This is a genomic window from Bacillus mycoides (assembly GCF_001757995.1).
GTDB lineage: Bacteria > Bacillota > Bacilli > Bacillales > Bacillaceae_G > Bacillus_A > Bacillus_A mycoides_B.
This window is the reverse complement of sequence record NZ_LXLV01000043.1, coordinates 1-47,259: the sequence shown is the minus strand read 5'-3', so window position 1 is coordinate 47,259 and position 47,259 is coordinate 1. Positions and strand designations below refer to the sequence as shown.

The window sequence follows — 47,259 nt, the reverse complement described above, 5'->3', positions numbered from 1 at the left end:
ATGATAATCTCTAGGCTAATAAATCAAATGATATACAATTTAAAGCTGGTAAAACAATATGACAGACATTAACCCCCTACAGAGTTTTATTATATTATACGTATGTTCCAATCAATAACCCTGAAGAATTTATGGTCCAACATCTTAAATTCTGTAAAGAGATTGGGTTAAAAGGTCGAATTCTTGTTGCCACAGAAGGCATAAATGGAACCGTATCAGGTACAGTTGAACAAACAGACCAATATATGAAGCTGATGAAAGAGGATTCACGTTTTTCTGACATGGTATTTAAGATAGATGCTTCAGAAACTCATGCTTTCAAGAAAATGCATGTGCGCCATAGAAAAGAACTCGTCACATTACGATTAGATGATGACCTTGATCCCACAGAGGTAACTGGGAAATATTTAGAGCCAAAACAATTCTTTGAAACCATGAATAATCCGGAAACGATAGTTATAGATGCAAGAAATGATTATGAATATGATTTAGGTCATTTTAGAGGTGCAATCCGTCCTGACATCGAAGCATTCCGTGAGCTTCCAAATTGGATAAGGGAAAATAGAAACAAGTTTGAAGGTAAAAAAATTCTAACCTATTGCACAGGTGGAATTCGATGCGAGAAATTTTCAGGATGGTTAATAAAAGAAGGATTTGAAGACGTTGCTCAGCTTCATGGAGGAATAGTCACATATGGAAAAGACCCTGAAGTACAAGGTCAGTTGTGGGATGGACAATGCTATGTATTTGATGAAAGAATATCTGTACCCATAAACCATAAAAAACACGTCATTGTAGGTAAAGACTACTTTACAGGTGAACCTTGCGAACGCTATGTGAACTGTGCAAACCCTGAATGTAATAAACAAATTCTATGTTCAGAAGAAAATGAACATAAACATTTACGTGGTTGTTCTCATGAATGCAGAGTCCATCCTAGAAATCGGTATGTAGAAGAACATGGATTAACAGAAGAACACATTTTAGAACGATTAAAGCAACTCAATAAAGAGGCTCTAATGAATCCTAGATGAATAAATAGAATATTTTTGGAAGGGCTAATACCATCTTTGGATATTAGTCTTTTCTGCATTAAGAAAGGATGTTCCTCAATTCATCAATTTTGTTCTGGCTTTCGGCCATTGTTATAGGAAAGATTTTGGGATTCTATAAGTGACTGAAAATAACATTATGATGTTGAATTTTTAATTAAACAAAAAAAGTTCGAAACACTTTTTTATACTTATCGGTTGAAAAAGTATAAAAAGTGTTTTAAACTTATCATAGGTTTTAAAAAATATAATTAGGTGGGATTTTAAATGTCTAAATATGAACTACCAGCTTTGTCATATGCTTTCGATGCTCTTGAACCACATTTTGATGAACAGACAATGATGATTCATCATGATCGTCACCATGCTACATATGTCAATAATCTAAATGCTGCATTAGAAGGTCATGATGATCTTTCTACCAAAAGTGTTGAAGAATTAATTGAAAAACTAGATTCTGTTCCTGAAAATATCCGTACGACTGTGCGTAATAATGGAGGTGGTCATGCTAATCATAGCTTATTCTGGACAATCCTTTCTCCAAACGGTGGTGGTACTCCTACTGGTCTAGTAGCTGAAGCAATAAATAAAGCTTTTGGAAGCTATGATCAGTTTAAAGATCAGTTTACAAAAGCTGCAACAGGCCGCTTCGGTTCAGGTTGGTCTTGGCTAGTTGTTGACAATGGTCAACTTGCTATTACTAGCACCCCTAACCAAGATAGCCCTCTTATGGAAGGTAAAAAACCAATTCTTGGTCTTGATGTTTGGGAACATGCTTATTACCTAAAATACCAAAACAAGCGTCCTGATTATATTTCTGCTTTCTTTAATCTCATTAACTGGGATGAAGTAAACAAATTATATCAAGCTACACAGGCTTAATTAAATTATTATTTTTTCTTGCAATACCATACAATGATTTAGTTACATTTGACCATGTAAAAAATGCCCTTCAAGCTAGACAAGGAAAAAAGAGTTGAACTCTCTTTCTTCCTAAAAAGATACCCTATAAAGTGAAGGCACTGAAAAAGTGTTTGCTTTGAAAAAACAACACCCATTTTATCAATATATTGAAAAGAAAAAGGAGCCCATTACATGTATATAGTAATGGACTCTATAAAGTAGATATTTTTAAATAGTCTCTTATGCAGAATTTATTTATTCGGATTTTCATCTTTTATTCGAAAAGTTAAGGGGGAATTAAAAGTATGACAGTAATTAACAACAAAAATAAAGAAGCTTTTCATAGTACTCCAAGCAATCAAAACACATATCATTTTCTAAGTGAAAAATTGACGGTCTTAGTATCAGGAGAACAAACAAATGGAGAATATTCTATTGCACATGTTATAGAACCGCCAAAATTAGGACCACCACTTCATATTCATAAAGATGAAGACGAAGCATTCTATATTTTAAAGGGACAATTTACTTTCTTTGTGGGAGACGAGATTATCGAAGCATCAGCTGGAGACTATGTATTTGCTCCTCGATGCATTCCTCATAGATTCGTATCAGGTTCAGAACAATCTGAGTTTATTGTCACTACAACTCCAGCAGGTTTTGATCGATTTATAAAACAATTAGGAACTCCCGTTTCAAAAAATGCACCTCTCCCTGAAGTGAAGCCACCTTCTTTAGAAGAACTTCAAAAACTTGTAAAAGTTTCAGAGACTTTTAACATCACATATCCAGATTTAAAAATATAACTTAATTAAGCTTTTTCAGGTAATCTCTATTAATAAAATAAGAGAGGTTGCCTGTTTCTATTAAATCTTTTATTGTAAAACTATATATAAATTCACAAATTTAAATTTAATAAATTCAATTAAACAAACTTCTTAATTTCATTCCGTATTAATAAGAATTAAACTCCCACTAATAAAAGTTTCATCTTATCATTTCTCTATTTCCTAGATACTTATTTTTAATTTTCTTTGACAAAAAATACTTTTAAACAATTAAAAACATCTTTCTTATTCTTCAATATATAATACCTAAACTTCTCATCCTCAATGTTTTTATAAACAGAAAAAAGGGTAGATGATGAACGATTATACTGGTTTAGTTGGCAGGGATGTAAACTTTAAAAGTTTCTTCTTCTGTTAAATCCCTTTCTATATTATCCTCAATGTAATTCTTTGTTGCTAAATTCATATCTTCTATTGGTCTTGAATGGAAATGATTATTATAAAGGTACTCTAAGAATTTAATCTTTTCACCGTTACCCATACCTTTAAATAGTTCAATTATTTGTTCTGCTGTCATTTTTGTTTTATCTTCCATAGCAGCTACCCCAAAAATTTTTCATCAAAAACGGCTATTTATTATTAACAAATGGCAAGATACACCCTCCTGAAGTAAAGCACTCGTTAGTTTAAGTAGATTTCTTCCCTTTCTCATGGTTCTTTCACAATTTATTTTATTAGAAAACAAACTGTGACTCAACAAAAGACATAGTTTGTTTTCTTGATATTAAGGTTTTATATATTTGTATTCCAACTCATCATTAGCCTCATTATATTCCACATATAAATTATGACCATTAAAAAACCATAAGTCTGACTCTTCTATAAAAAAAGTAATGCCATCTGAAACTGTATGCACAGCAGCATCTCTCGAATCATCATCTATTGTAAAGGCAAGGGCAAATCCCTCTTGAATTGGACTTGTTCCATAAATTTGTATATAAAATCGAACTTTATATCCTTTTTCAAATCCTACTTCCTCTTTAAACCAATGTAATGCCCTTTCACTAATCTCTATTTTCATCAATAATAACTCCCTTTAAATTTATTACCTACAATTACTATTTTTCCATCTATAGTTGCCTACGCCAATTACTAAATACACTAGGTATTATTATGTTCTAAACAGAAACAATTATTGTTGAAACCAACTATTTTTTCTAAAAGTTGTAATTTAAAATTAATATACCTTACGCCATTAACCTGCTCCGTTAGTTTAATTATAGGGTACCACCCTATTAAGTAAAAGTTAATTGCGTTAGAATCGCCTGTAGTAACGTAAACGTAAAGTAACTCCAAAATCTACAATAAAAGTTAATTTTGGAGTTATTTTTTGTTTACTTCACTTTTTTTCGGTACTCTGCAACTAGAGGGTAAATCCGTTGACCATGGCAAGACTTTATCAATTTCTTCTTTATTGTTTAAGTCGATATTGGGGAGTGTTTCAAATAAATATTTGACGCTTACCTTCTAAATATCTACTTTCCGCTTCTTCCCAATTAATAAAGTTCCAAAATTCATTAATATATTCCAAGTTTTGTTTTTGTTTTACAAATAAGGAACTGACCTGCCACAATTTCAAACAAAGAACTGGATAAGTATCTTTCGAAATTGGACAATCATGTCCATATGTTTTCATTATTTTTAGGTTTCCCTTCTGTACAAGTAACCAACACCAAGCATTAGAAGCATATAAATCTAATGCTATATTTGTAAATTCTTTTTTAAAAACTCCAAAATCATGATAAGTATCTCTAATAGCATTTTTTAATGTACCTACAGGTCCTCTACTATTAGGGGTTAATATTTTCCAAAACAAAGAATAATTAAAATGCATCCCACCATACTTCTTCACATCATTCCTTAAGTCTTCTGGCATATATTTTAGTTTCATCATAAGGTCTGCCACACTATATTGTTGATAACTGATATATTTACTCAATGCCTTATTCAAATTCTCTACATACCATTTATGAATTTCAAAATAATTCAGTTGAAATTCTTTTGGAGATATAAAGACGGCTAACTCATGGAAATCATATGAAAGTTCAGGAAGCTTGTGAATCACTTTTCTCCCTCTCCTTTACTATGTTGTTACCCCTTTAATTTATTTTGTAAGAACAATAGTTCACTTATTAAATTATCTATTCTTTTTATAATATCTGTTTCGTCGATTTGATTCTGTTCATTAAAAGATTTTGAAGGAATAAAAACATTATTACTTGCTACAATAGCTTTAAAAAAAGACAGGATAGGTTTTAATTGCATTTCTCCGACTAGAAAATGCTTACTTGTACCAGCAATTGTAATCATCCCTACCACTTTTGATTTAAAAGCATCAATTGGTAAATGATCGAATAGATTTTTTAAAACTCCGGTTATAGAAGCTTGATAAACTGGTGTACCAATAATGAAAAAATCAGCATCTAATATTTTATTTACTACCAATTTTGTATCATCGTTATACTCTTCTAATGATCTTCCATCAACAAATTCAACATGATAATTTTTACATCAATTCATTCTATTTCTAAATCCGGATTTTGTTTTTTGGCTCTCATTAATACTTCATTTACTGCATTTGCTGTCTTTTTTCCAACTAAATCTCCTGATATACCCAATAACTTCATTTTATTATCTCCCTATTTAAACACACTCGTACTATGCAAAGGCTGTACACGTGATGACGGATCAATAAATGATTTTGCATTATTAACCGCGATAGGTGCTTCGCCGAATCCCACCGCAATCAGTTTCACTTTACCTTCATAAGTACAAATATCACCTGCTGCATAAATTCCCTTTATATTTGTTTCCATTTTTGTATTTACAATTATAGAATTTTTGTCCATATTTAAATTCCAATTTTTAATCGGTCCCAGCGAAGATACACTTCCATAATTCACAACAACATGATCTACCTCAATCTCTTCTTCCATACCATTTTTATCTAAAATTATTACTTTATGAATGCTTTCTCTATCCCCTATCAGCTCTTTAATTGCGTAAGGTGTTTTTATCTTTACATTGGAGTTAAAAAGAGCATCGACACTACTTTCATGTGCTCTAAAATCGGGACGCCTGTGACAAAGTGTAACTTCTTCAGCAATATCTTTTAACATTAAAGACCAATCGACTGCTGAATCGCCCCCACCACATACAAGAACTTTGGAATCTTTGAAATGATTTATGTCTTTCACCTGATAGTATAAATTTTTACCTTCATACTCTTTTGCGTTACTAATATTTAATTTTCTAGGCTCAAAAGCACCAATACCAGACGTTATAAGAATAGTTTTAGAATAGTGAACCCCTTTATTTGTAATTAATTCAAAATGTCCATCATCTTGTTTGATTTCTAAAACAGTCTCCTCTAGACATATTTCTGGAGAAGCATACTCTGCTTGACTAACTAAACTCTTAACTAAATCTTTAGCTAATACTTTAGGAAAACCGCCCACATCATAAATATATTTATCTGGATATAACTCACTCAGTTGTCCACCTAATTGATGTAGGCTATCAATGATTTTCACTTTCATATTCCGCATGCCTGCATAAAAAGTAGCAAATAAACCAGTGGGGCCACCACCAATAATTGTAATATCAAATACTTGTTGTTTTTCCATAGATGTTACACCTCTTTTATAAGTATAAAAGGCATCTTCGAGATACCTTTTATACCTTATTTATCTATTTATCCCGCATTAACGGGCAGTAACAAAGAAGTTAGTTAAAAAATGAACTGCCCGTAAAAGCCCGATTGTGAGGGCTAATAGTCAGTTAGGGATGAAGAACTCTCCACTGATTAAAATTTCACTTTATTTAATCGCCTCATTGTACTTTTCTAAAGCAACATTCCAATTAATTACATTAAAGAAGTTTAATATATATTCAGGACGTCTATTTTGATAATTTAAATAGTACGCATGCTCCCATACATCTAATCCAAGGATAGCCGTTTTCCCATCCATGATTGGATTATCTTGATTAGCTGTACTCATAACTTCTAATTTTTTATTCTCATTTACAACAAGCCATGCCCAACCTGATCCGAATCTGCTTACAGCAGCATTTGTAAATTGTTCTTTAAATGTATCACATCCACATGTACCACCTAAATCATTTTGGATTGCTGTGTGAAGCGAACCTGTTGGTTTATTTTCTCCTCCTGGTTTCAATATTTCCCAAAATAGAGAGTGGTTCAAATGGCCTCCTCCATTATTTCGAACAGCGTTTTGAATTTCCAATGGAAGTCGATCAATATCTTTTAACAGATCAACTACACTTTTATCATGTAGCTCTGGATAATTTGCAATTGCATCATTTAATTTATCAACATAAGTTTGGTGATGTTTTCCATGATGTAGTTTCATTGTTTCCTCATCAATAAATGCTGTTAATTCATTAAATCCATATGGTAAAATAGGTAATTTGTGTTTATTCATTGTTAATTCCTCCATTAAATATGTTAAATAAAAATCCAGAGTAAAAAGTGACAGAACTAGCAAAAATTCAAAACGATAAAGGCTACATGACTGAACTTACAAAAATCAATAATGATTCCTATGAATTGATAGAATACAACTGCCCTATCTTTTCTGTAGCAAGTCACTTTAAAAAAGCCTGCCGTTTTGAAACAGCTATGTTTCAAAATGTATTAGGAACAAAACAAGTTGAAAGGGTATCTTGTCAAACTGTTGGTGAAACCCATTGTAAATTTTTGATAAAATTTAACAACTAATAGTAAACCCACTACATAATATGTTTATTTTCAAATTTACTATTCTCCCTCTAAGATTAATCTTCTTCGTGGGAAATAAATAAATATCAAATGCTATTTTTAGCACTACCATAGAGTATCAATACGCTGCTTTAATACACATCACTCCTTTCAAGTATAAAATACCTGCTATAGCAGGTATTTTAGGTTAGTGTGTATAGCAGAAATAGTAAGTATTACTTATCAATACTCATTTATTGAGCAACAGCCACAATAGATGCTACAGCATCTATTTTTGAAGTTACATGCTATTTTTAAAGATTTTATAAAGAATCTCATTCAAAAAAATTAACTCTTCCTCTGATAACCCTTGTGTAACCTTTTTTTCAGATTCTATACCGACTGAATATACTTCAGATTTAATTTCTATTCCTTTCTCTGTTACATAAACACGCAAAAATCGACGATCTTTTTTATCTTGCAAGCGCTGAATAAAACCTTTTTTCTCTAGATTGTATATCATGCGACCAACAGTTGTTTCATCTCTATATGCTTTTTCTGCTATTTCTTTTTGTGTTATGCCATCTTTTTCCCAAAGAATCATCATAATTACCCACTGATCTGGAGTAATATCAAAAGGAGCTAATATCTCCTTATAATAATTTTTTAATCCTAGATCTGTACGATGTATAGAAAATCCACAAAATTCTTCTAAATGGTATCTCAATAATCACACCTCAACTATTTTTTATATTTCATAATTAGTATACTTATTGTACCATTCGTTTATACTACTTTAATATTTTAGGAATGATTGATAATGATCCACGGAAACTAGTTCTTTTAATATAGGGAGAGTAAAAGTGAGAGTAGATCACATCAATCATTCTTTAGGTATATAATAATACTAACTTTACACTTTTTCAACTTTTAAGTTTAAAAAGTATAAAAATGATTCAATAAACAAATTGAAATACATGAACAACTATATTTATTACATTTGCATAACCAAACCGTAGGACGTATCAATTCCTACGGTTTTTAGTACATACTTTTTAAATAAACACTTATTTTTTGAAAAGGTTGAAAGCTCAGATGTTTCTCTCCTGTATACCTAATTACCGAAACAAAAAACCTTTTCAATTTTATTTCTCTTACCAATCACTGAGTACGTTTATTTTTCCAAATCACTGTCCATAATAATAAACAAAGACAAACCCTTTATCCTTAAGAAACAGACTCTTTCTTTAGAGCATCAAACTCGGTAATTAGGAGTGAATGGTATACCAAATGGTTAGGAAAGCCTACGTATAAAGTTATTAACTATCTGACAGGTGAAGAATATGAAGTAAGTTATATTTCATGGCAAGTTGTATCCCCTGAGCTTCTTATTAAATCTGAATCTTGTGAACTCATAGTAAAGAAAGTACCAATGGATTGGGCAAATTTTTATTATCAAGGTAAAGAAGTAGCAAGGTGGAGAATGAAGACATCAGAATGGTTTAAAACATACTTAGAGATAGAAAAGGATTCTCCTATACAAGAACCAGAATTTTTTACGAGTATTGCACAAAGTCTGTTCTATATTGGTGAATAATTGACTTCCAATAACGAGAATTATGTATATACGAAACCCCTTCAGCAAGTAAACTGAAGGGGTTTTTTCTAGATACATTGAATACCGATAAGTGGTTTTATGGTAACTGATATGATGACCTTTTGTAACAAAGTATTAAATGTTTTACTCAATGACCCCTGAATTTTCAATATTTACAATGTATTTTACTTTTACCGGCACTGTTTTATACATTTTTTTCCATTCTTTTAATTTAAATGGCTTATAGTGTTGTTTGAATTTGGATCCTAAGCCAAGTGGATCTACATTTAGATTTTGTATTTTTTTTATTAGTTTTTTACTTTCTGTATTCAATTGTTTTTCTATGTTTTTTGTTACTATCTCGATAGTGTTTTTATTTTCTAAATTTATTATTTTTGAGGTTTCTTGTAGACGAGCATTCATTTTAACTTGAATATAAAAAAATGGTTTTCCATTTTTAATCTGAACATGATAGGAAGGAGTGGAACTGATATTGTTAATTAATACATAACCGTCATGGGTTTTGAATTCTTTGGAATTTAATCTGTTTTTTTCAAGCAATCCTTTAAAAATAAACATATCTTTTTGTTCCAATTTCCCTATATATTTGTCTTTTTTAAAAAGGGCTATACTTTTAATTTTTATCTTGTCTTTTTGTTTTTTTAATATTGGCATAAAAGTATCTCTTCCTACTTCGTAGTAGCGATAAGAGTTAAGATATAAATTATCATGTGGTAATGAACCTGTTTCCATGTTGTGTTCAAACAGGTTTTTTATGTAAATTGCAACGTTAAAGGTATTATTATATTTTCCAGAGAATAGCTCATATCCCTCACCTTCTAATATTCCTAGATATATCCTACCTGCTATGCTCTTATCGCGTAGAAGTGTATCATATGCTATGGTTATATCTTTTTTTGCTAATTTTTCTGTAAGAAGAGCAACACGTAATTGTCCGATGACAAGGGGGCGCGAAGATTCGGAAGAGAATTTTTCTCTTCCTTGTGTTACTGTGTTTCCGATGTTTTCAAATACTTGAACTTGATGACCTTTTTTTTGAACAGGAGAGACAATTGTTGTTTTTATTTTATTTTTTGTTATATCGAATACAATTCCTTGAATTAATTCAACATCATCAATAACATACTTTTGCAAGCAGCCTGTCATAAATATTAACGAAATACAAAACAGTATAATTTGTTTTCGAGTAATTTTCTTCATATTTTCTCCATCCAGTAAAAAACAACTTATTCTAAGTTGGATTTTAATCATTTGTGGTATTTTTCCAAAATGATCATCATTATATTCATATTTTCACTAAAATTACTGATAACATGACTTATGTAAAAAGCTAACATAGATTTAGTTTTTTTATTTATGGATGTTTCAACTTCTTTATTTATAGTATTTTGAATGTATACTTTTTTCCTATTCTGATGGTCTCAGGGGAATAGGGATAAATTCAATGTTTTAAGGGGAAATGAATGTAAACTAATATGTAAATGTTTTAAAAGTGCTTTAACTTGATGTTGATGTGACGGAACCTCAAGTATGTAGAAATTTAAAAAAGTCCCTTCATAATGCTTAAAGAGACTTTGCTCACACAAATGATCTGCACATCAATTCATTTTTGATATACAGATCATTTGTATGATAATTTTAAAAAATAAGTGCAGAGAATTATATTACATGAATGCTTTTATAAGTGTTGTTACTAATGGAAGCACTCCACCTAAGAATGATAAAACTGCCATTGCGATTGCCATATTATTTCCTCCTCTTTTTTTGTATTAAGATGTGGTGAATCTTTATAACTTCATCATAGTAAGCGCTTACATTTATAACAATACATTTCTATATGCAATATTACATATTTATATATTTAGACAAAAATTAGACCTCTATTAGTCATTCCTTAATGGTATCATAGCGAGGTGAGAGTCTTTAAGGGTTCTCCTTAATAGGAGGAAACGGATATGGAAAGAGTACAAGCGATTATTGACAGTAATCTGAAATTCAAGAGTTGGGTTAAACAGGTACTAGCTGTAGGCGGAATATTAGGGTTCTGCTACTTGGTATTATATGTTTTATGTTTCTTATTTGCTATGTAAATACTATATAACTCCACTAGTGGAGTCTTGCCTACAGAGGTAAGGCTCTTTTGTTGTATCTGAGGTGAATTTTTTTTGGAGGTACTCCAAAATATTGGGTTGATGGGCATGAGGTGGGATCCCAATAATCACTAAATTCTCCTCTCTCCTTACAACGAGAATAACAACGTATTTTTTATTTACTCAATTACCGAAGTCTCAAATGTTTTAAATAGTTTCTTATCCCCTAATCACCGAGTACGTTTATTTCTCCAAATTACTGTCCATAATAATAAACAAAGACAAACCCTTTATCCTTAAGATATAGACGCTTTCTCAATGGTATCAAACTCGGTGATTAGGAGGTAGTGGTATATTTTACTTAGATCGTATTCTTGTTTAGTTTCTTTATTTTCTATTTGTTTCACCTACATATTAACGAATTAATATAACTTAATCATAATAACATGAAGTGTTCACATAGTGGATGCTTTTTATTTTGTAGACGATTATGTATATTTTATATTTGTAACATGATTAACTTTTATATAAAATACATTATCATGTTGATTCCTAATTCTTAATTCATTACAAATCATATCGTAGTAATGAATATAACCCACTTCGGAATATACTTTGTTCTGTTTTTGGTATGAAATACTTACTTGCTTATTTTCAGCAATTGCACAACATACGATATCATTTATAAGATCTAGTTTTTGTTCATCTAAAATAGGCATCGGTACTTCGTTTTGTTTTTCATACATTTCATTTAATCCTTCAAATTGTTCTTTTATGGCTGAAAATGGTTATCAAGACCTAATTTTAAAAAAACTGTTATTACATCACTCCCTTAACATATTATATATGTCTAATATGTTAGGGAAGTTTTTAATTTAATTAATCAAAAAAAATTGATTTAATTGTTGCATTAAACAAGAAATCTCACATATAATAAATACATCAAGAAAATTTGATTAATAGGAGATTGCATAATATGACTAAACAATTTGAACAATACGAAAAGAAATTTAAAGCCCTTGCTGATCAAAAAAGATTAGAGATTATGTATGAACTTTGTCAAAGAGGTAGAACTTGTGTATGTGATTTAACTGAAATATTTGAAATGACACAATCCAAATTATCCTATCACTTAAAGATTTTACTTGAGGCAAATTTGATAGTTAAAGATACACAAGGTACTTGGAGTTATTATGATTTAAATGATAATGAAGTCAATAACTTACTATCAGAAGAACTTTGTTGCATATTTAGGAAAACTGGAAAAGGAACTTGTTGCTAATTTTTTAAAATTATAAATCAAATTTTTTTGATTAATATTTCTTAAAATCAAAGGAGGAATTTGTAGTGAAATATGTACATGTTGGGATTAATGTTACAAATTTAGAAAAATCTATTGAATTCTATGAAAAAACATTTGGAGTAAAGCCAGTTAAGGTGAAAAACGATTATGCAAAATTTCTATTAGACATCCCAGGGCTTAACTTCACTTTAAATTTAAAAGATGAAGTGTCTGGAAATCGAGTGAATCATTTTGGATTCCAAGTAGAAAATGAAGAAGAAATAAAGGTCCATAGGGAGCGATTAGAAAAAGAAGGCTTTTTTGCAAGAGACGAGATGAATACAACATGTTGCTATGCTGTACAAGATAAGTTTTGGATAACTGATCCTGACGGTAACGAATGGGAATTTTTCTATACAAAGGCAGACAGCGATGTTCATAAAACAGAACCTACATCTTGCTGTTAATCTGAAAGGAGTATCCAATGAAAAAACTATCATTCCTAGATCGATACTTAACCATCTGGATTTTTCTCGCCATGGCTCTTGGAATTGGTATAGGGGTATTATTCCCTCAAGTTACAAGTAGCATAAATAGTTTACAAGTGGGTACAACATCTATTCCACTTGCAATAGGCTTAATTTTGATGATGTATCCTCCATTAGCGAAGGTTCGTTATGAAGAGATGGGGAGAGTCTTCAAAGATGTAAAAGTATTAGTATTATCACTTGTTCAAAACTGGATAATTGGTCCCGTTCTGATGTTTGCGTTAGCAGTAATATTTTTGCCGGATAAACCAGAATATATGGTGGGTTTAATTTTGATTGGCTTAGCTCGCTGTATTGCAATGGTTATTGTTTGGAATGACCTGGCAAAGGGAGATACTGAGTATGCAGCGGGTTTAGTCGCTTTTAACTCTGTATTCCAAATGTTATTTTTCTCAGTGTATGCGTATGTATTTGTAACAATAATTCCAGAATGGTTGGGAATTGAAGGAGCTATTGTTGATATTACAATGGCAGAGGTTGCAAAATCAGTATTTATATATTTAGGAATTCCTTTTATAGCTGGGATGTTAACTCGTTTAATCTTAGTAAAAACAAAAGGGCGCCTATGGTATGAAAAAGTCTTTATTCCCAAGATTAGTCCAATTACTTTAATCGCATTACTATTTACCATAATTGTGATGTTCTCTTTAAAAGGAGAAGTTATTGTAAGTGTACCGTTTGATGTTGTACGTATTGCGATCCCATTACTTATTTATTTTGTAATCATGTTCTTTGTTTCTTTCTTTATGGGTAAAAAAATTGGTGCAAGTTACGGAGTAACTACAACATTAGCATTTACAGCAGGAAGTAACAATTTTGAATTAGCAATTGCAGTTGCAGTTGGTGTATTTGGAATCCAGTCAGGTGCAGCGTTTGCAGCAGTTATCGGGCCTTTAGTTGAAGTTCCTGTTATGATTGCCCTTGTAAATGTAGCGCTTTGGTTCCAACGTAAGTACTTTCAGACACAGCCAAGATAAACATTCATAGTAAAGGTGGAATTAAAATGAACAACAAAAAAACAATTTACTTTTTATGTACAGGGAACTCTTGCCGTAGTCAAATGGCTGAAGCTTGGGGTAAAAAACATTTAGGTGACAAATGGAACGTACTTTCAGCTGGTATTGAAGCACACGGTGTAAATCCAAACGCTATTAAAGCAATGAAAGAAGTAGATATTGATATTACAAATCAAACATCTGATATTATTGATCCAGAAATCCTAAATAATGCTGATCTAATTGTAACACTTTGTGGTCATGCAAATGATGTATGCCCAACAACACCTCCACATGTAAAACGTGCTCATTGGGGATTTGATGATCCAGCGAGGCAAGAGTGGTCTGTATTCCAAAGAGTACGTGATGAGATTGGTACACGTATTAAGAGATTTGCTGAAACAGGGGAATAATAATAACAATGAAAGACCGTTAATACATTAGATCTAATGTATTAACGGTCTTTGTTTATCTTCTGTTCTATAAAAACTATTACCTAAATTTTTCAAAAAACAAATACAACACTATATAATTTACTAGGGTTTGTTATTAAACGGTTCTACTTCGTTAACGGAAGAAGGAAGGGAACATCGTTTCCTCAAACCTTTCTATAAACTTCCGCATAAGCAATCTTCAATTGCTCACGTAATTGTTTATTTTCCCCTTCCAACTTCTTGATTCTTCGCTTCAATGACTCAATGATGGCATCTTTGTTGCTGTCATTCATCTCCCGCTTGAGCTGTTTCGCAGTTGGTGATTGCGCTTGTTGCTGACGTAATGTTTCAATCCGTTCACGTAGTTCACAGTTGTTGTATAGTGTCGCTTTTGCCACTCCAGCCTCGCCTGCCACGCTGTTGAAATTGATGTTCTCATTGGCTCGCAAGAGCCGTTGAATGGCTTCATCGACCTTCCGATAGGTTAAAGCTTTCCGTGACGCATGAATCGCTTTTAACTGTTTTCTGCGGTCATAATTATCCATTTCGTATACCTACCTTTCTCTTCATGCGTTCTTGCCTGCCGAAGATAATATGCCCCTCACGGATATTCTCTAAAATGCCTTGGTATCGCTGTAAGTTCCGCTCGTACTTTTCCACCATGTCACCACGACCATGTTGTTTCGCTACCTCGATGGCTCTTGCTGTTGTTTTCACATGCATTTCGTATTTTTCCGCGTCTAACTCTGAAAAGCCAATCGCTAAATCTTTACACGGACTGCCACCATTACACGTAAGGCAAGGAGGAGCTTCCATATGCGGACAATCGCCTTTCAATCGTGCATGACACGTCCCGTACGGATTATCCATTGCATTTAGTTTATGATCTTGCCAGAGAGCTTGCAGGATGTCCTTTGGAATATCTTCGTCTGCCTTGATTTCCTGCACCTTACCATTCCAATCGAAACTGAATACTCCTTGGTTAATGACCGATTCAAATGCCTTTCGTTTCGTGTCATCTAACAGTTTGGCATACCGCAAGGTCATTTCAGGGGAAGCATGGGCTAACAATTCCTGTACCGTTATAATATCAGTGCCCCCATTCAACAATTTAACAGCATACGTATGGCGGAATTGATGAGTCTTAAAATGAAATAACTTCCCATCCTCGTCCACAATGTTATTTCGTTTTACCAATGCATTGAGGTGAATTTGAATCCAGTTCTGCAAATAAGGTTTTCCTTTGCGAGAGCCCCGGTAGCGAACAAAAATTAACCCTTCGGGGTTATTGTCTTGATTACTATTTTCTTTGGATTTCTGAATGAGAACCGCAAGAATATTTGCGAGTTCCTCGTCAATAGGAATCCGGTGTGCTTGTACATACGTTTTCTTAATATCTGTGATAATGGAATATTTACCATTCAGTTGTACAAGACAATCTGTCGTGAGTCCTAACACATCTGAAATACGCAATCCGGTTTTAAAAGCAATCCATACTACTGGTATAACCTCACTGTGTAGATCATTGAGGTGAGTAAAGAGTTGTTCCAATACAAAGTCAGTTATGTAATCAATTTTTCCAATGGACTTTTTTCTTAATTTTGGTGTATCCCCAGGGAAAAGTAATAATCGTACATGCGTATCAGGAGAAATATCATAGTCGCATAGTTGAATATCCTCCAAAAACTTACCTATGATTTTCAACTTCTCTGATATATATTTTTCTGGATCTGCACTTTTTTTGTTAGCGTATTCCTGCAACCATTGGATGTATTTTTCCATGTGAGATCGTTTTAAGCCCTTTAAATCATTCCATGCTGGCTCCATTGAAAATATGAAAGATAGAAATTTAGGTAAAGCCTTTAAGTAGTTACATGCTGAACTCCATGAGAAATGATTCTTACTGATTAAGCGTTGCTTGATATATCTTTTGGTTTCTTCTCTTATTTTCACCTGTTCTATTGTAGTAAAATTAATGTAATGCGCAGTCTGGCTTTTATTATAGGAGATCCCATACTTGTCATACAGTATCCGTATATCCCAGCGATCTTTCTCCCATTCATCACGCAGGTCTGTCAGCGTAAAGAAACTGGAATGGATGGCACGTAAATAGGTCGCTATAGCTGATTTACAAGAATATTCTCCAAATAATTTGTGTTTTGAGGTCTTTTGTGTGGGAATTCCTTGATGTTTTAACCAAAACCACCATTCCCGTTCCGCATGATCGATATCTAAATCCAGAAGAGAGGGAATGGTAGGGTATTTTTCGTTGAGAAAATCTGATAACTTGTTCAAGTGTGCTGCTTTTGCGTTAAAGCTGCTGCTCAATGCCCATTGTTCGTTAAATAGTTTCTGATACCACACATATTTCACTTCTAGGTTGATAGTTGAACTGTTAATGCGAAAATGCACATTCCGGCGTTTGCCCTTATAGTTATCTATCATTTTTCGAAACTGTGGAATATTTTTCAAAAATCCGATATGCCAACTATCGTTAATTAAGAAGTAGGAGTCCTTTATACATTGAGTAGTAACGTAGCCATCATGTTGCACCGTCTTCTCTATATAACTTGACAGCTCGCGCTGTAATCGTTCGTGAAACCCTAATTGTTCTATTACTATCTGTTGAGAGTACTTCATTTTCTCCCACCGTCCTGTTGTTGCATACGAAAGGCGCCTTGTGCCTTTTCCCAATCCCTACGGATGTCTTCGTCTGAAGGATGAAGATACAGGTTCATCGTAGTCTGGATTTGAGAATGACCTAATCGCTCTTGTACTTGTTTAATGTCCTTTGTTTCCTGGTAGTATATCGTCGCGTGTGTGTGACGAAACAGATGAGGGTGAACACCTATCCCCGTTTTCTGCCGTAGCCGTTTGAATAGGGCTTCCACATCGCTGTATGTCATAGGTTTACCAGTATTTTCTCCACGTAGCTTCACAAATACAAAGTTGGTAGCCACCTGGAGATCGTCAATAATCTCGTACAGATAGTCATCATATAAGTCCAATAAAGCTTGTGACACAAAAATCTCTCGTTCCCCCGTTTTGAGTTTCGCGCCATTCTCCAATTCTCCCCGATCCGTTAAACGAATCCGATGCCCTTTTCCATGATCAAATTTGAAGTCTTCTAAAAATAAAGAGAGTGCCTCTCCAATCCGCAAACCCGTCTCAAACAATAATTGGATGAGGAAGGTGTCACGTATATTTGTAGTAGCCGCTAAAACTTGCTGCACTTGCTCTTTCGTAAGCGTTTGAATCCTCTTACGAGGCTCTTTCACTTTCAACACATTTCGTATAGATGGCTTGTCTTTGTTGACATGATGTAGAAAACTTGCCGCATAAGCTTCTCGCCAATGTCACGCGGTAGTTCTTCGTTACGGTACAAATAGTCGTAGAAGTTTGTGACAACGGTGACCGTAAGGTTCACCGTCCTTTCTGTTTTCTTTGCCTTTACAGGTCGAAGGGATGTCACCTTAGTGCTCTCATATGGATTCCACAACCATCCCACAAACTCTGCCAAGTCTTCCAATCTTATATGCTTGTAATCTTTACCTGTTTCCTGCAAATACAAGAAATACTGTTTTAACGCATAACAGTACGTCTTCTGTGTGTTGCTACTTTTCCCTGTGGCATCCAAATACTTGAGGTACTTCACTACAGGAATCACAGGAATGCCTTCATCATCTACTAACATAAATCTCTTGCCATTTTCTAGGGTCACCTCTTGTATACGCATAGTTCTCACCTCTTAAAATCTATTATGCTCAGTCTGCCGACCTCACTACGCCTCTCACTATGTGCTACATACCCTAACTCATAGTTAAACAAGCGTATCCCTTAAACATTGTATACATATTAGACATTCATTTTAATATCCCATTATGAAATATATTATGTAAGAAAAAAGAGGCTCTATGCTCTCATATTAGACATAGTAACCTCTTCTCATTATAGTATGTTTAAAAAATGGAACCCATCGCATCATACCTCTATCAATCATAATCTGTATTCCTCCTTATTCTTTATGTCCACCTATTTTTCCGTTTCTTTCCCTTTGTGTAGCCCCTTTAATGTAGCTAATCCCACGCATAATTGAATTTTTACCATATCTATGCCGGATTCCGTCCATTGTCTTTGCTAATTTCCTTTTAGTATCTTTTTGGGAAGTATCTTCGAACAGTGACATTTGAATTGCATCGTCCCTGGTCAAATTCTTTAGTGTGATGTGTATTTGGCGCACCGGATGACCAGAGTGAAACTTTTTTAATAAGCTTAAACAAGCAGCGTAGACATCTTCCGTTAAACATGTCGGTTGATCTAAGGTAATCGCTCGTTTAAATCCTCCACCGATGTATTTGCTATAGCCTATAGAAAGCTCAACCGTACGACAGCATTTATCTATAGATCGTAAACGAAAACAAGTTTCTTCAATTTGTTCTAGAAGGAGTAATTTTAATTTAGTTGGGCTGAAACAGTCCTCTAACAAGATTTGTCCTTTTGTAATAGAAGTGCTTTTTGGAATGTATTTATTAGCAATTCGGCTCTCATCAATACCGTATGAGAAACGATATAACTCTTCACCTTTTACTTTTCCAAATCGCTTGATTAGATGTTCTTTAGGCGTTCTAGCAACATCCTTCAAGGAAAATAGCCCCATGCTGTGTAAAGCTTCCTGAGTCGCCGTTCCAATTCCCCATACTTTTTGAAGGGGTTTAATATTCCATAATTTCTTCGAAACATCTTCGTATGACCACATTGTAATCCTGGAATTCGAATGTTTACTTTCCACATCTAGAGCAACCTTTGAGAGAAATAAGGTAGGTGCTATCCCAATGGATGCAGTTATACCAGTTGTATCATATATCTCTTTTTGAATTCGTTTAGCAATTACAATTGGATCACGTCCGAAAAGGTGCGCTGTTTGTTGCATGTCTAAAAAGCATTCGTCGATTGAGTAAACGTGTAGATCCTCTAATGCTACATACTTTGTATAAATTTCTGTGATTTGATTTGAAATTTCAACAAATCTTCTCATTGTTGCATTTACGATAATTATATTTGGATCTTTTGGTACTTCGTATAATCTGGTTGCTGTAGAAATGCCCATTTTTTTCAATTCGGGAGTGGCAGCCAGCACAATAGATCCTTTTCTATTTACGTCACCAACAACAGCCAACTTTACTTTTAAAGGATCTAATCCTCTCATAACACACGCACAACTAGCAAAAAATGAACATAGATCTATGCAGAAAATCATTCGATTCATGCATTTCGAGTAATCAAACATTGGTTTACCCTCCAAAAAACAGAACATTTGTTCCTATTATAAACCTTTTGTTTTACGTTATACAACCATTTAAAAAATATTTTATTATTATGGTACGTGAAATTATTAATCTAATTCTTCAATATTCGACCACTCAACAACATGATATCTCTTAATTTATTAAACTGGTTTTCATTAACCCATAAATTAAGAAAAGCCTAAACCCTTGTGTATCAATGGGTTTAAGCTTTTTATTTTATAGGAATACCCTTTGCAACAAGTTGCCATTAGGATAGTGTATCAGCAACTTGTAGCTACTACTATTAATGCTAGATTCCACAAAATTATTACATATTTTTTTATTTTTATTTCTTATTCAATATTATGCTCAACTATTAATAAAATTCCTATTTTCAGTGACTTTTAAAAAATGGGATTATTGGACAAACTGTAAGTAAAACACATAAGGAAGTGAATTTGATGAATTGGTATTCTAAACCTAGATCAGCTTTAGGTCGTTTTTTAGATAGACACAAAATTACACAAGAAGAACTCTCTTCAAAAAGTGGTGTAACTCGTTCTACTGTCAGTCGATTGTGTAGTTTGGACAGCGTATCACCAACAACTAAGAATTCAAATCGCATTATAAAAGCTTTAAGGAACTTAACCGGAAAAAGTGTAGATTCTACTGATTTTTGGGCGTGAATTAACTAAAAACATCTTCCATTACAAATGTTCTCATAAACACATTTCGGTTTATAGCATATTGCTCTAACTTTGATTGTCGATAGTCTGATAATGTAAAAAAATTAATTACTGGAACAATAGCATTCTGTCTTTTATAGATATCTGTTATATGGCCATATAACTGTATTTTATGTTCGTTTACCTTCATATGTTGCATACGATCTATTTCAACAAAATGGGGAACATTATCCTCAAAATACGTTGCGTCAGGAATAATCTGATACCGTTGACCATTAATTGAAAACTCGATAGGTCTTTCTGTCTTCCATTCTGGAAATCCAAGCCACATCCAGCTTTCGTTTCGCATTAATATGTGCTGTAATTGAATACTTTTCTTTACTTCTTTTGTAATGCCTAATAAATCCCGCCCCTTTTTATTTAAATAATATACGTGTTCACGAGCCATTTTTGTAATGTGACAATACGGGTGCATATCCTTTAATACACGATTTGCATTTCGAATGCTCCCTAGACAGTGGATGGCTTGTAATTGCCTCCTAGTTAAAAAATCTAACTTACTCAAAGTGGATAAAATCTCGATTTGTCTCGCTTTCTGTTTGAGTGTTTGATGCCTCATTTTGCTTCACCACCTTATATTTCTTCAGTAACTCCCACATATCTTTATCTTTTAAAAAAGGTACCTGGATTTCTTCTGTACGATCAGTCTTAAGTAATGCCCTTCCAGGGAGGGAAGGCAAATCTTCTAGGCCTGATTCATCCAATGCAACTTGTGAAGCAACCATTGTTGGTAATCGAAAACCTAGCTTCGCATCAGCATTTTGTTTGATTTGCCTTGGCAATGTATCAGAGGTTGGATATTGCGTACAAAATATGAGTCGAAATCCTAAACCACCTCCGATTCTTGCAATTTCAGATAACATCTCCTGACACATGAATAATACATCACGTTGTTTTTTAGGTAACCCTTGTGTAGGACAAAGATTTGCTCCTTCATCTACTATGATGAAGCAACGTTCTTTAATTGATGTGTCTATGATATTGGTAAAATAGGACTTTTTCATCATTTCAATCTGTTTTCCCATCTTTTCACGTACCCTTATCAACATTTCTAACGCCTGTTCTGGATTTTCAGCTACTTCCACAACTTGGGATAGCTCTTTGTAAGGACTAAATTCTAGCCCTTCTTTCAGATCGATAATAAAAAAATTCACATGTTGAGATTGTTGCAAAATCAAACTAGTCATCACATTTTTTAAAAATACTGTTTTTCCAAACCGTGTCATACCCGACACGCACATATGTGGTGTTTTCTCGAAATCATGATACACATGTTTTTCTAACGCTTTCCCCATCATAACTCTCCATGTATGCTCTTTTAATAGATCCTTAGACCAATTCCACATTTCAGGTATTCGTTGGCTAAATACTCGAATATGAAGCTCTCTTTGGTGAAACGATATTTTAACAGGTTTATATAGACCTTCTTCTAATACTTCAGCTAACTTTTGGATTAGTTGACTAGGTACACCAAGTGGTAACTTGTAAACGTAATTCATACTTATATCATCTTTAATTTCTTTTATAAAAATGGGGTATTGTAATTCACCTTTATATTGAACACATATCTTTGCAATTTCAAAAAACGTTGCAATTTTTTTCTTATCATTCGGTCCATTACTTTGATAAAAATAAGCTACAGTTATAAAGGTTGCTGGAATTAATAAAAGTGATAACATTCCCTCCATACCTCCTTAAGGTAGTTGAGCTTGTATGGAAGCTTAGAAAAAGCGTTTAAGATGCGCTATTATAATCATTTTCAACTACCAGATGTAATGCTAGCGTAGAAACACATCTAGAATATCCATTAGAACGTACCAAACGCTACCAATTAGTAAGCATTTAAGACCCGCACGTAGCAACCAACCTGGAAGATAAAAACCTTTCTTTTTCAGCAATTGTATTCCTAAAACTGAGACTCCGGTCACGCCATATACAATCCCTAGCTCTCCAATGAGTGTCATGTTTATCTCATCCTTTCGGTTTGATCGATAAATTCCCCTTACGATCTCTATAAAGTTGATAATTATCCAGTAGCTCATTCCATGACAATGCATGTTCCTCGCTGTATAACTCCTCCTCAATTTTTTGACTTAAATAATAGTAACCTCGGTATTGTTGATCCAGGTATACTTCGTGACGTAACATATGCTCTTGTATAGCACATACGTTTCCTTCATTTTTAGTAGCTCTGTACATTTGATTCAATGTTCGAGAAGAATACAGATAAGGTGTACTATACAGCATTTGATATTGATTCATATGTCTTCACCATCCATATAGAATTCTAGATACACTAAATACATATGATAATGATATGTATTTTCGAATTTGTCCCTAAAAAAAACGTCACTCCTATTTTGGAATGACGTTTGACAGGAATCTTAAATTCTCTGACATGGTGCTATAGCCTTAAAAAATAACTGTGAGGATAGCTATAGATTTATTTTTTGAACACACAATGGTATTTAATGAATGATATAGTTTTGTTAGTTTTACTATAATCATTTTTTATCGTTATACTATATCAGTTTGTTTATGAATATTAGTTAATAAAATCTAATATAAATATATATCTTATATATATTTAAAATATAAAGATAAAACTTATATAGGACTGAGAAATGTACGTACATCCTTACTGTAACAAAGCTTTTTAACATTGCATAGCGTAAAAAATCATAAATAGTAGAATCTTACAGCAGAAAAACGAACCATATTAAGCTCTAAAATCTACAAATAATCATAAATGAAATTTAGTATTCCTACATAAAAAAAGAAACAAATTGATACATTGGTAAACATATTTATTCAATCGTGAAATTTCATATGAATTCACTGAATCTCCACAATTTTAATATAGTTACCCACAAAAGATTCACATTATATGTTAATTAATCAACATAATCCATATTTAGCACATAACTCACATGAATATTGATGATTTTTGATAGATGAAGGCGTGTAAGCTATTTATATCAATGATAATTGCACTAAATTACTCACATTATGTGTTATTTATCTACTTACCCACAAAATTTAATTAATTTCTTATGATTTCTTGTAGGTATTTGAATGTATTTAGACAACTCATAACGTCTTTTTATGAAAGTATGTGTGGAAATTGAGATAGGTACCATACTATTTTTGTATATGATTGCATAAAAAAAGACCCTATTATGAATAGAATCGAGTAAAGTTCCTTATTGTGAAGAAGGAGTAAAATTCTTTTAAATAAACGGATCAACACGAATAGCCCTCTATCTTGAATTTTTTCAAAAATAGAGAGCTGATGATGATTAATTCGCTTTCATTGCTGTCAGTACTTGCTCAGCTGTTGTTACTGAGATACCAGCGCGTATTAACTGTTCAAAGGCACGCATAAATGTAATTAAATTAAAGCTATCTGGTACTTCAATAACACGAAGCTTTTCTTTCGGTAATTTGTCTATCTTTTCAATGAACAATTCTCGAACATCACTAGGAATAACGCGATCCTTATGCCCTCTTGCCTTTAAGAGTTCACGTATTTCTATTTCTAAAGCCATATAAGCGTTTAGATTTGTACCTTGTTCATAGGCGTACTTTCTAAACAACGTTTCTTCTTGATACTTTAGATAGTTGCGGTGATACGATTCCTCTGTAACAGGTACAGCAAATTTAGAGTTTAGTAATTCATACGTTTTGCGGAACAACTTTTTGATGTTTCGCAGAGAGTACATAGAGAAATGCAATCCGAAATCAAATACAGCTTGTTCTTTTTGTTCTTTTGGAACATGTTGTGTAATAAGAGGATAGATACCTTCTTTAGCAGCTGTATCAAGAATTTTATATTGTGATGTTTGATTTAATAATTTCTTTAGTGTATATACTAACTTGCTTGGATATTCTTCATTACGATCTATCATGTCACGTAAGCTATGGATTACACTTCGAATTTGTCGATTGCATGTATGTTTTAGCACATGAATAAATTTGTTCATGTCTTGTGTAAATTCTCCAATACTCATCTCTTGTAGTACGGATTCGATAAAACGAGCTTTACGAGCATAAGTAAGCTTTGGTGTGAATGGATCACGATACTGTACTTCTCCGATTTCTTTTGTACATAAGAAATCCGTATGTAAGGATAGATATAGAGTCGTATATCTTTTTTTATTCTTAACCCCTTTTTGTAATTTACAAATTTTGAATAGTGGAGTCCCTGTACATGGTAATACAGTTGTTAACTCTGTTATAACCGCACGTATCTGATGTGGGTATTTTTTATGTAAGAAGCGGTACATCCCACCAAAATGAGTTCTATTCCCTCTTTCATCTTGTTTGTCTAAGGAACGTTTTAGTGTAGTTTCACTGTGCTGTTGCATTGCAATATCTAAGAATAGTTTCTTAGATGCAATTGATAACTCAAAGAAAGCTTTTGTAAATACCACTGGGCTAATATAAACATATGCATTGGCCTTTTCAGTTTCTTCATTCATAAAATGAGTTAATTTAATTGTATATCGGCCATCTAATTCATTTTCAATCGAAATAATGTTATGTATACTTAATTTCTTTAATGCAATATAGAATTGAGAATGCTGTATGTAAGCAAATTCTTCTTTATACAGTTTGTAATCTTCCCACATCATATGTATTGTTACATTTGGAATGACTCCATTTGTGTAACATTTTTTATGTAGATATAAGAAGACTTCCAAATCTGCGTTTGTAATGCCATATAATTTATGCTTTCTTCCCATTGTTTCCGAAATAGCAGATAGTGTACGACGTGAAAAAGATGGTTTAGCCTGTGCAACGAAGCCATCCACATCGGCAATACGCTCTTCGTATGTCATCTGATCAACAATATCCTCAAGGTATGTATCTTTATAGCTGTAGTATTTCTCTTCGAAAGTTTCAACAAATTTTTGCCAAGACTTCATTGTTACTAAAACTGCATTTGTGGATTGTCCATTTAGACTACGTTGATTACGAATAATAAATGATTTTCCCATCTTTTTCACCTCCTACCTATAAATTCAGAAATAAATGCCAAAACACTATAAAATATACCAATTTTGATTATACCAAATCGAAATTTGCTGAAATGCGTCCCTTTAAGAGAAAAAACAAAAAGATGAAACGCCCTTTAATCCCTTGTGTATCAAGGGGTTTCAGGCTTTCTGGAATTTTTTTTATGGACATGATATGGCTATGGATTTTCATATTGGTAGAAAAGAAGGGAAATAGCAAAAAAGCCTTGTAAACATGATTAAATCAACAATTATATCGATTTTCAAAAAAATAAAAGGGACATGATATGGCTATGGATTTTCATGTTTATAATTGTGAATTAAACAGATGACCCCTTTTAAACAGTGATGTTAATGGGGTTTATCTGTAATTTTATAATTACAAAAGGAACATGAAGTGGCTAGGCTAGTTTTCATGTTTGGGTAAAAAAGGGGACATCATACAGCTATGGATTTTCATGTTGCATAAATACATGAAAATAGAGTTAGAAACGTATAAAGCCTTAATATGAAAGGATTTATGGGCTTTTTATCTAAAAAGAAAGGGACATCATATAGCTATAAATTTTCATAACTAATAGTATTACTGTAATAGAAAAGCTTATATATCAAGCTTTAAGCAATTTTAGAAAAAAATTTCGAGTTAGTAAAAAGAGTTACATAATGTCATGTTTGTTTCATGTTTTGATGGAAAGGGGAATGATATGGCTATAAATTTTCATTTTGATGAATTTGGGGTGTTCGAAGTAACATTAATATTTTAATTCTTACATTTTTTTACTTTCACTTCTCTTTTAAATGTAAGAGGTACTTTAGAGAGAGTGTGGATTTGAAATAAAGTCACGATCTTTTTTAAAATACGCTCTTTTCTTTTATTCGTTTATTTAGGTTAATTGCATTATTTCGATTAAACTTTATTTTAAAGCTAAAGTAACTATGTTTTTAAGGTGAAATTAGAGCGAGATGAATAAAATGTCGAAAATATAAGAAATTTTTGTTTTTTTGTTGATTTATATTTTTTTAATGTTAAACTCATAACAACAAAGAAAGAGTAAACGAAAACCCTTAGTGATTAAAATTATCAGAATTTTCATTCTTTTTGGTGGTTTACTCCATGTGATTTACACGTTTGTGTAGTGCTTTTCCACTCTTTCTTTGTTTTTCCCTATAAAAGAAAACAACCTGTGTTTATCCAATTTGTTTTCTCTTGTAAAGATGTAATTTGTTTTTTTATAACAGTTGGAACTACTATTTTAAAAATTATTGTTGTTTAGGGGGGATAGCTAATAGTTTGGACATTTAATGAAAAGTTTTTATTAAAATGGAGTGGATCCAGAAAGAGGTGAAAAATAAGAAATTTGGATGTTAGTTTTTTAATTTTAGAAAAGGAAGAATAAAAATATAGTGGACATACAATTACAATAAAGGAATGCAGTATAGATCAGTATACTTGCATTCCTTTGCTATGAAATTGTATGGTGTTTGTTTAAGAAAGATAAGATATTATAAATTATGCGTTGTATTGGTATTTTAATCGATATATTTATATATTACAAATAATATTACTGGAAATTTAATAGAAAAAGAGCTAATGGATGAAAGATAGGTTATTGTATAAGTACTTATATAATTGCTATTTGGATTTTACAAATCGATTCAGTCTTGTATAATCAGTTACAGAGTGGGCTATAAGTATGCAAAATAGAGCTCTTAACATGTTAACAACGAAACGAAAGGATAGAATATTCTGACTTCATTTCTAGTTTTATAAAAAGGAACATCATATAGCTAATTATTTTCAAGTTCAGATCAATAATAAATGTATATAAGGAGCCGAATTTATATGGAAGACGTTCTACAATTGTTTAGAGATGCACTATCAATAACGGAACAATTGTATAAACAAGATGAGCAATTGTGGCATAAATGGGTTTCCTATTATGTTGAGGTTGAAGCAGATCAAAGTAAAATTGTGACTTCAGAATACCTTTCTCCGTCATTTTCAATGCTTGTACAGTGGCTAGAGCAACAACAAAGAAAAGGTGTTTCTCCTCTAGATATATTTAAAAATATAGATGAATACAGATTAATCATTCATGAAACCATAGGTGTCTTTATTGAACAAGAGTTTCGTAAAAATCAGACAGCTAGTACTATAGTGAATACAGCAACAAGTAAATCAGATGCGAACATATTGAATGAAAACTATTTAGAAGTAAATAACTCTGCGGTCTATTATAAGTTAAGAGATGGAATAGCTAAAAATCAATTTGAAGAAGATGAAAACACACAGTTAAAATCATATCCCATTGAAACAAAGGATAGTAATGGAGTGGCCCAACTTTCCTCTCATAAAGATGAAGATCTAAAGTTAACGAATATTGAAGAGGCAGCAAGATGGAATACATTAGTAGATGGCGTAATGAGTAATATGGATGATTTAACTGCAGATTGCTTAGATTCCATCACAATTCAATGGTTGAATGAAGCAAAATCGCCGGATGAATTTATTGATTTTTCATATGAACAAGTTTTAGAAATGTGCAGTATTTCAAAGGCCAAGGCAAATGGTGTCGAATATTATAGGGTAGAAGATAAAATTAAGGTAGCGAAGCGGATTGCGGCCCTAGCGAGTATTTTTATATATCTAAATGATGACAATGAAGTAGTCGTATTAAATGATCGAGCTGAAACAGGTAAGCATTACGAAGTAAAACGCGAGGTAATTAAAAGACTATTTGTATTAGATTCTGTAGTTCTATGGAGAGATAAAAACACAAACGAATACATGGGGATAGAATCGTGCCGAATCAAACCGGGAAGTTTCTTATCCGGATATCTATATGGATCTAATAGTACTACCGCACTATTATCAAAAAAGGCACTTGAATATAATAGTTATAGACACAAATATCATAAAAGATTAATTCGATATTTGACATGGCAATGGAGAATCCGTCAAATGTTTTCTAGCTTACAAAGACCTTATTCTATAGGTGGAGATAAAGGTTTGTTAGCAGTTATGGGTATAAACCAGAAACAAAAACCTAATCGTATTCGCGAACAATTAGAAAATGTTCTTATTGATTTAGAAAAAGAAGAGGTAATTTCTCATTGGGAATATCATAATGGTTTAGAAGAAGAAAAACTGACAAAGAAGAATTGGTTTAGAAACTATTATTCACAGTTAGGAATAGTAATATTGCCACCTAAAGAACTAATTAGTTCAATGGAAAACTTAGCGAAAAAGAAAACAATTGATACAATACGTGAGGAAAGTCAGCCAATAAAAATTGTAGAAAAACCATTAGATACGAGTGAAAATGAACAAGTAATTAGAGAGAAAATAGAGTTTATGCATATGAAAAAGAATATAACTATGCGAGAACTTTCAATAGAGATAGGTATATCGCAGCCTACTCTTTCTAGATTCTATAATAAAAAAACAAAACGTCTCTCTAGTACGGCGAGAAGCAAATTAAATCAATGGTATAAAAGACAAATGATCATCGATAAAATGTAAGTTAAAGCTAAAAATTAGTATTAAAAAGATTCCTAGAAATAGGATTCTTTTTAATGTAGTTATTGAATTTTTCTGTTTTAAAATACACTAAACAATATAGAAATATCCCTATTGAGAAATAGGGATATTTCTATATTGAAGAGGAGATTATAGTAGTGTTATGTGGTATATACAATAGAATCAGTAATTTATATTATTGCAGTAACTTTTCAAAAGCTCCCTCCTATACCTTCATTTCTGTAACAAAAGCAACGGGTGTGGATCTGAAATAAAGTGGAACTGTTTATAAAAAAGTTTAATCGTTTATAAAAAAGATGAACCGGAATTTCCTATCTCTTTAAAGAAAGGATTTCGGTTTTTCTTGTGGATTAAGAATTTGTTAAGTGATAATAAAGTTATTCCATTAAAGGGCCATATTCTCGAATAACATATTTGAAGGAAATTATTATATATGAAGCTATTGAGAAGGCTTTAACTTAAATTAACTGGTGTTTTATCCCAAGTAAAATGATACAATGTCAAAAAAATACCGAGCAAAGGGGAAAAGAAAAATGAGATTTTGTATGGACTTTGGTGATACGAATTTTATTGGGTAGCGAACACTAATAAATACGAATCATTCGTAGATGAAGATTGGGAGTTAGATAATCTCTTACAACATTTTGGAGACGAGATGAAGCAAGGGCATATTTTAGTTTTTCAAATGACTGAGGAAGGAATTGAATATTCTTGGAGAGTAGAGGTTAGAAAAGGTACAGAAGAAATAACTCATAAATGCTTTAGGAAAGCAGTAGGGTATATAGAAGTAACGGAAAATCAACTATATTTAGTGGATTATGACTGCCTTACAATGGCTGCTCAGTTTCAAAATAACAAAGTACCTGATCGAAATTGTTCCAAATATAAGATTGAAATAGAAAATGGCTTATATAAAGTTGAAGTGGTTCAATATTATAATGTAGATGAAGATGAATATGTAGGAGCAAGCGAAACGGATATTTTGTTAAATTTCATAAAGGTATCGGCCAGTGAACCAATAGCTGAAAAGGTATTTTGGTGTACATATTAAGTTAATAAGAGGGGACTATACCCCTTTTTTGTTGAATTAACGGGATAGCTTTAGCAAAATAACTAAGGTGTAATTTTTGCAATGTTTTTGCATTTCCCATTATTCTGCAATCTGTCACTTTAATGGAACAAGGATCACTGAAATGATTAGACTTTTTTATAAAAGAATGATTCAATTAAATAAATTAAGAGTGTGTTTTGATCAATCTTTTTTCAAAACACGCTCTTTCTTTTTGCTCATTTATCAAGGTTATTAGTATCAATTTGACCAAACATTATTTCAAAGCTACAACAGGATATAGAAATATCTACTTATAGAAATAGGGATATTTCTATATTGAAAAGGAGATTATAGAGTGTTATGTGGTATATACAATAAAATCAGTAATTTATATTATTGCAGTAACTTTTCAAAAGCCCCCTCCTATACCTTCATTTTTGTAACAAAAGCAACAGGATATAGAAATATCTACTTATAGAAATAGGGATATTTCTATATTGAAAAGGAGATTATAGTAGTGTTATGTGGTATATACAATAAAATCAGTAATTTATATTATTGCAGTAACTTTTCAAAAGGCCCCTCCTATACCTTCATTTTTGTAACAAAAGCAACGGGATATAGAAATATCCACTTATAGAAATAGGGATATTTCTATATTGAAAAGGAGATTATAGTAGTGTTATGTGGTATATACAATAGAATCAGTAATTTATATTATTGCAGTAACTTTTCAAAAGCTCTCTCCTATACCTTCATTTCTGTAACAAAAGCAACGGTGTGCAGAGATAATAAAGTTGTTTAATTTACAATAAAGTCATTTGAAAAATAATATAATTGTTTAAAAATCCTTCTTCCACTAACGGAGTAGATTAGCTCAATAAGGAATCAAAATAAGAACTTGTAGCTTCTGAAGAAATGGAAAAAAAGCAAGATTTTAAATACAAAGTAGACTCTGTTATACAGAGGTAGAGAGATATTATAATTCATTTGTGATAAATTAGGAATAGTTTGATTTGTTTAAAACTGAGTAGAGGATTATAAAGTGTGTGCGGTTTTTTGCCAAGTCCTATATGTCTTATTCTATGGAGGAAATATGCTTAAAGATAATTTTAAAATTAGTAATATTCCCACGGTTTTATGGGGAGATAAGAGTGAAAAAATTTTTATTGCAGTACATGGAAATATGTCAAATAAGGAAGATGCAGTTATTCAAATATTAGCTGAAGAAGCCAATCAAAAAGGTTATCAAGTATTAAGCTTTGATTTACCTGAGCATGGAGAAAGAAAAAATGATAATACTCCTTGCAAAGTACAGTTTTGTGTTAGTGAATTATCTATAATTATGAATTACGCAAAAGAACATTGGAAAGAAGTAAGCGTGTTTGCATGTAGTATGGGAGCTTATTTTAGCCTTTTAGCCTATCAAAATGATGTGTTAGAAAAGGCATTATTTTTATCACCAGTAGTTAATATGGAACGAATTATCGAAAATATGATGAAATGGTTTAATGTAACACCAGAGCTTTTGCAAAAAGAAATGACTATAGAGACACCTATTGGTCAAAAGTTATATTGGGATTATTTATGCTATGTAAAAGAACATCCTATTAATACATGGAATACAGATACATATATTATGTATGGAGCCAAGGATGAACTGTGCGAATTTGAAACTATTAACTATTTTACAAAAAAACATCGTTGTGAATTAGAAGTCATGGAAACAGGTGAACATTACTTTCATACTGAAGAACAGTTAAAGATATTTGAACAGTGGTTACACAAACATATCGATTAACAAATTACAATTTATCTTGAACCTGTTAGAGAAGAATGGTGAATATATAAACTGATATTATATTTGAGAGACATTTTGAACTACCCCCACTTTCACTTCGTTTAGAAGAGGGGGATTCCTAAGTAAAGAGTTCTATCGAACTAGGCTATCTCCACAGTCCTTGCGGTTAGAAGCCTTATCGCTTCATTCTTTAGATTGATACTTGCGTTAATATCCCTATCATGGTGTGTAAGGCAAGAAGGGCAGTCCCATTTACGTAGGTTTAGATTTTTAACGTCTTTGTTTTGATATCCACAACAAGAGCATAATTGGCTTGAAGCAAATGTTTTCGATACGACAATGACTTGTTTGCCGTACCATTTTGCCTTATATTCCAACATAGTTCGAAACTGTGACCATGATACCTCACTAATTGCTTTTGCTAACTTATGATTCTTTAACATATTAGATACTTGCAAATCCTCTATACCAATAACATCGTGGTTTTTGATGATTTCAGTTGAGACTTTGTCCAAGTAATTTTTTCTAGCATTCGTCACGTATTCATGAATTCTAGCTACTTTTACTCGTTGTTTATTCCAGCGAGAAGATCCTTTCATTCTTCTAGAAAGAACACGCTGTGCTTTTGCTAACTTCTCTTCTAATGATCGAAAAAACTTCGGATTTTTATAGGTTGTTCCATCTGACAAAATGGCGAAATCTTTTAGTCCTACATCAATTCCAGTGTAAGAATGTGTCTTTGGAAATTCTTGCACTTCTGTTTCTACTAACAATGACACAAAGTATCTATCAGAAGGATTCCGTCTAACCGTAGCGTTTAAAATACGTCCGTTTACTTCACGACTTTTGGCAAATCGAACAAGACCTAGTTTTGGCAATTTAATTTTGTTTCCTACAACGGCAATGTTTTCATTTGTTTGTTTTGTGGTGTAAGATTGTACAATGTTCTTCTTAGATTTGAAACGTGGGGCACTGTTTTGTTTTTTGAAAAAACGTGTATAAGCATCCGCAAGGTTGCGAACAGACGACTGAATAGCAATACTATCCACTTCTTTTAGCCAAACAAATTCTTTCTTCATGGCAGGAAGTTTGGCAGAGCATGTACCATATGTCAAACCTTTTCCTGTTTCTTTGTACGCGTTACCCCATAGAGATAGGAAATGATTGAATACAAAACGAGAACAACCAATCGTTTTATTGATTAGAGTTGCTTGTGCTTTATTTGGATATATACGAAATTTATATGCTTTATTGATAATCATAAGTTTCACCTCCATTTCGATATATGTCTATTATACACCAAACATACATTCGACAGATGGTGAAGTGATCATGACAATTTGTCAATTAACAATTTACTACCTGTCGAACAATTAAGATGGCTTCCTGCCATCCCTTGTCCGAAGCCAATTCATCTCCCACCTACTCACTGGTCCGTGACCCTTCAGGTTCCTTGAGGAAGGAGTCTTCTTGGCTAAAATGATAAAAAAATATAGCAAGGCTCTTATATTTTTTTATCGAAATTAAATAACTTTACTATCAATTTACATAAGGAATATCATGAGGATGTTGCAGTGGAGAGAGAGAAGAAAAGGTTGTGGAGGAAGTTCTGGTGAGGATATTTTTTTTTGAAAAAATATAGAAATATCCCTATTTCTATGTAGGGATATTTCTATATTTCTAAATCTCTGTTAATAATTTAAATTTCCTTTTTTGTTCGGGAGTTAATTGATTTTCTACATAATGATGTATAAGTAAATCTATTATTTCATGAGCATATTTTTTATTAGTGAGTTTCATTAGTGCTCCAAGCTCTTCCTTAGATTGACTAGAAATTTTAATACTGCCTTGTTGGTTTGTAAATTTCTTTTTCTCTGGTGTTTGCTCCTTCTTTTTCTCTTGCTGATTTACTTGTTCTTGTTCATTTTTAGGTGGAAAAGTAGGAGTATCTTCGCCACTTTTTGTTACAATTGAATCCTCGTTTGGGATATAAGGATCTATTGGGTCAAAATTGCTCTTTTTTCTGCCTAATAATCCAGGAGTTCTTGCCATGTTATACACCAACCTTCATACTTTCAAAAACATTGATACGAGATAATAATTCATCACTAATTTTTTCGTATAGTTCTATTACATTTAAATCATGTCTATCATTTTCAGTAATACCGTTAACATCAAACCTTTTAATACGTTCCATCTGTGGAACGATATTTTTAAATAGGTTTTCTTCACCAAAAATTTCACGAGCATTTTCCATAATGTATTCATCCACTTTACCATTATTTTTTAATAGAACTGGAAGAATACCTACAACTTCAATATCAAGATTATATTGCTCTTTTAATTTTATTAGTTGGTTAATGTAGTTTTCTGCACCTGTAAGAGAACGTTCTTGTGTTTGTAGAGTTATAAGAACATAATCAGAAGCCACAACTGCATTTTTTGTAACTTCAATTGACATAGGTGGAACATCGATAAATATGTAATCGTATTTATGTTTTATTTTCTCAAGTAATCCCTTAAAGTAGAAATCTTCCTCTTCTTCCGAAGAACACGATTTATATAGAAATTTTGCGAAATCTTGAAAATCAACATAAGAAGGAATTAAATGTAAATTTTCCATTATTTCAACTTCTAATCCATCTAAATTCCCCTCTTGAATTCCTTTCATCAATGTTTTAGTTAAAGTTACCTTTTCGTCAGGATTAAGGATAGATTTTGTTAACATTAGAGATTTTGTTGCATTACTCTGTGGATCAAGGTCAACGAGTAAAGTTCTTTTCCCCTTTTTTGCGAATTCATAAGAGTTTAATACAGCATTAGTGGTTTTACCAACGCCCCCTTTGTAATTCCCAACAGTAATTGTAATAGCCATTTATACCACTCCATTTATTTTCTAGGATATTTCCCTATATCCCTATTTCTATATTCTGGTGAAAAGATTAGATATATAGGGAAATATCCAATTATAGAAATAGGGATATTTCTATGTTATAAAGAAGATTATAGCAGTGATATGTGGTACATGCAATAGAATCTGTCATTTATACCATCCATTCATTTTTTGAAAAAGTCCTTATATCCCCATATCCCATGCCTATCAAGCTAAGAAAAGCAAATATCCAAAACGAGAGAATTGATATTACCAGCTGAACTGTATAAACTTTTTGTTTTGGGGCTTTTTAAAAAAGAAACACCCATTCCTATAATTGATGTTGCATAAGCGTAACTTATTGGCCATGGCCTACTTCAATATTCTTGATGGCAGAGGTATAGAAATAGGGATATTTCTATGTTATAAAGAAGATTATAGTAGTGATAAGTGGTACATACAATGGAATCAGTAATTTCCAAAGGCTCTCCCATACCTCCATTTCTGATAACAAAAGTAGAGGAATAGGGAAATATCCAATTATAGAAATAGGGATATATCTATATTCTTAGGGGATTATAATAGTGATATGTGGTACAAATAATAGAATCAGAAATTTTTTCAAAGACTCCCCTTATCCCACCATTTCTAATAATAAAAGTAGAGGTGAAGGGAAATATCCAATTATAGAAATAGGGATATATCTATATTAAAGGGAGGTTATAGTAGTGATAAGTGTTACATACAATGGAATCAGTAATTTCCAAAGGCTCCCCTTAAACCCCTATTTTTAATAATAAAAGTAGAGGTGAAGGGAAATATCCAATTATGGAAATAGGGATATATCTATATTGAAAAGAAGATTATAGTAGTGATAAGTGGTACATACAATGGAATCAGTAATTTTCAAAGGCTCCCCCATACCTCCATTTCTGATAACAAAAGAAGAGATATAGGGAAATATCTAATTATAGAAGTAGGGATATATCTATATTGCGAGGAAGATTATAATAGTGATATGTGGTACAAATAATAGAATCAGAAATTTTTTCAAAGACTCCCCCTATGCCACATGCCCATCAACTTAAGAATTTTATAACGCCCCCAAAATAATAAATTGTACATTTTCACCTGCGGGTGCCAATTTTCTTGTTTCGGGGTATTTACTTTTCTTAGCTTGATTGTGGTGTGGCAAGAACCCATTTATAAAAATAGATTCTAATAGAAATTTATATACCTCTTTCAAATAAATACAATCTTTGCACCATAACCATATATACTATATGAACGTATACAATAAACATAATTAAAGGAGAATAGAACTTGATAAAACATATACTCAGTTTCATTTTTGGACTAATTGTTATATTAATTGGTTCCTTTTGGGTTATTCCTTACACCCTCGAAGCAATTGACAGTAACGTAAGCCATATTACTCATGACAAAAAGTATTTTAGTAAGCTATATGACTATGATATTAACCTTTGGATGATTGCAATCCTTATATTTTTCATTTTTTGGGCAATTACTGTTTTTATAGTTAAGTTACCTAATTATAAGAAGAACAGAAGTACTCATATAAAAAAATATAGTTATACAAATCAGCGTAAAAAAGCAAAGAGAAGGCGTCGTAAATAAATGTAACAATATACATATTTTATTTTGGATACCACAAGAAGAAAATTACAATACTCATTATTGGGGTAGCGTCACATCATTATCAAGCTAAAAAAACTAAATTTCTTTAAAATAAAAAAATACGTTATTCTTTCTGTAGAATCGTAGGAAAGGATGGCGTATTTGGCATAAACTTATCGATTTTTGATAAACTAGAATTATTTTCTAAAGAGTTACAACGATATATGTTAGCTGATGTCTTAGAACAATTAGCTAGAGAGATAGGATTTATTCAGCGAAAAAGTAAATATCGTGCATAAGATTTAGTAGCTCTGTGTGTTTGATTAAGCCAAAATATGGCTCATACTTCATTGGCACAATTATGTAGTCGATTAGAAGCTAATACAGGTATTTCTATGAGTCCAGAAGGGCTCAATCAACGATTTAATTCTCAGGCTGCACAGTTTTTACAACAAATACTAGCGTATGTACTTCATCAACAATTGTGTCCCACTAACAAAATTACAACCATGTATACTAACTATTTTCGTCGTATTCGTGTATTGGATTCTACACATTTTCAGATTCCGGATAAATTCGCTTCTACATATATCTATATTGAGAGAGAGATTATAATAGTGATATGTGCTACATACAATAGAAGCAGTAATTGTTCAGAGACGCCCCTTATACAACTCTTTCTAATAATAAAAGTAGAGGAATAGGGAAATATCTAATTATAGAAATAGGGATATATCTATATTAAAAAGAAGATATAGTAGTGATATGTGTTACATACAATAGAAGCAGTAATTGTTCAGAGACGCCCCTTATACCACCCTTTCTAATAATAAAAGTAGAGGAATAGGGAAATATCTAATTATAGAAATAGAGATATTTCTATATTGTGAAGGGGATTATAGCCGTGATATCAGGACTACTTCATTTTGACACTCCCATCCCTAAAGGGGAAAGATGAATTATGTCAGTGGGATCCGTACTATCAAAACCAAGTCTATTTTTAGATGTCAAAAAACCAAAATAAGATTGTGATACCGTACGAATTTCGTATTAACCGTAGGAAATACGGGATTAGCCTAATAGGATAACCGAAGGATACTTTGGTGTTCGCAGGAATCCCCCACTTCAAACAACCCATAAGGGTGTTAAGTGGCAGGTAGTTCAATTCAACAGACTTTATTAGGTCACATAAATATAAGAAGACCTTAGGATTATACCTAAAGGTCTTCTTAACTAGTTAGAAATCAATCTCTTCGTTATCTTCTTCAGAAATACCACCAAGTACTTCCTTAGCGTCAATAATTTTACCTTCTTGGAGGACAGGCTCCTCTGTTTTTAAATCTTCCTGTCTCTGTGCGGGAACAAATCTATTAGTAAGTAGAAGATCCAATTTATTTTCGACTGTATCTAAAAGATTTAATCTCTGTTCTACAGTATCTAATTTCTGCAGTAGTTGCTCATAACGTTTTTCATTTTGTACCAGTTCAACAACAAATGCTGTTAATTGTCTACTATTAGCTTTTTCATTAAGGATCCTATATACATCTTCAGGCATATTATCAGCATGTAATGCCATTTTTCTATTTTTAGCCATTATCAGCACGTCCTTTTATTTTACGCTAACTGACCCTTCATTTCATCAATTACTTTTAATTCTAATGCAGTTAGATTAATTGTACGTGAAGTTGGAGCAAATACTTCTTTTTCGCTATTTTGAATAATATCGTTCAAGAAGAAGTGATTGTTTTTAGCAGCCATTTCAGACATATGATTCAATAAAGCGAGACGGATGTAAGGTTCTAAAACGGGTGCTTCGCCTCCGATATAAATGAATTTCAATACTGTATTCGTACTAGATGGGAAGAATACATCAAGAATTTTAGCTACTAAAATTCTTGCATATTCTTTCAGCGCCTCTACAATTTCATTTGTAAAGTCATATTCTTCACCAGTATTTTCATTCGATAGTACATACTTTTGTAATTTATAATTATTAATTATAAATTTCTCTAATGTTCTTAGATCCTTAAAGTATTGAATCAATTTTTCTTTTCTAAAGCGTTCTAGGTATCCTAAGAATGGCTCAATATCGATAACTTGGAAAGAATCTCTGTGCTTAGGTGTAGTAAGTCCTTTACCTAATCGCACAGCATCTGTAGAACCGCCACCAATGTCAGTTAAAACTACTTCATAGTCATCGAATCTCTCAGATTCATATCGCTTTTCAATACTAATTACATTTGTATTCTGATCTTTTGAAACCATTTTATATTTTAAAGAATGTCTGGCAACTTCTGATTCATTTCTACATTTTGCTGAATTGACTGTAATAGTTAGTTCTTTCTCCATCCCTGGTGTTAACACTTTAACTTTATGTTCACCTATAAATTTTTCTTCCATTTTTTTATGGGCAATGCTAAATTTCTCTTCGCGTTTTAAAAGCCAAATTGGAAGCATCATACTCATGTGTTCAATTTCAACTTCATTATCTTCTTGATCAGCGTTAAGGGCATGATAATATGTAATTGCTCCTAAAAAGCATACGTATGGGATAGGACTATTTATTTTATCGTGCATCTTATTTACATGTGAGTTTGCCAACTGATTATCTTCAGCTAATTGCCCAACTAAATAGAAAGACTCTTCACCTTCGATTTCAGTGGAAATTAGTAATCTATCCAGTAAATCTTCTGGTCTAGAAATACGATCAACAAGTAAATCCTCAGCTTTTTTCTTTGAAATTTTAACTACATTCGTTGCAAGTTCAATATAATAACCATCAACCATGAAATTATTAAAACTATTTCCGAAATCCGCTACTTTTCTTCCAATTTTCATTTATAATTCCCCCTTTATACATTAAGTACGACTTAAGTGCTACTTTTGATTATGCTTTAGCACATCTAATCAAAAATAAGTACACTTTAAATAATAAGTACGACTTGAATCACACTTATTATTTAATTAACCTATACACTTAAAAAATTCAAAATAAACAAGGAAATACCTTCTTTCAAACGAATTAAACACATAACGGTTAGACGGCGACATGTTGAACATAAATGATGATGAATAACAGTAAAACAACAACATGACCGACATGAATGATGGTCAACAACAATGTAATGACAACATGACCAACATGGATGATGGTCAACAACAATGTAATGACAACATGACCAACATGGATGATAGTCAATAACAATGTAATGACAACATGACCGACATGGATGATAGTCAATAACAATACAATGACAACATGACCGACATGAATGATGGTCAATAACAATACAATGACAACATGACCGACATGGATGATAATCAATAACAATGTAATGACAACATGTCGGACATCGATAACAACAAATGACGATGAGGGGAGGACGATGGAATGGATAGGGAAGAACCTTATAAGAAAACATATTCCCTTGCAGATATAGCAAGGATGCTTGGGAAGCCACGGACAACCCTTCAGGCCTGGCGGGATCAATTCAAACCATACTTACCAACCGTCGCTGGGACGAAGGGGCGAACGCTGAGATATGAACAGGAAGCATTAGAGCTTTTTAAATTAATTGCTAATATGAAAGATGCACAAGAGCCACCAGAAATAATAGAACAGATGTTAAAACAAAATGTAGATTATATTGTAGTAGAAGAAAGTGATGAAGATAACGAAATAACGAAACCAATTATTCAGACGATGTATGAGAGTATGAAAGAGGTTTCTATATATTTTCAAGAACAAAAAGCTATGAATATGGAACTATTAAAACGCATAGACAATTTAGAACAAACCAATCAAATGTTACTGAATAAGGTTGATGAACAACAAAAGAATATTGATGGGAAAATAAATAACAGGGATCAACAGCTATTAGAAGTAATTCGTGAAATACAAGAAACTAAGAAGTTAGTTGCATCTACTCAACAAGAAAAATCATGGTTCGCTAAATTATTTAAAAAATAACTTAAATAATACAAAAAAAGTAGGGAAGCTTGTAAAAACATACAAGCTTCCCTACTTTTTGTAAATTTGATATATTTCCTCAAATAATCACAAAAATTAAGAGGGAGTCTTCTGTCAGAAAACGATAAAGAACATACTTATACTGTTTCCCTTTTAGGATAGAGTACTGTATTTATTAAATCTTGTTTAAAAAATAAAATCATTATAAACATTAGAATCTATTTTAGAGGTGCTAGGCTAGATGTATCAAGGGATTCAAGATTTTATCTTAGTAAATTACAAGGTTAATTTGTGAGTAAATGATAGAAAATTCAGTTTCATATGAGTGGAAATTTCATAGCTGATTAGTTTAGAAAAAGAGAAATAATTATAAAATCTGAGAGGTGTTTTGAATTTCTTTTTGGGGAAAAATAGTACGTTGCTCGGGGATTATAAGAATACATGACAAATAGCCTTGCTAATTATATTATTTTTGAGCAAGGCTAAGTTTTAGATGTTTTTTTATTAGGGCCTTAGAACACCCATTTTTTGCAGAATGGAATCTATTTTCTTGTTATTAAGCCAGTCTATAATTGGAAGTATGCTTTCATATTTTTGTGCATGTTCCATATTAGTTAAGGCTTCTTTCGCTTCATAATCGTTACGCTCTTTTCTTTGTTTAGATTTTTCAGCGAACATTTTCATAAAATGAGCGGGACTACTTATTTCAGCTTGATTATATTCAAACCATTCAACGCATTTTTCAAAATCCCATCTTTGATAACGATCAATTTTTTTCGGCATTCTTAAGGCTATAGTATAAGCGTCCTGTTCTGTTAAATATGTTACTGGTTGACTTGTTATATATCGATATGCTTTTTTCGGTTTGGTTATAGATAAAGATCATTTTATTGGTTGCCAAACAAATAAAGGGGTAGCTATCGAAGATTTAAATAATCCGTATTGGAAAAAAGTATTTACTGGTCATGTAAGAAGGTTCTAAAAATCAAAAGAATAGGAGACTGAAAGAATGAAAGATAAACGAAAATTTTTGTTTATTGTGTTTGTAATTTTAGTCGTAGGTGTGACAGCTTTTAATATCTATTTGAGTAAAAAATCAATGAGTGATGGTAAAGAAAAACAGTTAAAGCTTTCAAATGAATTACTAACAAGACAGAATGTAGATTTAAAAAAACGACTGGATAAGGTACTTCCTTCCGCACAAGAACAACAGAGAAGAGCGTATTTATCGACAACCGAAACGTTTATTCAATTATCATTTCATCGAGAAAAAGAAGGATACAATGAGCGAAAAGAAAAAGCAAAAACCATTATGAGTGAAGAACTTTTACAACAATTCTATCCCACTGACAAATACGAGTTGGGAGATACCTATAAAACAAAACCAATAGAAATGAAGTTTTATTTACAAGAAAATGAACCCGACCAAGAGGAAGTAAATGTGTTAGCTGAATTTATAAATGTCACAACCGATTCAACACAAAATCGAGAAGAAAAAGTCAAAAGTGTGTTGCGAATCATCTTAAAAAAGGAAAAGGAAACATGGCGAGTGACAAGTGTAGAAGAACTCAATATGAAAGTTTTATAACAAATAAGGTGAGGTGAGAGTGTGATAGGTGCAATCAGTAAGAAGAGTGAAAGAATTAATTTGAGAAGAAATAAGTCGTGGATCTACCTAGCAATTATCAGCTTTCTATTTATCGGTTTTTTTGCTTTCTTGACATCTAAAATTTACATGCCGAACGATGAAAAACTATTCCATACGGAAACAAATAAAGTAATCAAGTTGTCGGGAATGGGGAAATTGATTATAGAGAAAAGGGAGTATAATCCACATAAAAACTTCATAGAAATTCGATTTCGGATAGAAGGATATGAGGAAACAGGATTTACGTTTAAGGCACAAGAAAAAGGAAAGCCAGGTGTTCAATTACCTGTCAAAGTGTTGTATGAAGAGAACGGAAATTACGTGATAGAAGTCAAAGAATTATCTCCAAATTGGGGCGCTTTAGCTTTAGATATTTACAATAAAAACAGTGAAAAAGAACAAATGGATATTCGGAAGTTTACACAAGATGTTAACGAATACGAAGAAGAAAATACAAGTACAAAGAGTCCAAATAAACTTGTTCAGACGGTTTTTACCGATCAAAGAAAAACAAAAGCAAATGATGAATTGTTAGCTGAAAATAAAAAAACATATGAGTTAGATTTTATAGAAAGAGACAAAAAAGATATTGAAACAAAGATCGAAAATTATGGAAAAGCAATCAAGCTTGAAGAGGAAAATGGGAAGACAGTTTATGAGAAAGTAAAAGAACTAAAAGATGAAATGAAGTACCAAACCGAAGCGGAAAAAATGGAAACCCAATCGAAAATATCATCTTTAGAATCCAAAATAAAATCATCAGAAAAGAACATTGAATTGTTTAAAGGAGAACAAAAAATTGCACGAGATAAGATCAAAAAATTAGAGAAAAAGGCACAAGAAATTAATAAAAGCTGAACAAAGTCATGTCGTCAGTGAGTACTCACCTGTGGAATTTGAGTACTCACTGTGTGCTCATTTGGTGGTTTTTGTATCGTCAGTGGGTACTCACCTGTTTGATTTGTGTCATCAGTGAGTACTCACCTTGAAGGTTTTCTTGTTCCCATCGTTTCGCTAGGCTCCGCCTAGCTTCACACCCTAGGTGGGAACAAAAACCCCTTATGCTCTTCTCACTATTTTTTGATCTCTACCCACAATTGCAGAAAGGAGAGGGAAAAGTGGAAATCAGAATTAGAGAAGTAGATCCAATTGCCGTAAAGAAAATAGATGAAATTGCAAAGAGGAAAGGATTATCCAGGCAGAAATTTTTGAAAGACCAAATTGAAATGCTGGCATTTTTTCAGCAACAAAATAAAAGAGAAATGGAATTAGAAAATCTCATCCAAAAGAACATCCATATGATGAATGATTGTTATGGAGAAATGAAAAAAATGAATGAGTTTATTCAAATGATGATGCAGGATGATGAAAATGAGTAATGGGGTTCCTGTTCAATCTTCCAGTACACCGGGTATTGTTTTAAAAACAAAATTTGTGTTACCAAGTTCGGATGCATTTCAGAACTATATTGAGTATGTAGACCGGGAAGAAGCACAAAGTGAAGTGAAACTGAATCCGAAAATGTTTGAAACGTATCAAGAATATATGGGAAATCCAGAAAAGACATCGGCGCTGTTTACGGAACACGCAAATCGTTTATCAGAAAGTGAGAAAAAAGCCTTAAAGGAAATGTTTAAAACCGCTCACGAAAATGGAAGTATCATGTGGCAAGATGTCATTTCATTTCATAATCCTTGGCTAGAAGAACAAGGCATTTATGATGAGAAAACAAAAACATTAGATGAAAAAAAGTTAATGGATGTGACACGGCTTGCGATGAAGGAAATGCAAAAAAGGGAGGGGTTAGAAAAAAGTTCTACCTGGTCGGCAGCCATTCATTTTAATACGGATAACATTCATATTCATGTGGCAACTGTTGAACCATTTCCAACGAGAGAACGTGGCAAAAGAAAACCAAAAACCTTGGATGCAATGAGGGGAAAAGTCGTAAACAATTTGTTAGATCGTAAGCAGGAACAAAAACAAATTAATGATTTGATTCGAAACAATATGGTAGGAAGTAAAAAAGAAGATTCCGTTTTTGATTGGCGCAATCAACATTTGAAACCATTGTTTTTAAAAATCTATAAACAGTTACCAAGTGATAAAAGACAGTGGCAATATAGCTACAATACAATTCAGCCATTGAAGCCGGAAATTGATGAATTAAGCAGGAGATATATTCAACATAATCATAAAAAAGATTACGATCAGTTTCTTCAAAAATTAGATAAAGAGGTGCAGGTTTTTAAAGAAGCATATGGAGAAGGAAAGTATGATAAGAAGCAATATGAAAATTATAAGACAAATAAAATCAATGACCTGTATAAAAGAATGGGGAACGCTTTTTTACAAGAAATGAAGGCATACGATAAAGAACAAAAGAGAATCCACCACATGAGAAAATCAAAGCCGTTTCAAAAGTTTCAACAGAATGTATCAATTCAGTATTCTATGAGGAAAGTGGAGCGTGCTTTTAAAAGTGAATATGAAAGCTGGAAGAACCAAAAGTATTATGAGCGTATGCAAAAAGAAAGTGCATATCAAAATGAGAGGGGTTATTAAATGAAGGACTTTCGCATGCAAATTACATTGGATGAAGAAACAGATACGTATATTAAAGATTATATGGAAGAACACAATATCAGATATAACGGTGAAGCAATTGTAAGGATTTGTAGAGAACATCAAGCATCAAAAAATACAGAATGGTCTTTGAATTATATTTCAGAAATTGTTTCTAAAAATCTTCATGACATATTAAAAAATGAGCTAACAAAAATTCGTCTTGGTGCAAATAGTGCGGATCGAAATACACAAGTTTTAATTGAATTAATGAATGGATACTTTTTTGCCAATGACTTAGATTTAGAGAGTATTATTACTACGGATAAAATAGAAGTCGGTGGCGTGAAAATGGCAAAGGAAGTCGTAGCGGAACGGATTAGTCATGCTAGACAAAAACGTATAGATCATGAGGCATCAAAGAACAATGTAACATAAGCTACATTGTTCTTTTTTATAAAAAAATAGGAGGTTATTAGGATGTTGTTATTTCATGAAGATATTGCATTAGGAGTTATTAAAGAAATTGGAGAAGGTGAACTCGTTTTACTTGTAAAAGATGAAGAACTAACAATCAAAATTACACGAGAACAAGAGGAAGAACTTGCAGTTCATGTTATGAATCAAGAGAATATGTTAGTTCCGGTTAACGTAAAAACACATGCGATTTTCTTTGATACAACGGAAAGATGGAATGAAGAAGACATGGAGGAATTGCAAAGAGCAAGTGAAAGAGTAGGAGAAGATCATGAGTAAAAATTATAAGAAAAAGTATCAAACGAAATCACCGGAAGAAAAGAAAGAAGCGGTGCAAGCTTTAACAAAAAAGATGGAAAAAAGCATAGAAGGCTATTTTCGTACACCGGGAGATTTGAAAGATTATTTATCGTTTATGGCAAAGTTTTATCACTATTCACCATCTAATATTTCATTAATGCAGAGTCAATTCGAGGGAGCCAAGGCAGTTGGTTCCTTTTCTTTTTGGAAAGAAAAGGGGTTTGCGGTTAAGAAGGGTGAGAAAGGAATCCAGATCCTTGTTCCAAACAGAACTATAGCAAAATTTAAAGATAAAGAAGGGACATGGAAATCCGTTACAAAGGCAAATGAAGAAGAGAAAAAACAAATTGATTCCAAAAGTGTAGAAGTGAAACCAGGTCGCTTATATTTTGCTGTTGGCCATGTGTTTGATGTGTCTCAAACAAGCGCAACAGCAAAAGATCTACCTCGTATTTTTCCGAATCGTTGGCTAGAAGGAGTCGTTACAGATTATAAGAGTCTGTACAAAGGAATGGAAGCCATTGCGGAAAAAAACGGTGTGAAAATCATTGCACCAAAATCAGAACTGGGCGTCGCAAAAGGTGTGAGCTATACCTTAACACAAGAGGTCGCTTTGAATCCACGAAACAGTGAATTACAAAATGTAAAAACTCTTCTTCATGAATTGGCACACGCTAAACTTCATACAGCAGAGACACATATGAATTACACAGCACCAGAAAAAGAGTTTCAAGCAGAAATGACCGCTTATGCCGTTTCTTCTTATTTTGGGATTGATACAAGCGAATATTCCTTAGGGTATTTAGCAAGCTGGACACAAGGAAAAGAAATGAAAGATAAAACGAAGTTGTTGAAAGAAGTACATGAAACTTCCATTGAATTTATTGAAATAATTGAAAATAAATTAGAAAAGGAAAAAGAAAAAACAAAAGAAAAAGAGGTGGAAGGTATGGCAAATAAAAATGAAAAACAGGATGAAAAAAATATTTTATTGGTGGAATACATGAGTTTAAGTAATACGACACAAGAGCTTGTTTCCGTTGCAGAGTTAAGGGAGCAAGTAGATAGAAACCGAGCGTTTGAGCCTGTAGAAGGTGGAGAACAATTGAGTGATAAAGAATTTATAGGGGCATTTAACGTGGCAAATCAAGAAAAATATGCAGCACTAAATCAGAATGACATTACTCGTCCAACTATGTTAATTCAATGGAGTGAAAATGAAAATTTTAAAAGTAATCAACTGATTCCATTTGGAGAAGCAAATGAAAAAATGTCTGAAGTCATTTCAAATATTGAAAAAGCAAAAGAGGAAGCAAGAGAAAGAGATGAATACGTACCATATGATAAAACTCGTTATCATATCGCCATTCCAAAAGAAGTAGATAGGGATTTTGGGAGAATGGAGCTTGTGAGTATGGATCGTTTGGATATGGGGGATGGGGACTACAAGACACCGTATGAACAAGTATTAAACGAGAAAAGGTATCTATCGGATGAAGTGAAACAAGCGTTACGAGATGAAGTAGTGAATTATAGAAATAACAAAGAAATACCAATGGAAAAAGCACAGGAAAATACATTAGAAAAATCGGAAGAGACACCCAACCACTTAGTTACAATTGAAGTATTAGCAAATGGTATGCAAGATGAAGAACTGGCAAGAATCCAAATGATGGATGCTGTTACGAAAGATATAAATTATTTGTCTGTATGGAATCAAGATAAAACAGATCGGGACGATTTATATGTTTCCCTAATGGAAAAGAACGGGAAACGAGAAAATGTCTATCTAGATAACATTTTGAAACCAGATTTATATGAAAAGGTTCAAAGTTCTATCTTTGATGGAAGAGGAAA

42 protein-coding genes and 7 pseudogenes are annotated in these 47,259 nt (G+C 32.5%); 24 read left to right on the top strand and 25 right to left on the bottom strand.

The genetic code is table 11. The features are described from left to right. Nucleotides 1-74: 74 nt before the first annotated feature. From BWGOE10_RS15520 to BWGOE10_RS15510, 3 genes and pseudogenes are all read left to right on the top strand, one after another. Nucleotides 75-1,034, top strand: a pseudogene (locus BWGOE10_RS15520) (rhodanese-related sulfurtransferase); the annotation flags it as partial. Between the two features lie 285 nt (nucleotides 1,035-1,319). Next, nucleotides 1,320-1,934 (top strand): superoxide dismutase, encoded by a 615-nt coding sequence (locus BWGOE10_RS15515; RefSeq protein ID WP_070143901.1) that lies wholly within the window; start codon nucleotides 1,320-1,322, stop codon nucleotides 1,932-1,934. Nucleotides 1,935-2,260: 326 nt separating this feature from the next. Next, on the top strand, nucleotides 2,261-2,761 hold the full coding sequence (locus tag BWGOE10_RS15510) for a cupin domain-containing protein (protein WP_070143900.1): 501 nt from the start codon (nucleotides 2,261-2,263) through the stop codon (nucleotides 2,759-2,761). A 218-nt stretch (nucleotides 2,762-2,979) separates the two neighbouring features. On the opposite strand, the pseudogene BWGOE10_RS33480 reads toward BWGOE10_RS15510, so the two are convergent. The 7 genes and pseudogenes from BWGOE10_RS33480 to BWGOE10_RS15480 form a co-directional block, all read right to left on the bottom strand. Further along, a pseudogene (locus BWGOE10_RS33480) lies at nucleotides 2,980-3,123 on the bottom strand (sporulation protein YhbH); the annotation flags it as partial. Then, nucleotides 3,117-3,338, bottom strand: coding sequence for a hypothetical protein (locus tag BWGOE10_RS15505; RefSeq protein ID WP_070143899.1), 222 nt, complete (start codon nucleotides 3,336-3,338; stop codon nucleotides 3,117-3,119). The gene BWGOE10_RS15505 and the pseudogene BWGOE10_RS33480, both read right to left, overlap by 7 nt. 189 nt (nucleotides 3,339-3,527) lie before the next feature. Continuing rightward, on the bottom strand, nucleotides 3,528-3,824 hold the full coding sequence (locus BWGOE10_RS15500; RefSeq protein WP_070143898.1) for a HesB/YadR/YfhF family protein: 297 nt from the start codon (nucleotides 3,822-3,824) through the stop codon (nucleotides 3,528-3,530). A gap of 420 nt (nucleotides 3,825-4,244) precedes the next feature. Then, the gene (locus tag BWGOE10_RS15495; protein ID WP_070143897.1) at nucleotides 4,245-4,868 is read right to left on the bottom strand and encodes a superoxide dismutase; all 624 of its coding nucleotides are present in this window, start codon (nucleotides 4,866-4,868) and stop codon (nucleotides 4,245-4,247) included. Between the two features lie 26 nt (nucleotides 4,869-4,894). Next, nucleotides 4,895-5,248 (bottom strand): NADPH-dependent FMN reductase, encoded by a 354-nt coding sequence (locus tag BWGOE10_RS15490; protein WP_321969982.1) that lies wholly within the window; start codon nucleotides 5,246-5,248, stop codon nucleotides 4,895-4,897. A gap of 194 nt (nucleotides 5,249-5,442) precedes the next feature. Beyond that, a complete protein-coding gene (locus BWGOE10_RS15485) occupies nucleotides 5,443-6,429 on the bottom strand; it encodes an NAD(P)/FAD-dependent oxidoreductase (RefSeq protein WP_070143896.1) in 987 nt (328 codons plus the stop codon). Between the two features lie 192 nt (nucleotides 6,430-6,621). After that, nucleotides 6,622-7,248 carry a superoxide dismutase gene (locus BWGOE10_RS15480; RefSeq protein WP_070143895.1) on the bottom strand — a complete coding sequence of 209 codons (627 nt, stop codon included), beginning with the start codon at nucleotides 7,246-7,248 and terminating at the stop codon, nucleotides 6,622-6,624. Nucleotides 7,249-7,295: 47 nt separating this feature from the next. On the opposite strand from BWGOE10_RS15480, the gene BWGOE10_RS15475 reads away from it, so the two are divergent. Further along, nucleotides 7,296-7,544, top strand: coding sequence for a helix-turn-helix transcriptional regulator (locus BWGOE10_RS15475; RefSeq protein WP_070143894.1), 249 nt, complete (start codon nucleotides 7,296-7,298; stop codon nucleotides 7,542-7,544). Between the two features lie 280 nt (nucleotides 7,545-7,824). Here BWGOE10_RS15475 and BWGOE10_RS15470 read toward each other — a convergent pair whose 3' ends face one another. Further along, entirely contained in the window at nucleotides 7,825-8,250 is a 426-nt protein-coding gene (locus BWGOE10_RS15470) for a MarR family winged helix-turn-helix transcriptional regulator (RefSeq protein WP_070143893.1), read from the bottom strand. Between the two features lie 558 nt (nucleotides 8,251-8,808). Here BWGOE10_RS15470 and BWGOE10_RS15465 point away from each other — a divergent pair. After that, nucleotides 8,809-9,120, top strand: a pseudogene (locus tag BWGOE10_RS15465) (hypothetical protein); the annotation flags it as partial. A gap of 144 nt (nucleotides 9,121-9,264) precedes the next feature. Here the strand turns inward: BWGOE10_RS15465 and BWGOE10_RS15460 are convergent. Continuing rightward, nucleotides 9,265-10,341, bottom strand: coding sequence for a Ger(x)C family spore germination protein (locus BWGOE10_RS15460; protein WP_070143892.1), 1,077 nt, complete (start codon nucleotides 10,339-10,341; stop codon nucleotides 9,265-9,267). A gap of 755 nt (nucleotides 10,342-11,096) precedes the next feature. Here BWGOE10_RS15460 and BWGOE10_RS33720 point away from each other — a divergent pair. Continuing rightward, on the top strand, nucleotides 11,097-11,231 hold the full coding sequence (locus tag BWGOE10_RS33720; RefSeq protein ID WP_265341027.1) for a hypothetical protein: 135 nt from the start codon (nucleotides 11,097-11,099) through the stop codon (nucleotides 11,229-11,231). 488 nt (nucleotides 11,232-11,719) lie between these two features. Here BWGOE10_RS33720 and BWGOE10_RS15450 read toward each other — a convergent pair whose 3' ends face one another. Then, nucleotides 11,720-12,007 (bottom strand): YolD-like family protein, encoded by a 288-nt coding sequence (locus tag BWGOE10_RS15450; RefSeq protein WP_070143891.1) that lies wholly within the window; start codon nucleotides 12,005-12,007, stop codon nucleotides 11,720-11,722. Between the two features lie 200 nt (nucleotides 12,008-12,207). Between BWGOE10_RS15450 and arsR the strand changes: the two genes are divergently transcribed. The 4 genes from arsR to arsC all read left to right on the top strand — a co-directional run bounded on the left by arsR (nucleotide 12,208) and on the right by arsC (nucleotide 14,469). Continuing rightward, nucleotides 12,208-12,513, top strand: coding sequence for an arsenical resistance operon transcriptional regulator ArsR (gene arsR, locus BWGOE10_RS15445; protein WP_070143890.1), 306 nt, complete (start codon nucleotides 12,208-12,210; stop codon nucleotides 12,511-12,513). 65 nt (nucleotides 12,514-12,578) lie between these two features. Further along, nucleotides 12,579-12,980 (top strand): ArsI/CadI family heavy metal resistance metalloenzyme, encoded by a 402-nt coding sequence (locus BWGOE10_RS15440; RefSeq protein ID WP_002204289.1) that lies wholly within the window; start codon nucleotides 12,579-12,581, stop codon nucleotides 12,978-12,980. A gap of 17 nt (nucleotides 12,981-12,997) precedes the next feature. Further along, a complete protein-coding gene (arsB, locus tag BWGOE10_RS15435; RefSeq protein ID WP_070143888.1) occupies nucleotides 12,998-14,038 on the top strand; it encodes an ACR3 family arsenite efflux transporter in 1,041 nt (346 codons plus the stop codon). A 26-nt stretch (nucleotides 14,039-14,064) separates the two neighbouring features. After that, entirely contained in the window at nucleotides 14,065-14,469 is a 405-nt protein-coding gene (gene arsC, locus BWGOE10_RS15430; protein ID WP_002204291.1) for an arsenate reductase (thioredoxin), read from the top strand. Between the two features lie 185 nt (nucleotides 14,470-14,654). Here the strand turns inward: arsC and BWGOE10_RS15425 are convergent, their stop codons facing one another. The 4 genes and pseudogenes from BWGOE10_RS15425 to BWGOE10_RS15410 all read right to left on the bottom strand — a co-directional run bounded on the left by BWGOE10_RS15425 (nucleotide 14,655) and on the right by BWGOE10_RS15410 (nucleotide 19,777). Continuing rightward, the gene (locus tag BWGOE10_RS15425) at nucleotides 14,655-15,035 is read right to left on the bottom strand and encodes a DUF6262 family protein (RefSeq protein ID WP_070143887.1); all 381 of its coding nucleotides are present in this window, start codon (nucleotides 15,033-15,035) and stop codon (nucleotides 14,655-14,657) included. After that, the gene (locus BWGOE10_RS15420) at nucleotides 15,028-17,130 is read right to left on the bottom strand and encodes a tyrosine-type recombinase/integrase (protein ID WP_070143884.1); all 2,103 of its coding nucleotides are present in this window, start codon (nucleotides 17,128-17,130) and stop codon (nucleotides 15,028-15,030) included. The genes BWGOE10_RS15425 and BWGOE10_RS15420 overlap by 8 nt, the downstream gene beginning before the upstream one ends. Further along, nucleotides 17,127-18,226, bottom strand: a pseudogene (locus BWGOE10_RS15415) (tyrosine-type recombinase/integrase). Before BWGOE10_RS15415 ends, BWGOE10_RS15420 begins: the two are co-directional and overlap by 4 nt. A gap of 279 nt (nucleotides 18,227-18,505) precedes the next feature. Next, nucleotides 18,506-19,777, bottom strand: a complete 1,272-nt coding sequence (locus BWGOE10_RS15410) for a DNA polymerase thumb domain-containing protein (protein WP_070143882.1) — start codon at nucleotides 19,775-19,777, stop codon at nucleotides 18,506-18,508. Between the two features lie 459 nt (nucleotides 19,778-20,236). On the opposite strand from BWGOE10_RS15410, the gene BWGOE10_RS15405 reads away from it, so the two are divergent. After that, nucleotides 20,237-20,461, top strand: coding sequence for a helix-turn-helix domain-containing protein (locus BWGOE10_RS15405; RefSeq protein WP_002187909.1), 225 nt, complete (start codon nucleotides 20,237-20,239; stop codon nucleotides 20,459-20,461). Between the two features lies 1 nt (nucleotide 20,462). Here the strand turns inward: BWGOE10_RS15405 and BWGOE10_RS15400 are convergent, their stop codons facing one another. The 5 genes from BWGOE10_RS15400 to BWGOE10_RS15380 all read right to left on the bottom strand — a co-directional run bounded on the left by BWGOE10_RS15400 (nucleotide 20,463) and on the right by BWGOE10_RS15380 (nucleotide 25,521). Beyond that, complete coding sequence (locus tag BWGOE10_RS15400; protein WP_070143881.1) at nucleotides 20,463-21,080, bottom strand: replication-relaxation family protein; 618 nt, start codon at nucleotides 21,078-21,080, stop codon at nucleotides 20,463-20,465. Next, nucleotides 21,019-22,200 (bottom strand): FtsK/SpoIIIE domain-containing protein, encoded by a 1,182-nt coding sequence (locus BWGOE10_RS15395; RefSeq protein ID WP_070143879.1) that lies wholly within the window; start codon nucleotides 22,198-22,200, stop codon nucleotides 21,019-21,021. Before BWGOE10_RS15395 ends, BWGOE10_RS15400 begins: the two co-directional genes overlap by 62 nt. Before the next feature lie 99 nt (nucleotides 22,201-22,299). Beyond that, entirely contained in the window at nucleotides 22,300-22,485 is a 186-nt protein-coding gene (locus BWGOE10_RS15390) for a hypothetical protein (protein ID WP_070143877.1), read from the bottom strand. A gap of 7 nt (nucleotides 22,486-22,492) precedes the next feature. After that, nucleotides 22,493-22,783, bottom strand: coding sequence for a hypothetical protein (locus BWGOE10_RS15385; protein WP_070143875.1), 291 nt, complete (start codon nucleotides 22,781-22,783; stop codon nucleotides 22,493-22,495). 1,037 nt (nucleotides 22,784-23,820) lie between these two features. Further along, complete coding sequence (locus BWGOE10_RS15380; RefSeq protein ID WP_070143873.1) at nucleotides 23,821-25,521, bottom strand: hypothetical protein; 1,701 nt, start codon at nucleotides 25,519-25,521, stop codon at nucleotides 23,821-23,823. Nucleotides 25,522-27,382: 1,861 nt separating this feature from the next. Here BWGOE10_RS15380 and BWGOE10_RS15375 point away from each other — a divergent pair. The 3 genes and pseudogenes from BWGOE10_RS15375 to BWGOE10_RS15365 all read left to right on the top strand — a co-directional run bounded on the left by BWGOE10_RS15375 (nucleotide 27,383) and on the right by BWGOE10_RS15365 (nucleotide 31,932). Next, a complete protein-coding gene (locus BWGOE10_RS15375) occupies nucleotides 27,383-29,062 on the top strand; it encodes a helix-turn-helix domain-containing protein (RefSeq protein ID WP_070143871.1) in 1,680 nt (559 codons plus the stop codon). Between the two features lie 563 nt (nucleotides 29,063-29,625). Continuing rightward, nucleotides 29,626-30,131, top strand: a pseudogene (locus BWGOE10_RS15370) (hypothetical protein). Nucleotides 30,132-31,227: 1,096 nt separating this feature from the next. Continuing rightward, a complete protein-coding gene (locus tag BWGOE10_RS15365) occupies nucleotides 31,228-31,932 on the top strand; it encodes an alpha/beta hydrolase (RefSeq protein ID WP_033728392.1) in 705 nt (234 codons plus the stop codon). A gap of 140 nt (nucleotides 31,933-32,072) precedes the next feature. On the opposite strand, the gene tnpB is transcribed toward BWGOE10_RS15365, so the two are convergent. The 3 genes from tnpB to BWGOE10_RS15350 all read right to left on the bottom strand — a co-directional run bounded on the left by tnpB (nucleotide 32,073) and on the right by BWGOE10_RS15350 (nucleotide 34,807). Then, on the bottom strand, nucleotides 32,073-33,194 hold the full coding sequence (gene tnpB / locus BWGOE10_RS15360) for an IS200/IS605 family element RNA-guided endonuclease TnpB (RefSeq protein WP_070146018.1): 1,122 nt from the start codon (nucleotides 33,192-33,194) through the stop codon (nucleotides 32,073-32,075). Between the two features lie 418 nt (nucleotides 33,195-33,612). Beyond that, nucleotides 33,613-33,984 (bottom strand): hypothetical protein, encoded by a 372-nt coding sequence (locus tag BWGOE10_RS15355; RefSeq protein WP_070146017.1) that lies wholly within the window; start codon nucleotides 33,982-33,984, stop codon nucleotides 33,613-33,615. Nucleotide 33,985: 1 nt separating this feature from the next. After that, on the bottom strand, nucleotides 33,986-34,807 hold the full coding sequence (locus BWGOE10_RS15350; RefSeq protein ID WP_070146016.1) for a ParA family protein: 822 nt from the start codon (nucleotides 34,805-34,807) through the stop codon (nucleotides 33,986-33,988). 1,320 nt (nucleotides 34,808-36,127) lie between these two features. Here BWGOE10_RS15350 and BWGOE10_RS15345 point away from each other — a divergent pair. Both BWGOE10_RS15345 and BWGOE10_RS30140 read left to right on the top strand, forming a co-directional pair. Then, nucleotides 36,128-36,442, top strand: a complete 315-nt coding sequence (locus tag BWGOE10_RS15345) for a hypothetical protein (RefSeq protein ID WP_070146015.1) — start codon at nucleotides 36,128-36,130, stop codon at nucleotides 36,440-36,442. Between the two features lie 167 nt (nucleotides 36,443-36,609). Then, nucleotides 36,610-37,032 (top strand): annotated as a pseudogene (locus BWGOE10_RS30140) (IS4 family transposase); the annotation flags it as partial. A 647-nt stretch (nucleotides 37,033-37,679) separates the two neighbouring features. On the opposite strand, the gene BWGOE10_RS15340 reads toward BWGOE10_RS30140, so the two are convergent. Then, nucleotides 37,680-38,036: a hypothetical protein gene (locus BWGOE10_RS15340; protein WP_070146014.1), complete on the bottom strand. Its 357-nt coding sequence runs from the start codon at nucleotides 38,034-38,036 to the stop codon at nucleotides 37,680-37,682. A gap of 20 nt (nucleotides 38,037-38,056) precedes the next feature. Further along, a complete protein-coding gene (locus BWGOE10_RS15335; RefSeq protein ID WP_070146013.1) occupies nucleotides 38,057-39,280 on the bottom strand; it encodes a ParM/StbA family protein in 1,224 nt (407 codons plus the stop codon). 553 nt (nucleotides 39,281-39,833) lie between these two features. On the opposite strand from BWGOE10_RS15335, the gene BWGOE10_RS15330 reads away from it, so the two are divergent. Beyond that, the gene (locus BWGOE10_RS15330) at nucleotides 39,834-40,412 is read left to right on the top strand and encodes a DUF3967 domain-containing protein (protein WP_070146012.1); all 579 of its coding nucleotides are present in this window, start codon (nucleotides 39,834-39,836) and stop codon (nucleotides 40,410-40,412) included. Nucleotides 40,413-40,916: 504 nt separating this feature from the next. Here the strand turns inward: BWGOE10_RS15330 and BWGOE10_RS15325 are convergent. After that, nucleotides 40,917-41,273 (bottom strand): annotated as a pseudogene (locus BWGOE10_RS15325) (Replicase RepFR55); the annotation flags it as partial. 148 nt (nucleotides 41,274-41,421) lie between these two features. On the opposite strand from BWGOE10_RS15325, the gene BWGOE10_RS15320 reads away from it, so the two are divergent. From BWGOE10_RS15320 to BWGOE10_RS15290, 7 genes are all read left to right on the top strand, one after another. Further along, nucleotides 41,422-42,000 carry a MerR family transcriptional regulator gene (locus tag BWGOE10_RS15320; RefSeq protein WP_070146011.1) on the top strand — a complete coding sequence of 193 codons (579 nt, stop codon included), beginning with the start codon at nucleotides 41,422-41,424 and terminating at the stop codon, nucleotides 41,998-42,000. Between the two features lie 21 nt (nucleotides 42,001-42,021). Further along, complete coding sequence (locus BWGOE10_RS15315) at nucleotides 42,022-42,918, top strand: hypothetical protein (RefSeq protein WP_070146010.1); 897 nt, start codon at nucleotides 42,022-42,024, stop codon at nucleotides 42,916-42,918. Nucleotides 42,919-43,178: 260 nt separating this feature from the next. After that, on the top strand, nucleotides 43,179-43,439 hold the full coding sequence (locus tag BWGOE10_RS15310) for a hypothetical protein (protein ID WP_070146019.1): 261 nt from the start codon (nucleotides 43,179-43,181) through the stop codon (nucleotides 43,437-43,439). After that, on the top strand, nucleotides 43,432-44,625 hold the full coding sequence (gene mobP2 / locus BWGOE10_RS15305) for a MobP2 family relaxase (protein WP_070146009.1): 1,194 nt from the start codon (nucleotides 43,432-43,434) through the stop codon (nucleotides 44,623-44,625). The genes BWGOE10_RS15310 and mobP2 overlap by 8 nt, the downstream gene beginning before the upstream one ends. Continuing rightward, nucleotides 44,626-45,063 carry a hypothetical protein gene (locus BWGOE10_RS15300; RefSeq protein ID WP_070146008.1) on the top strand — a complete coding sequence of 146 codons (438 nt, stop codon included), beginning with the start codon at nucleotides 44,626-44,628 and terminating at the stop codon, nucleotides 45,061-45,063. Nucleotides 45,064-45,105: 42 nt separating this feature from the next. Beyond that, entirely contained in the window at nucleotides 45,106-45,381 is a 276-nt protein-coding gene (locus BWGOE10_RS15295) for a hypothetical protein (protein ID WP_070146007.1), read from the top strand. Continuing rightward, nucleotides 45,374-47,259: LPD25 domain-containing protein (locus tag BWGOE10_RS15290; RefSeq protein WP_070146006.1), on the top strand; the 1,886-nt coding region annotated here is incomplete at its 3' end. The genes BWGOE10_RS15295 and BWGOE10_RS15290, both read left to right, overlap by 8 nt.

Bases quoted from the DNA above. Each gene is read 5' to 3' on its own strand.
- BWGOE10_RS15515 (WP_070143901.1), top strand. From the start codon at position 1,320: ATGTCTAAATATGAACTACCAGCTTTGTCATATGCTTTCGATGCTCTT.
- BWGOE10_RS15510 (WP_070143900.1), top strand. From the start codon at position 2,261: ATGACAGTAATTAACAACAAAAATAAAGAAGCTTTTCATAGTACTCCA.
- BWGOE10_RS15505 (WP_070143899.1), bottom strand. From the start codon at position 3,338: ATGGAAGATAAAACAAAAATGACAGCAGAACAAATAATTGAACTATTT.
- BWGOE10_RS15500 (WP_070143898.1), bottom strand. From the start codon at position 3,824: ATGAAAATAGAGATTAGTGAAAGGGCATTACATTGGTTTAAAGAGGAA.
- BWGOE10_RS15485 (WP_070143896.1), bottom strand. From the start codon at position 6,429: ATGGAAAAACAACAAGTATTTGATATTACAATTATTGGTGGTGGCCCC.
- BWGOE10_RS15480 (WP_070143895.1), bottom strand. From the start codon at position 7,248: ATGAATAAACACAAATTACCTATTTTACCATATGGATTTAATGAATTA.
- BWGOE10_RS15460 (WP_070143892.1), bottom strand. From the start codon at position 10,341: ATGAAGAAAATTACTCGAAAACAAATTATACTGTTTTGTATTTCGTTA.
- BWGOE10_RS33720 (WP_265341027.1), top strand. From the start codon at position 11,097: ATGGAAAGAGTACAAGCGATTATTGACAGTAATCTGAAATTCAAGAGT.
- arsR (WP_070143890.1), top strand. From the start codon at position 12,208: ATGACTAAACAATTTGAACAATACGAAAAGAAATTTAAAGCCCTTGCT.
- arsB (WP_070143888.1), top strand. From the start codon at position 12,998: ATGAAAAAACTATCATTCCTAGATCGATACTTAACCATCTGGATTTTT.
- arsC (WP_002204291.1), top strand. From the start codon at position 14,065: ATGAACAACAAAAAAACAATTTACTTTTTATGTACAGGGAACTCTTGC.
- BWGOE10_RS15425 (WP_070143887.1), bottom strand. From the start codon at position 15,035: ATGGATAATTATGACCGCAGAAAACAGTTAAAAGCGATTCATGCGTCA.
- BWGOE10_RS15420 (WP_070143884.1), bottom strand. From the start codon at position 17,130: ATGAAGTACTCTCAACAGATAGTAATAGAACAATTAGGGTTTCACGAA.
- BWGOE10_RS15410 (WP_070143882.1), bottom strand. From the start codon at position 19,777: ATGTTTGATTACTCGAAATGCATGAATCGAATGATTTTCTGCATAGAT.
- BWGOE10_RS15405 (WP_002187909.1), top strand. From the start codon at position 20,237: ATGAATTGGTATTCTAAACCTAGATCAGCTTTAGGTCGTTTTTTAGAT.
- BWGOE10_RS15400 (WP_070143881.1), bottom strand. From the start codon at position 21,080: ATGAGGCATCAAACACTCAAACAGAAAGCGAGACAAATCGAGATTTTA.
- BWGOE10_RS15395 (WP_070143879.1), bottom strand. From the start codon at position 22,200: ATGTTATCACTTTTATTAATTCCAGCAACCTTTATAACTGTAGCTTAT.
- BWGOE10_RS15390 (WP_070143877.1), bottom strand. From the start codon at position 22,485: ATGACACTCATTGGAGAGCTAGGGATTGTATATGGCGTGACCGGAGTC.
- BWGOE10_RS15385 (WP_070143875.1), bottom strand. From the start codon at position 22,783: ATGAATCAATATCAAATGCTGTATAGTACACCTTATCTGTATTCTTCT.
- BWGOE10_RS15380 (WP_070143873.1), bottom strand. From the start codon at position 25,521: ATGGGAAAATCATTTATTATTCGTAATCAACGTAGTCTAAATGGACAA.
- BWGOE10_RS15375 (WP_070143871.1), top strand. From the start codon at position 27,383: ATGGAAGACGTTCTACAATTGTTTAGAGATGCACTATCAATAACGGAA.
- BWGOE10_RS15365 (WP_033728392.1), top strand. From the start codon at position 31,228: ATGCTTAAAGATAATTTTAAAATTAGTAATATTCCCACGGTTTTATGG.
- tnpB (WP_070146018.1), bottom strand. From the start codon at position 33,194: ATGATTATCAATAAAGCATATAAATTTCGTATATATCCAAATAAAGCA.
- BWGOE10_RS15355 (WP_070146017.1), bottom strand. From the start codon at position 33,984: ATGGCAAGAACTCCTGGATTATTAGGCAGAAAAAAGAGCAATTTTGAC.
- BWGOE10_RS15350 (WP_070146016.1), bottom strand. From the start codon at position 34,807: ATGGCTATTACAATTACTGTTGGGAATTACAAAGGGGGCGTTGGTAAA.
- BWGOE10_RS15340 (WP_070146014.1), bottom strand. From the start codon at position 38,036: ATGGCTAAAAATAGAAAAATGGCATTACATGCTGATAATATGCCTGAA.
- BWGOE10_RS15335 (WP_070146013.1), bottom strand. From the start codon at position 39,280: ATGAAAATTGGAAGAAAAGTAGCGGATTTCGGAAATAGTTTTAATAAT.
- BWGOE10_RS15330 (WP_070146012.1), top strand. From the start codon at position 39,834: ATGGATAGGGAAGAACCTTATAAGAAAACATATTCCCTTGCAGATATA.
- BWGOE10_RS15320 (WP_070146011.1), top strand. From the start codon at position 41,422: ATGAAAGATAAACGAAAATTTTTGTTTATTGTGTTTGTAATTTTAGTC.
- mobP2 (WP_070146009.1), top strand. From the start codon at position 43,432: ATGAGTAATGGGGTTCCTGTTCAATCTTCCAGTACACCGGGTATTGTT.
- BWGOE10_RS15300 (WP_070146008.1), top strand. From the start codon at position 44,626: ATGAAGGACTTTCGCATGCAAATTACATTGGATGAAGAAACAGATACG.
- BWGOE10_RS15295 (WP_070146007.1), top strand. From the start codon at position 45,106: ATGTTGTTATTTCATGAAGATATTGCATTAGGAGTTATTAAAGAAATT.